At 65.2% G+C, this 44,876-nt stretch carries 41 protein-coding genes, 1 tRNA gene and 1 riboswitch; of the genes, 18 read left to right on the top strand and 24 right to left on the bottom strand.

Going from position 1 to position 44,876, the window contains the following annotated elements; genetic code table 11:
* Positions 1-145 precede the first annotated feature (145 nt).
* Complete coding sequence (gene moaA / locus L0D16_RS08055; RefSeq protein ID WP_243031155.1) at positions 146-1,123, top strand: GTP 3',8-cyclase MoaA; 978 nt, start codon at positions 146-148, stop codon at positions 1,121-1,123.
* Here moaA and L0D16_RS08050 read toward each other — a convergent pair.
* The gene (locus tag L0D16_RS08050) at positions 1,101-1,931 is read right to left on the bottom strand and encodes a DMT family transporter (RefSeq protein WP_243031142.1); all 831 of its coding nucleotides are present in this window, start codon (positions 1,929-1,931) and stop codon (positions 1,101-1,103) included. The two genes, moaA and L0D16_RS08050, sit on opposite strands and share 23 nt — an antisense overlap.
* A 17-nt stretch (positions 1,932-1,948) precedes the next feature.
* On the opposite strand from L0D16_RS08050, the gene L0D16_RS08045 reads away from it, so the two are divergent.
* The 5 genes from L0D16_RS08045 to dusA are packed head-to-tail and all read left to right on the top strand — an operon-like array spanning position 1,949 to position 5,772.
* Positions 1,949-2,941, top strand: a complete 993-nt coding sequence (locus L0D16_RS08045; RefSeq protein WP_243031132.1) for a polyprenyl synthetase family protein — start codon at positions 1,949-1,951, stop codon at positions 2,939-2,941.
* A 7-nt stretch (positions 2,942-2,948) separates the two neighbouring features.
* Positions 2,949-3,140 (top strand): hypothetical protein, encoded by a 192-nt coding sequence (locus L0D16_RS08040; RefSeq protein WP_243031131.1) that lies wholly within the window; start codon positions 2,949-2,951, stop codon positions 3,138-3,140.
* Positions 3,128-3,724: a hypothetical protein gene (locus tag L0D16_RS08035; RefSeq protein WP_243031130.1), complete on the top strand. Its 597-nt coding sequence runs from the start codon at positions 3,128-3,130 to the stop codon at positions 3,722-3,724. The genes L0D16_RS08040 and L0D16_RS08035 overlap by 13 nt, the downstream gene beginning before the upstream one ends.
* 1 nt (position 3,725) lies before the next feature.
* Complete coding sequence (gene ispH, locus L0D16_RS08030; RefSeq protein ID WP_243031126.1) at positions 3,726-4,745, top strand: 4-hydroxy-3-methylbut-2-enyl diphosphate reductase; 1,020 nt, start codon at positions 3,726-3,728, stop codon at positions 4,743-4,745.
* Positions 4,738-5,772 (top strand): tRNA dihydrouridine(20/20a) synthase DusA, encoded by a 1,035-nt coding sequence (gene dusA, locus L0D16_RS08025; RefSeq protein WP_243031124.1) that lies wholly within the window; start codon positions 4,738-4,740, stop codon positions 5,770-5,772. Before ispH ends, dusA begins: the two co-directional genes overlap by 8 nt.
* Here the strand turns inward: dusA and L0D16_RS08020 are convergent.
* The 6 genes from L0D16_RS08020 to glgC form a co-directional block, all read right to left on the bottom strand.
* A complete protein-coding gene (locus L0D16_RS08020; RefSeq protein ID WP_243031114.1) occupies positions 5,659-6,294 on the bottom strand; it encodes a tetratricopeptide repeat protein in 636 nt (211 codons plus the stop codon). The two genes, dusA and L0D16_RS08020, sit on opposite strands and share 114 nt — an antisense overlap.
* 5 nt (positions 6,295-6,299) lie before the next feature.
* The gene (locus L0D16_RS08015; protein WP_243031112.1) at positions 6,300-7,619 is read right to left on the bottom strand and encodes a glycogen synthase; all 1,320 of its coding nucleotides are present in this window, start codon (positions 7,617-7,619) and stop codon (positions 6,300-6,302) included.
* Positions 7,620-7,884: 265 nt separating this feature from the next.
* Entirely contained in the window at positions 7,885-8,271 is a 387-nt protein-coding gene (locus L0D16_RS08010; protein WP_243031110.1) for a gamma-glutamylcyclotransferase family protein, read from the bottom strand.
* Complete coding sequence (locus L0D16_RS08005) at positions 8,271-8,945, bottom strand: response regulator transcription factor (RefSeq protein ID WP_243031106.1); 675 nt, start codon at positions 8,943-8,945, stop codon at positions 8,271-8,273. Before L0D16_RS08005 ends, L0D16_RS08010 begins: the two co-directional genes overlap by 1 nt.
* Positions 8,946-8,972: 27 nt before the next feature.
* Entirely contained in the window at positions 8,973-9,659 is a 687-nt protein-coding gene (locus L0D16_RS08000; RefSeq protein WP_243031105.1) for a SagB/ThcOx family dehydrogenase, read from the bottom strand.
* A gap of 2 nt (positions 9,660-9,661) precedes the next feature.
* Complete coding sequence (gene glgC, locus L0D16_RS07995; protein ID WP_243031103.1) at positions 9,662-10,906, bottom strand: glucose-1-phosphate adenylyltransferase; 1,245 nt, start codon at positions 10,904-10,906, stop codon at positions 9,662-9,664.
* A gap of 69 nt (positions 10,907-10,975) precedes the next feature.
* On the opposite strand from glgC, the gene L0D16_RS07990 reads away from it, so the two are divergent.
* A complete protein-coding gene (locus L0D16_RS07990; RefSeq protein ID WP_243031102.1) occupies positions 10,976-13,057 on the top strand; it encodes an AAA family ATPase in 2,082 nt (693 codons plus the stop codon).
* A 70-nt stretch (positions 13,058-13,127) separates the two neighbouring features.
* Here L0D16_RS07990 and L0D16_RS07985 read toward each other — a convergent pair whose 3' ends face one another.
* Positions 13,128-15,437 carry a penicillin acylase family protein gene (locus tag L0D16_RS07985; RefSeq protein WP_243031101.1) on the bottom strand — a complete coding sequence of 770 codons (2,310 nt, stop codon included), beginning with the start codon at positions 15,435-15,437 and terminating at the stop codon, positions 13,128-13,130.
* A 52-nt stretch (positions 15,438-15,489) separates the two neighbouring features.
* Here L0D16_RS07985 and L0D16_RS07980 point away from each other — a divergent pair, with 52 nt between their 5' ends.
* Both L0D16_RS07980 and L0D16_RS07975 read left to right on the top strand, forming a co-directional pair.
* Positions 15,490-15,696: a CDGSH iron-sulfur domain-containing protein gene (locus L0D16_RS07980; protein WP_243031100.1), complete on the top strand. Its 207-nt coding sequence runs from the start codon at positions 15,490-15,492 to the stop codon at positions 15,694-15,696.
* Between the two features lie 43 nt (positions 15,697-15,739).
* A complete protein-coding gene (locus L0D16_RS07975; protein ID WP_243031098.1) occupies positions 15,740-16,699 on the top strand; it encodes an aldo/keto reductase family protein in 960 nt (319 codons plus the stop codon).
* Positions 16,700-16,705: 6 nt separating this feature from the next.
* Here the strand turns inward: L0D16_RS07975 and L0D16_RS07970 are convergent, their stop codons facing one another.
* Positions 16,706-17,326, bottom strand: a complete 621-nt coding sequence (locus L0D16_RS07970; RefSeq protein ID WP_243031097.1) for a helix-turn-helix domain-containing protein — start codon at positions 17,324-17,326, stop codon at positions 16,706-16,708.
* 74 nt (positions 17,327-17,400) lie between these two features.
* On the opposite strand from L0D16_RS07970, the gene L0D16_RS07965 reads away from it, so the two are divergent.
* The 6 genes from L0D16_RS07965 to mutM all read left to right on the top strand — a co-directional run bounded on the left by L0D16_RS07965 (position 17,401) and on the right by mutM (position 21,578).
* Positions 17,401-18,645, top strand: coding sequence for an MFS transporter (locus L0D16_RS07965; protein ID WP_243031093.1), 1,245 nt, complete (start codon positions 17,401-17,403; stop codon positions 18,643-18,645).
* A 10-nt stretch (positions 18,646-18,655) separates the two neighbouring features.
* Complete coding sequence (locus L0D16_RS07960; RefSeq protein ID WP_243031091.1) at positions 18,656-20,032, top strand: FAD-binding oxidoreductase; 1,377 nt, start codon at positions 18,656-18,658, stop codon at positions 20,030-20,032.
* Between the two features lie 9 nt (positions 20,033-20,041).
* Positions 20,042-20,118 (top strand) — tRNA-Met (locus L0D16_RS07955).
* Between the two features lie 51 nt (positions 20,119-20,169).
* Entirely contained in the window at positions 20,170-20,406 is a 237-nt protein-coding gene (locus tag L0D16_RS07950; RefSeq protein WP_243031089.1) for a 4a-hydroxytetrahydrobiopterin dehydratase, read from the top strand.
* A 12-nt stretch (positions 20,407-20,418) separates the two neighbouring features.
* Positions 20,419-20,778, top strand: a complete 360-nt coding sequence (locus L0D16_RS07945; RefSeq protein ID WP_028494065.1) for an acyl-CoA thioesterase — start codon at positions 20,419-20,421, stop codon at positions 20,776-20,778.
* A 2-nt stretch (positions 20,779-20,780) separates the two neighbouring features.
* Positions 20,781-21,578 carry a DNA-formamidopyrimidine glycosylase gene (gene mutM / locus L0D16_RS07940; RefSeq protein ID WP_243031088.1) on the top strand — a complete coding sequence of 266 codons (798 nt, stop codon included), beginning with the start codon at positions 20,781-20,783 and terminating at the stop codon, positions 21,576-21,578.
* A 62-nt stretch (positions 21,579-21,640) separates the two neighbouring features.
* Here the strand turns inward: mutM and L0D16_RS07935 are convergent, their stop codons facing one another.
* The 15 genes from L0D16_RS07935 to L0D16_RS07865 all read right to left on the bottom strand — a co-directional run bounded on the left by L0D16_RS07935 (position 21,641) and on the right by L0D16_RS07865 (position 41,842).
* Positions 21,641-23,122 carry an ABC transporter permease gene (locus tag L0D16_RS07935; RefSeq protein WP_243031087.1) on the bottom strand — a complete coding sequence of 494 codons (1,482 nt, stop codon included), beginning with the start codon at positions 23,120-23,122 and terminating at the stop codon, positions 21,641-21,643.
* A gap of 22 nt (positions 23,123-23,144) precedes the next feature.
* The gene (locus tag L0D16_RS07930) at positions 23,145-24,179 is read right to left on the bottom strand and encodes a thiamine ABC transporter substrate-binding protein (RefSeq protein WP_243031086.1); all 1,035 of its coding nucleotides are present in this window, start codon (positions 24,177-24,179) and stop codon (positions 23,145-23,147) included.
* A 21-nt stretch (positions 24,180-24,200) separates the two neighbouring features.
* Positions 24,201-24,296, bottom strand: a riboswitch (TPP riboswitch).
* 47 nt (positions 24,297-24,343) lie between these two features.
* Positions 24,344-25,192, bottom strand: a complete 849-nt coding sequence (locus L0D16_RS07925; protein WP_243031084.1) for an alpha/beta fold hydrolase — start codon at positions 25,190-25,192, stop codon at positions 24,344-24,346.
* Positions 25,162-25,401 (bottom strand): hypothetical protein, encoded by a 240-nt coding sequence (locus tag L0D16_RS07920; RefSeq protein ID WP_243031082.1) that lies wholly within the window; start codon positions 25,399-25,401, stop codon positions 25,162-25,164. Before L0D16_RS07920 ends, L0D16_RS07925 begins: the two co-directional genes overlap by 31 nt.
* Positions 25,398-25,976 (bottom strand): fuculose-1-phosphate aldolase, encoded by a 579-nt coding sequence (locus L0D16_RS07915; RefSeq protein WP_243031081.1) that lies wholly within the window; start codon positions 25,974-25,976, stop codon positions 25,398-25,400. Before L0D16_RS07915 ends, L0D16_RS07920 begins: the two co-directional genes overlap by 4 nt.
* Positions 25,977-26,132: 156 nt before the next feature.
* Positions 26,133-30,704 (bottom strand): DNA-directed RNA polymerase subunit beta', encoded by a 4,572-nt coding sequence (gene rpoC, locus L0D16_RS07910; protein WP_243031080.1) that lies wholly within the window; start codon positions 30,702-30,704, stop codon positions 26,133-26,135.
* A gap of 40 nt (positions 30,705-30,744) precedes the next feature.
* Positions 30,745-34,104: a DNA-directed RNA polymerase subunit beta gene (gene rpoB / locus L0D16_RS07905; protein WP_243031078.1), complete on the bottom strand. Its 3,360-nt coding sequence runs from the start codon at positions 34,102-34,104 to the stop codon at positions 30,745-30,747.
* A 181-nt stretch (positions 34,105-34,285) separates the two neighbouring features.
* Positions 34,286-34,924, bottom strand: a complete 639-nt coding sequence (locus L0D16_RS07900; RefSeq protein ID WP_243031077.1) for a S4 domain-containing protein — start codon at positions 34,922-34,924, stop codon at positions 34,286-34,288.
* Positions 34,925-35,121: 197 nt separating this feature from the next.
* Positions 35,122-35,553 (bottom strand): 3-hydroxyacyl-ACP dehydratase FabZ, encoded by a 432-nt coding sequence (gene fabZ / locus L0D16_RS07895; protein ID WP_243031076.1) that lies wholly within the window; start codon positions 35,551-35,553, stop codon positions 35,122-35,124.
* Between the two features lie 3 nt (positions 35,554-35,556).
* Positions 35,557-36,588, bottom strand: a complete 1,032-nt coding sequence (gene mreB, locus L0D16_RS07890) for a rod shape-determining protein (protein WP_243031075.1) — start codon at positions 36,586-36,588, stop codon at positions 35,557-35,559.
* A 17-nt stretch (positions 36,589-36,605) separates the two neighbouring features.
* On the bottom strand, positions 36,606-38,336 hold the full coding sequence (gene rny, locus L0D16_RS07885; protein WP_243031071.1) for a ribonuclease Y: 1,731 nt from the start codon (positions 38,334-38,336) through the stop codon (positions 36,606-36,608).
* Positions 38,337-39,359, bottom strand: a complete 1,023-nt coding sequence (recA, locus tag L0D16_RS07880) for a recombinase RecA (RefSeq protein ID WP_279231266.1) — start codon at positions 39,357-39,359, stop codon at positions 38,337-38,339.
* A complete protein-coding gene (gene thpR, locus L0D16_RS07875; protein WP_243031069.1) occupies positions 39,310-39,903 on the bottom strand; it encodes an RNA 2',3'-cyclic phosphodiesterase in 594 nt (197 codons plus the stop codon). The genes recA and thpR overlap by 50 nt, the downstream gene beginning before the upstream one ends.
* Positions 39,900-41,084, bottom strand: coding sequence for a CinA family nicotinamide mononucleotide deamidase-related protein (locus L0D16_RS07870; RefSeq protein WP_243031068.1), 1,185 nt, complete (start codon positions 41,082-41,084; stop codon positions 39,900-39,902). The genes thpR and L0D16_RS07870 overlap by 4 nt, the downstream gene beginning before the upstream one ends.
* A complete protein-coding gene (locus L0D16_RS07865) occupies positions 41,057-41,842 on the bottom strand; it encodes a YgfZ family protein (protein WP_243031067.1) in 786 nt (261 codons plus the stop codon). The genes L0D16_RS07870 and L0D16_RS07865 overlap by 28 nt, the downstream gene beginning before the upstream one ends.
* 38 nt (positions 41,843-41,880) lie before the next feature.
* Here L0D16_RS07865 and L0D16_RS07860 point away from each other — a divergent pair, with 38 nt between their 5' ends.
* From L0D16_RS07860 to L0D16_RS07850, 3 genes are all read left to right on the top strand, one after another.
* Positions 41,881-42,930, top strand: coding sequence for an MFS transporter (locus L0D16_RS07860; RefSeq protein ID WP_243031066.1), 1,050 nt, complete (start codon positions 41,881-41,883; stop codon positions 42,928-42,930).
* Positions 42,923-43,549, top strand: a complete 627-nt coding sequence (locus L0D16_RS07855) for an HAD family hydrolase (RefSeq protein WP_243031065.1) — start codon at positions 42,923-42,925, stop codon at positions 43,547-43,549. The genes L0D16_RS07860 and L0D16_RS07855 overlap by 8 nt, the downstream gene beginning before the upstream one ends.
* 135 nt (positions 43,550-43,684) lie before the next feature.
* Entirely contained in the window at positions 43,685-44,773 is a 1,089-nt protein-coding gene (locus tag L0D16_RS07850) for an Ig-like domain-containing protein (protein ID WP_243031064.1), read from the top strand.
* Positions 44,774-44,876 lie beyond the last annotated feature (103 nt).

The following is a 44,876-nucleotide window of genomic DNA, read 5'->3' as shown; positions in this document are numbered from 1 at the left end:
CACGACCTTGCCAAGGTCGGGGTCGCGGGTTCAAGTCCCGTCTCCCGCTCCAACACAAACCCCAGGCTTATGCCTGGGGGTTTGTTTTTTTATCCCTTGCCCTCTAGCCCGGGGCGTAGTATGGTGGCCCAAAGGGGGAAAGGGCATGAAGCTACTGGACAACTACGGGCGTGTTATCAAAGACCTTCGTATCTCCGTTACCCCCCGGTGCAACCTGCACTGCCTTTACTGCCATCCCTTAGGCCTCGAGATGGCCGAGCCCCCGGGAACCCTCAGCGTGGAGGAGGTGGACCATTTCCTCGAGGCCGCCTCCCTTCTCGGCCTCTCCGCCGTGCGCTTTACGGGCGGGGAACCTTTGGTGCGCAAGGAGCTTCCCCAGATGATTGAACGAGCCCGGAGCAAGGAGACCATTGAGGATGTGGCCATCACCACCAACGGCCTCCTCTTTGCCAAGCGGGGCAAGGAGTTGGTGGCAGCAGGCCTAAACCGGGTGAACATCTCCTTGGATGCCATTACCCCCGAGGTCTTTACCCGCATCACCCGGGGAGGAAAGGTGGAGCGGGTGTTGCAGGCCATAGAGACCGCCCTAGAACTTGGGCTTCACCCGGTGAAGCTGAACGCCGTGGTCATCCGGGGAATGAACGAGGAAGAGGTGGTGCCTTTGGCCCGGCTCTCCCTGGACCGCCCCCTGCACATGCGCTACATAGAGTACATGCACCTGGACAACTCCGACCCCGAGGAGTACCGCCGCCGCTTCGTGTCGGGGAAGGAGATCCGGGCACGGATAGAAGAAGTCTTTGGTCCCCTGGAACCCGTCCCCCACGACCCCACCTCCCCAGCCCGGGTCTACCGGATCCCGGGGGCCCAGGGCACCTTGGGCTTCATCAATCCCGTCACCGAGCCCTTTTGCTCCAACTGCTCCCGGCTTCGCCTCACCTCCGACAAAAAGCTAAGGCCCTGCCTCCTTACCGATTTGGAAATGGATATCTCCTGGGCCTTCGCCGCCGAGGAGCCGGTGGAGGCCTTGGTGGATGCCATTCTGATCGCCACCAACCGCAAGCCCGCCTTCGGCAACACCCTCCCCACCTTGAGGAAACGGGTCATGCTGGGGATCGGCGGATAGCCTGCAAGGTGGCAAGGATTACCAAAAGCGCCCCCATAACCCCTAACAGCCCTAACCGCTCACCCAGGAGGATAAAGGCAAAAAGGGTAGCCCAGACGGGTTCCAGGGTGTAGAGGATGGCCGCCTGGGGGGCGGGCACGTACTTCTGTCCCCAGGTTTGCAGCCAGGTGGTGAGGGCCGTGGCCACCATCCCCAGGTAGAAGACCGCCCCCCAGGGTACCCCTTCCCACCGCACCCCTTCCCAAAGGGCCCAGGGCAGGGCCAGGAAGGCCGTGCCCAAGACCTGCACCGCGGTGAGGGGGAGGGAGGGAAAGGTTTTGGCGTGCACCTCGAGGCGCACGATGTAAAGGGCGTAGGTAAGGGCGGTGAGAAGGGTCCAAAGGTCCCCCACGTTCAGAGGAGGCTGCCGGGGATCGTAGGAAAGGAAACCTACCCCCAAAAAGGCTAAAAGGGCGGCCACCCAGACCCCTCCCAGCCTGCGGCCCGCCAGTCCCAGGATCAAAGGCACCAGTACCACGTTGAGGGCCGTAATAAAGGCGCTTCGGCTCGCCGAGGTATACAGGAGGCCGACCGCCTGCGAGGCATAGCCCAAAAGAAGCCAGAAGGCCAGCTCCATCCCCGGTCCCCAAATCCCCTTGGGCAGCCGGAAGGCCCAGGGCAGGAAGAAGAGGCTCGCCAGAAGAAAACGGAGAAAGACCAAAAGGCTTGGGGCCATCTCCCCCACCGCCCCTTTCACCACCACAAAGGTGGTGCCCCAAAGGAGGGTGAGGAGGTTGAGGGCCAAAAGGCCCAGGGCGTAGCCGCGCATGGCCTAAAGTGTATAGCATGGTGCCCTCCCCCCAGGAAGTGAAGGATGCCCTTCAGGAAAGGCTCTTAGGCCACCTGGCCCATTCCGATCCCGGTTACCAGGCCCTTCTTCAGGAGTACCCATCCCGGGGAGGCAAGAGGCTCCGGGGCCTTTTGGTGGTCTATGCGGGGCTGGCCCACGGGGCTTCCCTCGAGGCCAGCCTTTGGGCAGGGGCTGCTTTGGAACTTTTCCAGAACTGGGTGCTTATCCACGACGACATAGAGGACGGCTCCGAGGAACGCCGGGGCAGACCCGCCCTGCACCGCCTCTACCCCATGCCCCTGGCCTTGAACGCGGGGGATGCCCTGCACGGGGAGATGTGGGGGCTTCTGGTGCAGGGCCTCGAGGCCGGCCTTCTGCCCCCTCCGGTTCTGGCCGAGTTCCACCAGGTGGTGCGCCGCACCGCCTACGGCCAGCACCTGGACCTCCTCTGGACCCTTTCCGGCCGCCTGGACCTCTCCCCCGGGGACTACTTCCGCATGGTGGCCCACAAGGCCGCCTACTACACCGCGGTGGCTCCCTTGCGGCTTGGAGCCCTGCTGGCCGGGCAAACCCCTCCCTCCCTCTACGAGGAAGCCGGGTTGAAGCTGGGCATCGCCTTCCAGATCATGGACGATGTCCTCAACCTGGAGGGGGACGAGGCCTACGGCAAGGAGCTAGCCGGGGACCTCTACGAGGGCAAGCGCACCTTGATCCTAATCCGCTACCTCCAGGAAGCGCCTCCCGAGGAACGCACCCGGGCCGAGGCCCTCTTGCGCCTCCCCCGGGAGGCCAAGCCCGAGGCCGAGGTCAGGTGGCTTTGGGAACGGCTTTTGGCCTCGGGGGCGGTGGCCTGGGCCAAGGAGGAGGCCAAGAGGCTAGCGCACAAGGGCCTGGGCGCCCTTATCCCCCACCTGGAGCAACTACCCGGACGGGATGCCGCCTCCCACCTGCAAACCCTCCTCACCGCCTTGGTGGAACGCAGGGCATAATAGGGCCATGCAGGGCGTGCGCTTTAAGGTCATCACCGCCAACGACCCCGACATCCTCCAGGAAAGGCTCAACCGCTTTGTTGAAGACCTTCCGGAGGACGTGGTCCTGGTGGAGGTCAAGTTTTCCGTAGCCGATGGACCCTCTCCCCTATTCGCCGCCTTGGTCCAGTACAAGGAAGTAGAGGCGTGGAGGGAGTAGGAGGGTTTCTCTTCTTTCTGGCCTTGAAGGGGGAGGCCAGGCGGGAAGAGGTGCGGGCCCGCTTTCCTAGGCTGGTTCCCCTGCTCAGGGCCCTGGGCGAAGGGGTGGAGGCCCACGGGGAGACCTTTCGTCTGGCAAAACCCCTCCGGCTTTCCTGGTTTGCCCCCCTGTTCCAAGCCCATTACTCTCCCCTTTTGCCGGAAGCGGAGCGGGGCTTGGCCTTGGAGCGGCTCCTCGAGGCCGCCCACCTCTCCGCCCAGGAGGGCGAACCCCTGGTGGAAGGGGATGGCCTTCTAAGGGCCGCCCGAGCCTTCCAGGAAGGGAGCCAGAGCCTCCTAGGGGGGGCCTACCGGGAAGCCCTCCACCACTATGGGAGGGGCCTGGGGCTTCTGGAAAAGGAAAACCTTCCCTTCCCCGCCACCGCCTTGGCCCTCCTGGCCCTGGCCCAGGAGGGATTCCGCCCAGGGGGCAAGGGGCGGGAAACCGCCAGGAAGGCCCTGGAAAGGGCCAGGACCGCCTTCGCCCGGGAAATGGCCCAAAAGGCCCTGGCCCAAACCACAAAGGAAGAGGAGAAGGAGGCCTAGAATGGGGGGCATGGGGCTTAAGCGGGTGTACCTGGCCCGGCCCAGGGGTTTCTGCGCCGGGGTGGTCATGGCCATCCAGACGGTGGAGCGCTGGGCCGAGACCCTGAAGGAAGCGGGGGAGCTGGTGGTCTACCACGAGATCGTCCACAACCGCACCGTGGTGGAACGCCTTAAGGCCAAGGGGGTGCACTTCGTGGAAAACCTCGCCGACATAGAACGGCTTCGCCAAGAAAGACCCTTGGCCGGAACCCTGGTCTTCTCCGCCCACGGCCACCCCCCCGCGGTGCGCAAAAAGGCGGCGGAGATGGGTTTCCATATCCTGGACGCCACCTGCCCCTTGGTCACCAAGGTGCACACCGAGGCCAGGCGCTACGCCCGGGAAGGCTACTGGATCCTCCTGGTGGGGGATTCCGCCGACCATCAGGAGGTGAAGGGCACCTATGGGGAAGCCCCGGAGAGGACCATCCTGGTGGCGGTGCACATCCACGTGGGCAAGGACCCCCGCTTGGCTGATCCCCGTACCGTGGAGGTACCTGACCCCGAGCGGGTGGTGGTCCTCACCCAGACCACCCTGAGTGTGGAGGACACCCTTAAGACCATAGAAATCTTAAAAAAGCGCTTCCCCAGACTGGTGGTCCCCGCCAGAAAAGACCTCTGCTACGCCACCCAGAACCGCCAGGAGGCGGTCCGGCGCATTGCCCCCCATGTGGATCTCTTCCTGGTGCTCACCAGCCCCCACTCCTCCAACGGCATGCGCCTTTTGGAACTGGCCCAAAGCCTCACCGGCAGGGCCTACCGCCTGGAAAGCGCCCGGGATCTCCGGGAGGAATGGCTTCAGGGTGCCGATAGCCTGGGGATCACCTCCGCCGCCAGCACCCCCGAGGACCTGGTGCAGGAGCTGGTGGCGCTCCTTAGGGAGCGGAACCCGGGCCTCGAGGTGATCGAGGAAGGCGAGGAGGAGGGCATCGTCTTCCGCGAACCCAGGCCCCTGTCCCCGGAGGAGGTCTTAAGGGGTGTCTGAGCACCGCCTCTCCGTGGCCCCTATGGTGGACCGGACGGACCGGCACTTCCGCTACCTGGTCCGCCAGATAAGCCGCAGGGTGCGGCTTTACACGGAAATGACCGTGGACCAGGCGGTGCTCCGGGGGAAGGCCGAGCGGCTTCTCGCCTTCCACCCAGCGGAGCACCCCATCGCCTTGCAGCTTGCGGGCTCGGACCCCCAGAGGCTGGCGAAGGCGGCGCAAATAGGCCAGGCCTGGGGGTACGACGAGGTGAACCTGAACCTGGGCTGCCCCTCGGAGAAGGCCCAAGAGGGGGGGTTTGGCGCCTGCCTCCTCCTGGACCCCCTGCGGGTGGCCGAGATCCTCAGGGCCATGGTGGAGGCGGTGGCCATCCCCGTCACGGTGAAGCTCCGCCTAGGGGTGGAGGGGGAGCGCTATCCCCTCCTGGCCCGTTGGGTGGAGCGCTATGCGGAAACGGGGGTAAGGGTGTTCATCGTCCATGCCCGTAGCGCCTTGCTGGGGCTCTCCCCCCGGAAGAACCGGGAGGTTCCCCCCTTGCGCCACGACTGGGTCCACCGGCTCAAGGAGGATTTCCCCCACCTCACCTTCGTCCTGAACGGGGGGGTGCGCACCCTGGAGGAAGCCCTTCCCCATCTGGGCAAGGTGGATGGGGTGATGATGGGGCGGGCGGTCTACGAGGACCCCTTTGTGCTTCAGGAAGCGGACCGAAAGGTATACGGCCTGGACCACAGGCCAAGCCGCCTGGGCGTGGCGCAAGGCATGCGGGCCTATCTGGCGGAGGAGGTGGAAAAGGGCACCCCCCCTTGGGCGGTGCTGAGGCACCTGCTGAACCTCTTCCGGGGGCAGCCAGGGGGAAGGCTTTGGCGGCGCCTCCTGTCGGAAGGGCGTTCCCTGGAAGCCCTGGACCAAGCCCTAAGGCTTCTTCAGGAGAAAATAGGCCAGGAGGGCGAGGAGGAAAACCCAAACCCAAAGGGGAATGCGGCGGTGAAGCGGGCGGGGCTGGGGCTTTCCCGTCACGGGATCTAGGGGGCCAGGCGGGCGCATCTTGAGCCGGGTGGCCCGCTTCATGTGGGCCACCATCCGGTCCAAGTCTCCCTTTTTCTTGTAAAGGGCCGCCAGGTTCTCATGAACCAAGGGATCCTCCGGGGCCAGCTTCAAGGCCCGCTGGTAAAGGTCCAAGGCCGCCTCCAGTTCCCCCCGTTCCTGATAGAGGTTGCCCAGGTTGACCAGGGCCCGGTGGTGCTGGGGGTCAAGGGAAAGGGCCTTGTGGAAGTGGGCTTCGGCCTCCTGCCGCCTCCCTTCCCCCACCGCCTTGACCCCCAGGAGCACCTCCCTCTCCGCGGCGAAAAGGGGGTCTTCCAGGCGCTCGGGGGTCTCCACCAGCAGGCTTAGGCCTGCCAAGAGCCTCTCCTTAAGCCCTTCCGGGAAACCTTCCGCATAGGCCCTGGCCCCGGGGTAGTCCTTGTGCCGCAGAAGCCGCACGAAGTGAAGCAGGGCCAGGGCTTCGGGGTCGCCGGCTAGGGCCTGGGCCTCGAGGTCCTTCACCATCCCCTTTAGCCTAAGGCCAAACGGTAAACCCGGTGGTAGGCCTCAGCGCTTTTGGCCCAGGAGAAGTCCTTTTCCATGCCCCTTAGACCCAGGGCCTCGGGCCCCAGGCGGAAGAGGCGCAGGACCCCGTAGAGCAGGCCCTCCGGGTGGTAGGTTTCAAAGAGCACCCCCGTGCGGCCATCCTCCACGGTGTCCTTTAGCCCCCCCACCGCCCGGGCCACGGGAGGGGTGCCGTAGCGCTGGGCGATCATCTGCACCAGGCCGCAGGGCTCAAACCGGCTCGGGACCAAAAGGGCATCGGCTCCCGCATAGGCCAGGCGGGCCAGGGCCTCGTCATAGGCCTCCACAAACCGCACAAAGCCCGCATGCTCCTCCTCCGCCCGCCTAAGGGCTTGGGAAAGACCCTCCTCCCCCACCCCTTGGACCAGGAGGCGAAAACCCAGCTCCTTCAGATGGGGAATGGCCCTTAGGATGAGGTCCAACCCCTTCTGCCCATCCAGCCGGCCCACGTAGGCGAGGAGAGGCCCACGGAGCCCCGTGCGCTCCCCAAGGGCCTCCCGTGCCCGGGCCTTGCCCCTTGGATCCTCCCGGGAGTAGGGAGCGGGAAGGTGGGGGTCGCGGGCGGGGTCAAAGACCTCCAGGTCCAAGCCATTCAGGATGCCAAAGAGCTTTTCCCTGTGCCGCCTCAGCACCCCGTCCAGCCCCATGCCGAACTCCGGGGTCTGGATCTCCTCCGCATAGGAGGGGCTCACCGTGGTCACCATCCGGGCGAAGACGATGCCGCCCTTCATCAGGTTCACCTGGCCGTAGAACTCCAGGGCCTCCATGTGGAACAGGCTCCAGGGAAGCCCCGTCCAGTGGAAGAACAGGGCGGGGTCCACAAGGCCTTGGTGGGCCAGGTTATGGATGGTGTAGACGACGGGCACGGGGGCGGTCAGGGCAAGGAGCGCGGCCGTCCAGTCATGGGCGTGGACCAGGTCAAACCCCCGGGCCACCTGGCTCGCCGCCAGGGCAAAGCGCAGGTAACGCTCGGCATCGTCGGGGTAGCCGTAGACCCTTTCCCGGTCAAAACCGGGCACGCCCAGGAGGAAAAACCGCACCCCTCCCTCCACCCGCTCCCCCAAAGGGGCCCTTTCCTCCCGGCCCGCAAAGGTATAGGCCACCTCCCCTACCCCCTTGGCCCTAAGGCCCCGGTGCCAGGGAAGGAGGATGCTAGCCTCCACCCCCAAGGGCTTCAAGGCCTTGGGCAAGGCTCCCACCACATCCGCAAGCCCGCCCACCTTTGCCAGGGGGTAGGCCTCAGGGGCCACCATGAGGACCTTCATAGGCGCACTATACATGCCCGCGAGGCTCGCTTGGACCAAACCAAAGCCCCTCTACCCCGAAGGCTTAGTACCCTTTTGCGCCCCGCTTTTCCCCTGGTGTCGCCAAGATGAGGCCTGGCTGGGGCCCCGTGCAGTGAAGAACCGGTAGGGCATCCCCAAGGGCGCGGTACCCGATGCTTGGGAAAAGAAGCCCTTGGAAAGCACCCCGCCCAAGGCCGGCAAAAGGGCTTCCCCTCTAACCTGCGCTAGACGGGCAAGGCCCCGCCTAGGTGGAACCTGGGGAGTCGTGCCATTCCCCTTGGGGCACCAACACCGCCCCCTCGAGGTCCCCCAAATAGAGGTACGTCCAGGCCAAGAGGGGGCCCTCCTCCGTCTCCACCCGCACCTGCACCCGCCGGTACTCCATCCCCTCCTCCTCCAGCTCGTCCAAGAGGGAAAGGGCCTCCTCCGGCAAAAAGAGGACCTCCCCGTAGACCCTTCCCTCCCCAGGAACCATGCCAGGGTAAGGATAGGGACGGCCGAGCCCCTCGGCCAGGTGGAAAAGGCGAAAGCCCTCCACGTGCCCGGGCAGGACCTTCACCACCCGCCCCTCCACCAAGGGGTAGTTCCTTTCCCCGGGCCGCAGGGTGCCGTAGACGAACACCCGCTCCATCACTCGCCCAGGAAACGGTACCCCATCCCCACCACGGTTTCTATGAACCGGGGAGCCTGGGGGTTGTCTTTGAGCTTTTTACGCAAGAGGCGGATATAGGCGTCCACCACCCGCTCGGAGCCCTCAAAATCTGGCCCCCAAACCCTTTCCAAAAGTTCCTCCCGGGTGTACACCCTTCCCGGGGTCTGGGCCAGAACAAAGAGGAGGTTGGTTTCGGTGGCGGAAAGCTTCAAGGGCTGACCCTCCAGGTAGGCCTTCTTGGCCTCCAGGTCCAGCTCTAAGGGGCCAAAATGCCGCCTACCCTCCTTGCCGCTTCGGCGGAGAAGGGCCTTGATACGGGCCAAAAGTTCCTTAAGGGAGAAGGGCTTGCCCAGGTAGTCGTCCGCCCCCTCCAGAAGCCCCTCCACCCGGCTGTCCTCGTCGGCCTTACCGGTTAGGAGCAAAACCGGGAGCCAAGGGTCCAGGTCCCGCAAGGCCTTGAGGACCTCGAGGCCCTCCATATCGGGAAGCCCCCGGTCCAGGACCACCAGGTCCGGCTTGGCCCTATTCCAAACCTGATGCAAGGCCTCCCGGCCCGTGCGGGCCCAGTCCACCCCAAGCCCCTCCTTCTCCAAAAACCGCTTAACCAGCTCCCCCACTTGGGGATCGTCCTCCACCAAGAGAATCCTCGCCATAAGGCCTTCCCAAATACCCCGTTAATCCTAACGCCCCAAAATCACCACCACTCCTGGATACTCCCCTTCCGGAAGCCGCAAGAGCCGGGCCACGCTCTCATCATAAAAGGTTTCCGCCGGGTAGGCGGCCAAACCCTGGCCCACCGCCGCCAAGAGGACCAGGCCCGCAGCATAGCCTGCCTCCAAAAGAGCATACCGGTACCCCCTTAGCCCAAACAAGGCCTCGCTCCGCTCCGGCACCAGGGTGAAGACTAAAAGGGCCGCCGCCTTCCCCAAATCCAGCCCCAAAAGGGCCTCCGACCAGGAGGCCTCCTCCACCTTGGCGGCAATCTGGAAAAGCTGATGCTCCTTTGGGAAGTAATGGTACACCCCAGGGAACACCCCCTCCACCCGGCGCACCACCAAATACACCTCCAAGGGGTAAGCCTCCCCCGCCGAGGGAAACCCCCGTCTCCCCAAGCGCTCCGCCAAGGGATAGAGGACCTGAGAAAGGTCCTTCAGGGTAAGGGCCGAGCCCACCTCGGGCAAAAGGGGCCTAAGCTGGGAAAGCACCCGGAACAAAGGCGGTCCCCCCTCCTCCCGGAAGGGGGGCAGGGCCTGGGTTTCCAGGGGATTGGCGTAGACCTTGGCCTTGGGCTTCCGCTTTAGGGGAAGCTCCTCCCCCTGGGCAAGACGGGTAAGGCGGTAGAAAAGCTTACCCGGATGCTTCTCCATGGCTAAAAGCGGTAGCCCTTGGGCACCACCACCACCCCTTCCGGGGTAACGGTGAAGCCCCGGCCACGGTCGGCATCCAGGTCGTAGCCGATCTCGGTATGGGGAGGGATCTTCACGTCCTTGTCAATGATGGCGTTGCGGATCTTGCAGTAGCGGCCCACCTCCACGTCGTCAAAGAGGACGGAGCGCTCCACCAGACTGTAGGAGTTCACCCGCACCCGGCGGAAGAGGACCGACTCCCGCACCGTGCCCCCGCTCACGATGACGCCCCCGGCCAGAAGGCTGTTCAGCGCCCGGCCCACCCGCTCCCCCGTTTCGTGCACGAACTTGGCAGGGGGGCTGAAGAGGTTGGCGGTCCTTAGGGGCCATTCGGGGTTGAAGAGGTCAAACTCGGGAATGACCTTGACCAGGTCCATGCTGGCCTCAAAGTAGGCGTCCAGGGTGCCTACATCCCGCCAGTACAGGTTGGGACCCTCCTGGCCGGGGATGGGGTTGCGGTGGAAATCATAGGCAAAGACCCTATACCCCTCCTTGAGGGCCCTGGGGATCACATCCTTGCCAAAGTCGTGACTGGAGGCAGCCTCCTTGGCATCGGCCTCTAAGAGCTCAAAGAGGGCCTCGGTACGGAAGATGTAGTTGCCCATGGAGGCCAGGGCCAGGTGGGGCTTGTTGGGTAGGGGCTTGGGGCTTTTGGGCTTCTCCTGGAACTCGGTGATGCGCCAGTCCGGGTCCACCTGCAAAACCCCGAAGCGGCTGGCCTCCTCCACCGGCACGGGGTAGGCGGCGATGGTAATGTCGGCGCGTTTTTCGTAGTGGTACTCCACCATGTGGCGGATGTTCATCTTGAAGATGTGGTCCCCTCCGAAGATGGCCACCGCCTGGGGAGCATGGTTGTGTACCAGGTGCAGGTTCTGGTAGATGGCGTCGGCGGTGCCCCGGTACCAGACGGGGCCCAGCTCCTCATAGCGGTACATCTGGGCGGGCACCAAAAGGATGAAGTGGTCCTCCAAAAAAGCCCCGAAGCGCCAGTAGCGCTGGATGTGTTCGGTGAGGGACTGGGCCTTGAACTGGGTGAGCACGTAGATGGAGTAGATCCCGGAGTTCACGAAGTTATTAAGAACAAAGTCAATAATGCGGTACTTGGCCCCGAAGGGCACCGCCGGCTTGGCCCGCTTGGCGGTAAGGGGATAAAGGCGGCTTCCCTGCCCCCCCGCCAGGATCATCCCCAAAACCTCCACCTTCACCATGGAATCCCTCCTTTGCCCGCCAGTTTACCCCAAAGCCCGGGGGCAAACGTCCGGGTATAGTGGAGCCCGATGCGGGTCTTCCCCTTGCGCTGGTTCACCCCGCCCATACATCCTAAGCCCGCGCCCCTCTTCTTTGGCCAGGAGCGGGCTCTAAAGGCCCTCGAGGCCGCCTTCCGCCAGGGGGGGCACGGCTATTTGGTGGGGCCAAGCGGTCTAGGCAAGAGGAAACGCCTCCTCGCCCTCCTGGAAGGGCGCACCTTTCCCAAGGAAGAACTGGTCTACCTGCCCTTGGGGGAGGAGGCCTTTCCCCTTCTCCTCCCGGAGGGCCAGGGCCGGGCCCTGGTGGAAGGGGTGGAGGCCCTCCTTTCCGAGTTCACTCCCGCCCTCTTCCGGGAAAAGGGCTTCCTCTACGCCAAAAGCCTGGTGGAGGCCCGCTACGAGAAGGAGGCCGAAGCCCTCCTGAAGGCCTTGGCCCAGGAGGCGGAGGGCTATGGGTTTGCCCTTTTGGAAGGCGAAGAGGGCCTGAGGCTTTCGGGCAAGGGTCCCTTGCCCCCGGAGCTTTCCGCCAAGCTGGAGGAAACCGTCTTGGCCTACGTGGACGTGCGCCAACGGGCGGAGGCAGAGGTGGCCGCCTTGAGGCGGGGTTTTGCCGAGCGCTTCCTCCTGCCCAAGGCCCTGGAGTTGAAAGGGCGCTTTCCCCAGGCGGGACGGTACCTGGACTGGATCACGGAAACCCTTCTGCGGGCGGCGGCCCTCGAGGAAACCCCGGCCCTAGAAAGGCTCCTACCCCGCCTTCTGGTGGAGGGGGGAAGCCGGGTGGTCTACGAGCCTAACCCCAGTCCGGAAAGGCTTTTCGGCCACCTGGAGTACGAGATGCAAGAGGGCCACCTCTCCACCCACCTGGGGCTTTTGCGCCCCGGGGCCCTGCACCGGGCCACGGGGGGGGTTTTGGTCCTGGAGGCCCACCGGGTGTGGGAGCTGGGGAGCTATACCCTTTTGAAGCGGGCTCTGGCCACCAAGGAGGTGGAGCCCTTAGCCCCCAGGCCCGAGGTCAAGGGCCCCCGCCTCAAGCCCGCCCCCCTCGAGGCCCAGGTGTTTTTGGTGGGCCCCCCTGAGGTGATGGCCTTTTTGGAGGAAGACGAGGAGTTTTTGGAGCTATTCCCCTTCCGCGTGGAGTTTAGCCCGGAGATCCCCTACACCCAGGAGAACGTGGCCTACCTGGGGGGATTTTTAGAGGCCCAGGGGGTGGCCCTGACCCCCGAGGGTCTCTCCGCCCTGGCGGACGAGGCCCGGCGCTGGGCGGGGCACAAGGAGAGGCTGGATGCCCGGCTTTACCGCCTTTTGGACCTGGCCCAGGAAGCCCAGGCCTTCCGCCGTCCCCTGGACCGCCAAGCGGTGGAGGAAGCCATCCAGACCCGGGAAGAGCGGTTTGGCCTCGAGGAGGAGCTCTACCTCAAGGACCTGGAGGAGGGGGTGGTGGCCCTGGAGGTCCAGGGGATGCGGACCGGCGAGATCAACGGCCTGGTGGTGGTGGAAGGCCCCCTGCCCCAGGGGCGGCCGGTGCGCATCACCGCCCAGGCGGGCCCCGGGCGGGAAGGCATCCTCTCCATAGACCGGGAGGTGGGCCTGGGGGGGCAGGTCTTCCACAAGGCGGTCCTCACCCTAGCTGGCTACCTAAGGGGCACCTATGCCAGCCTGGGGGCTCTTTCCGCCACGGTGAGCCTGGTCTTTGAGCAAAGCTATGGGGGCATTGAAGGAGATTCCGCGGGGCTGGCGGAGCTTTTGGCCGTGCTTTCCGCCATCTCCGGGCTTCCCTTACGCCAGGACCTGGCGGTCACCGGCAGCCTGGACCAAACGGGCCGGGTGCTGGCCGTGGGCCGGGTGGCGGAGAAGGTGGAGGGCTTCTTCCGGGTATGCCAGACCCTAGGGCTTACGGGAAGCCAAGGGGTGGTGCTTCCCAAGGCTAACCTTCCCCACCTGACCCTGCGCAAGGAGGTGGTGGAAGCAGTGGAGAAAGGGCGCTTCCACCTCTATGCGGTGGAAGGGGTGGACGAGGCCATTGAACTCCTCTTCGGGCGCAAGGCCTACTGGGTCCACGATAGGGTGCGGGAGGTGCTGGAGCATTTCCAAAAGCTAGAGAAGGAGGAGTGATCCCGTTTCTCGCCACATCGTGCTCCGTAGGGGCCCAAGAGCGTGGCCCGAAAAGAGGATTGGCCGGGGTCTACCGCCCCGGCTCCAAAAGCAGAACCTTTTCCCTCTCCGCCCGGAAGGCCATGGAAAGGTAGCGGCCCTGGGCCCACCCGGGAAGGAGATCAGCGTAATGGGCGGACAGGAAATGCCCCGTCTGGCCCATGGGGTGGATGAAGAAGGAGGCTTCTGTCTGGGCAAGGTCCACGATTTGGCGGTAGCTGGGCCCGTGGCTCATGAGAAGGGTGGTGGGATCAAAGGGGCCCACGTTCACCGTGTACCGGTCGCCGCCGAAGGAAACCATCCTGTCGGTAAAGCGCTTCAAAGGGGTATGGGTGAGAACCGCATGGGGGAAGACCGCCCGGTGCACCGCCCCCCAGGAGCGCACCTTAAGGGCCTCCTTCCGGTCCAAAGCCCTCTCCAAGGCCAAGGCGGCAAAATCCAGGCAGGATTCCCGGTACTCGGTTTCCGGCTGGTCGCAGTTCTTGTCCCCCTCCTTAAGCGCCTTCAGGAGATACCGGGGCTCATCCCAAAAGGCTTCCCCCACCTCCTGGGCGGGCAGACGGGTGAGCTCCGTGTACCACAGGGCGAAGACCAAGGCGTCCTCCGAGTTCTGGCCCATCACCCCATCCCAGGCCAAAAGCCTCTCCCTCCAAGCCCGGCCCCTTTCGGAAAGGGGGTTTAGAAGCTCCAACACGGGACGAAAATCCCGGAAAAGCAGGCTTTTTTGGTCCTGCTGAACCGCCTGCATATCGGCGGGAGAAAGCTTTTCCTTGGCCAGGAGGAGCTCCCTTATGCGCTCTGCCCGATAGGGCTCGGCCCAATCGTAGGTGAGGGCATAGGGAAAGCCCTCGGGGGTCACCTTGTTGTTGGCGGTGACGATAAGGCCCTCTTGGGGGTTCAGCACCTGGGGCCACTCCTCGGGCCGGCGGTAACCCTGCCAGTCCCACGCCCCATTGCCCGGCACCGGCACCATCCCGGTGTGCCCCTCCTTGCGGATGGGGAACTTCCCGGGGGCGATGTAGCCGATATTCCCGTCCACATCGGCATAGACGAAGTTTTGGCTGGGGGCGGAGTAGTGGCCTAGGGCGGCCACGAACTCCTGAAAGTTACGCGCCCGGTTGATCCCCAGATAGGCCATGAGGATATGGTCCTCCGCATCCAGGCTCACCCAGCGTAGGGCCATAGGGGTCTTAGGGGGGTCCTCCAGGGCGTCGGTGATCACGGGACCGTACAGGGTTTCCCGCACCTGGAGGGTCTCCTCCCTACCCCCCTTCACCCGGATGCGTTCCTCCCGCACCCGGTAGGGAAGGACCTGGCCCTGGTAGCGGTACCCCTGGCCCTCCACGTCCTCCAGGAGGTAGAGGTCCTGCACGTCCGCCCCCACGTTGGTAACGCCCCAAGCGATGCGGTCGTTGCGCCCGATCACGATACCGGGGACCCCGGGGAGGCTGGCCCCGATGACCTGGTAACCGGGGGCTTCCAAGGCCATGAGGAACCAGAGGCTTGGCGCCCCCAGGCGCAGGTGGGGGTCGTTGGCCAAGAAGGGTTTTCCCGTTACCGTGCGGCTTCCCGCCACCACCCAGTTGTTGCTGGCCTCCATAAAGCGGGGCGGGGCCATCTGGAGAAGGGCTGCCGGGGCCTCTTCCCGGTTCAGGGGAAGCCTTAGGTCCTCGCCTTGGAGGACGGTGGGGGCCTCCTCGGGGTACGGGGGGAGAAGCTCAAGAAGCCTTTCCGGGCGGATCCCTCGGGCCAGGAGGCGATGGCGCAAAAGCTCCTCCTCCCAGTTGCCACTGAGGTCAAAGCTCATCATCTTGGCCCAGACCAGAACGTCGGGACCGGTCCAGGGCTCGGGGCGGAAAGCAAGGAGGCGGAACTCCGGGGGCAAGGGCGCCCCGCTTTGCAAGAAGGCGTTCACCCCAGCCACATAGGCGTCCACCGCCACTTTTTCCTCAGGGTAAAGCCTCTCGTAGGCCTCTTGGGCCGCCCGGTAAAAGCCCCAGGTCCGTAAGAAACGGTCCTGGGCCAAGGTGGCCTCCCCCAGCACCTCGGAAAGCCTTCCCTGGCCCACCCGCCTTTGGAACTCCATCTGCCAAAGCCTCTCCTGGGCGTGGACAAAGCCTTGGGCAAAGAAGAGATCCTTAAGGCTCTGGGCCCGGATGCGCACCACCCCCCTTCCATCCCGCCCCACCTCCACCGGGGCATCCAGGCCCTTTAGGGCCATACGCCCTTCCCCCTGGGGCAAGGAAGCCCGCAAGGTCACGTAGGCCCCCAAGGCCAAAAGGCCAAGGGCCACAACCGCCAGGCCCAGAAGCCAGGCTAAAACCCGCAAGAGGCGTTTCATAGTTGGACCGAGCATACCACTTGGCCCAACGCCCAGGGTCTAAAATGGCCCCATGCGGCTCGAGTTCCTGGAAAACGGCCCCATCCGGCTAGAGGGAAAACGCTTCCGGATCCGGATAGGGGAAAGGGAGGAGGTCTTGGAAAGGCCCCGGGTTTTCCTGTGCCGCTGCGGGGGCTCGGCCAACAAGCCCTTCTGCGACGGCACCCACAAGGGGATCGGCTTCCAGGCCCCGGGTGGGGTGCTGGAGGTGGAGGACTGACCCACTGGTCACCGCCGGACCCCAGGGGTAAACTCGGGGGGCCATGGGCGAGATGCGCTACCGCAAGCTGGGCAAGTGGGGCCTCAAGGTTTCGGAGATCTCCCTAGGGGCCTGGGTCACCTTTGGGGATGTGGTGAAGGACAAGGAAACCATCCGGGAGATCGTGAGGATCGCTTACGAGGGCGGGATCAACTTCTTTGACAATGCCGATGTCTACGCCCGGGGCCTGGCGGAGGAGGTGATGGGGGAGGTGCTCTCAGAGTTTCCCCGGCACACCCTGGTCCTCTCCACCAAGGCCTATTGGCCCATGTCGGAGGATCCCAACGACCGGGGCCTAAGCCGCAAGCACCTTCTGGAAAGCATTACCCAAAGCTTAAAGCGCCTAAGGACCGACTACGTGGACCTCTTCTTCGCCCACCGCTATGACCCCGAGGTGCCCATGGAGGAAATCGTCTACGCCATGCACACCATCGTGGAGAAGGGCTATGCCCTTTATTGGGGTACCTCGGAGTGGCCCGCCGCCAGGATTGCTGAGGCAGTGACCTTCGCCCGGGAAAATGGCCTCCACCCGCCCGTGGTGGAGCAACCCCAGTACTCCATGCTCTACCGCGAGCGGGTGGAAGGGGAGATCCTCCCCGAAGCCCAGCGCTTCGGCATGGGCCTGGTGGTCTGGAGCCCCTTGGCCATGGGCATGCTTACCGGACGGTACGATGAAGGTATCCCGCCGGAAAGCCGCTTCGCCCGCTACCCCCAGTTCGCCGAGCGCTTCCTCACGGAGGAAAACCGCCGGAAGGTGCAGAAGCTTAAGGCGGTGGCGGATGAGCTGGGCCTCACCCGCACCCAGCTGGCCCTGGCCTGGGTGCTTAGGCTTCGCGAAATCAGCAGCGCCATCACCGGGGCCACCCGGCCCGAGCAGATCCAAGAAAGCCTGGGAGCCGCCGGGGTGGACCTGCCCAAAGAAGCCCTGGAGCGGATTGAGGCCATCCTGAAAGGCGAGGCGTAAAGAGGCCTATTTGGGCGCTGGGGCCAGCCCCAGGTGGAGCAAATACCGGGGTTGGCCCTCTTCCTTTCGCGCTGGGGAGAGGGCAGCATAGCGGTGGTAAAGGGCCAAAAGCTCCCGCTGGAAGGCCTTGGCCTCCTCCCAGCGCAGGTGGAGCCCAGCGCTCCAGAGGTTTACAAGGGGAGGAAACTCTTCCGCCAGGATATCGGGCTCACCCTCGCTTCCAAACTCCAAGATCCCTTCCGGGTTTAAGAAGACACGCAAAACCGTGCCATACCCTGGGTCATAAAGTTCCAGGGCCTTTTCCCATTCCTCCTGCCAACTTTGGGCCCCCTCGAGGGCCACCCATACCCTCTCCGGAACCAGCTCCCGAGGAATACGGAAATCGGTATCCACCGCCCGATACAACCGGATGTACCGGCCCCGCTGGAGAAGAAGCCCTGCCGGTTGGAGGAGCCCGGCCTTTAACAGGAGCCCCACGCGATAGTACGCTTGCTGCGGGGAAAGCCCCTGGGCCAAGGCTAGGTCCTTAACGCTGGCCGGCCCCTTCATGAAAGGTTTCAAGCACACCGCCATATCCGGATCGGCCAAAAGGCGCGCTGCCAAAGAATTCTTGACCAGGAAAGGCATAGCTAGATTTTAGCTATCCCCCTCTTCAAAAAGAGCCCTTGTTTTTGAAGTAGAAGGGCCGGAGATTGAAGGTCATGCAAGGGTTTGCCGCCTTCCGTCTCCTTTGGCTGGGCCAGGCCCTGGCCCTGGTGGGGCGGGAGATGACCTGGTTCGCCCTTACCCTCCACGCCTATGAGAAGACCGGGCTCGCCACCACCCTTTCCCTTTTGGGCTTCTTCCATTTTCTTCCCCTGATTCTCTTTTCCCCCCTGGCTGGGGCCTTGGTGGACCGTTACCCCAGGAAGTGGGTCATGCTGACAGCTGACCTGGGAAGTGCCTTGGCCACGGGGTTCTTGCTCCTGATGTTCCTTCTGGGCCAGTTGCAAATCTGGCACCTGTACCTGGTTTCCGCCTTCAGCGGGGCCCTGGGAAGCCTTCACTGGCCGGCCCTTTCCGCAGCCCTAAGCACCCTGCTGGAGAAAAAGGACTACGCCCGCGCCAGCGGGATGATGAGCTTGGCGGAGTCCTTAGCTGGCGTGGGAGCCCCGGTGCTGGCGGCAGCCCTCCTTAACCCCCTAGGCCTTGGGGGCATCTTCGCCTTAGACCTCCTAGGAGCCAGCGCTGCTATCCTCACCCTTCTCCTGGTGCCCATACCCCATCCCCAGGTTTCCGCAAAACCCACAGCCTCCCTCCTGGAGGAGGCCCTGTTCGGCTTTCGCTTCATCCTGTCCAGACCCCCTCTTTTTGCCCTCCAGCTCATGTTCTTTGGCATCAACTTCCTCACCACCTTGGCCGTGACCGTCCTACCCGCCATGGTGCTGGCCAAGACCGACCTCTCGGAGGCAGTTCTGGCCTTGGTGCGGTCGGCCTCCGGGCTTGGTGGGGTGGCGGGTGGGCTTCTCCTTTCCCTTTGGGGTGGACCAAGAAAGCGGGTGCACGGGGTCCTTTTGGGAATGGCCTTCTCCAGTCTGGCCTTGGCCCTTATGGGGGTGGCAGAAGGCCCCCGGGCATGGGCAGCGTTGGCCTTCATGGAGAGCCTTTTCCTCCCCCTACTAAATGGCTCCAACCAGGCCATCTGGCAAAGCAAGGTGCCCCTCGAGGTCCAGGGCAAGGTCTTCGCCGCCAGGCGCATGATCGCCTGGTTTGCCAATCCTTTGGCCATGCTTCTTTCCGGCCCCCTGGCCGACTGGGTTTTCGCCCCGCGGTACGGCCAGGGGGAGGGCATCGCCCTTATGCTTCTTCTTTTCGGTAGCCTGGGAGTTGTATGGGGCCTTTCCGGATACCTTATCCCGCACGTGCGGGAAGCGGAGACCCTTCTCCCCGACGCCAAGCCGGACTAAACTGGCCTCCATGGACACCCTGGAAGCCTTAAGGCGCCTCTTCCCCGGGAAGGTGGACACCTCCCTCTCCGAGCGCCGCCGGCACGGACGGGACGAGGGGTACCCCGAGGAGGGGGAGGTCCTGGCGGTGGTCTATCCGGAGAGCGTGGCCGACGTACAAGAGGCCCTGCGCTTCGCCCGGGAAAGGGGCCTGGCGGTGATCCCCTTCGGCGCCGGGACCAGCCTCGAGGGCCACCTCTACCCCTTGAGGGAAACCCTCAGCCTGGACTTTAGCCGCATGAACCGCATCCTGGAGGTACGCCCCCAGGACTTCCTTTGCGTGGTGGAGCCTGGCCTCACCCGCAAGGCCCTCAACGAGGCCCTAAAGGGCACGGGGCTTTTCTTTCCCGTGGACCCCGGGGCCGACGCCACCTTGGGCGGCATGGCCGCCACCAACGCCAGCGGCACCACCACGGTGCGCTACGGGGGGATGCGGGCCAACGTCCTGGCCCTCCAGGTGGTCCTGGCAGGCGGGGAGGTTTTGGAGCTGGGCCGGGGGGTGCGTAAGACCAGCGCGGGCTATGACCTAAAGGACCTCTTCATCGGCTCAGAGGGCACCTTGGGGATTATCACCCGCCTTACCCTTAGGCTCCACCCCCTGCCGGAGCACGTCCACGCCCTAAGGGTCTTCTTCCCCGGGGTGGAGGAGGCCGCCTTGGCCAGCTACCGGGTGATGGCCAGCGGGCTTCCCGTGGCCCGGCTGGAGCTATTGGACGAGCTGGCCCTAAGGGCGCTAAACCGCTACCTGCAAGCGGACTTTCCCGAGAAGCCGGCTCTCTTTTTGGAGTTCCACTCCTCCACCAAGGAGGCCCTGGAGGCGGAAAGCGCCCTGGCCTTGGAGATCATGCGGGAGGAGGGGGCCCTCGAGGTGGAGGCCGCCAAGACGGAAGAGGAGCGCCGGCGCCAGTGGGAGGCCCGCCACCAGGCCTACTGGGCCCTGGTGCACCTCTATCCTGACCACCGCTTCGTCATCACCGATGTGGCCGTGCCCCTCTCCCACCTACCGGAAATGGTGCGCTACGCCCAGGGGCTTCTAGGGGAAATGGGCCTTACGGGCAACATCCTGGGCCACGTGGGGGACGGGAACTTCCACACCCTGGTGCCCGTTCTCCCCCCGGACTACCCCAAGGCGGAAGCCTACGCCGAGGCCTTGGTGCGAAAGGCCTTGGCGCTTGGCGGCACCTGCACCGCCGAGCACGGGGTGGGGCTAAGGAAGAAAAAGTACCTCCCCCTGGAACACGGCCCCGCCTTGGATTGGATGCGAAAACTAAAGGCCCTCTTGGACCCCGAGGGGCTTCTGAACCCGGGCAAGGTGCTTGACATAAGCTCTTCCCCTGGCTATAGTTAAGGATGGCGACGCGGGGTGGAGCAGCCTGGTAGCTCGTCGGGCTCATAACCCGAAGGTCGCGGGTTCAAATCCCGCCCCCGCAACCAAAAGAGAGCCCGAACCCTAAGGGGTTCGGGCTTTTCCCTTACCCTGGGGGCATGGACTGGGAGATCCAACAAGACCCCGAGCGCCTGGTCAAGACCTTCCGCTTTGCCAACTTCCAGGAGGCCCTGGCCTTTGTAAAGCGGGTGGGGGAGCTGGCGGAGGCCAAGGGCCACCACCCCCGGCTTACCCTGGAGTGGGGGCGGGTGACGGTGGAGTGGTGGACCCATAGCGCCGGGGGCCTCACGGAAAAGGACCGGGAAATGGCCCGCCTCACCGACCTCCTGGGGTAGCCTAGGAAGGGTATGGAGGCGCGCACCCTAGAGCTGGTCTTCCCCGAGCACACCAATCCCCTAGGCGCTGCGTTCGGCGGCTTCGTGCTGGGCCTCATGGACAAGGTGGGCTCCTACGCCGCCGCCAGGAGAGCCAGAAAACCCGTGGTGACCGTGGCGGTGAGCAGCGTGGAGTTCAAGGTGCCCATCCGCACCGGGGACCTCCTGGAGGTGGTGGCCAAGGTGGTGCGGGTGGGGCGCACCTCCTTAACGGTGGAGGTGGAGGTGTACAAGGAGCACTTCGGCCAGGAGGATGGCCGGGTGCTGGCCACCAAGGGGGAGCTCACCTACGTGGCGGTGAACGAAAAGGGCCAGCCCGTGCCTGTGGACTAGACATGCCCGAGCTACCCGAGGTGGAAACCACCAGGAGAAAGCTTCTTCCCTTCTTCCTGGGGAAGCGGCTTTTCCGGATAGAGCACCAAGACCCCCTTCGCTACCGGAACACGGAGCGGGCCCTTGGCCAGCGGGTGGAGGACCTCCGCCGCCGGGGCAAGTTCCTCCTCTTTGCCCTCACGGAGGGGTGGGAGATGGTGGTGCACCTGGGTATGACCGGGGGCTTCCGCCTAGAGGAAACTCCCCACACCCGGGTGGCCTTCCGCCTCGAGGACCAGGAGATCTTCTTCCACGACCCCCGGCGCTTTGGCCGCATCTGGGTGGTGGAGCGGGGAGACTACCGGGAAATCCCCCTCCTCCCCCGCCTGGGCCCCGAGCCCCTTTCGGAGGAGTTCCAGTTCCCGGGCTTCTGGGAAGGGTTAAGGAAAAGCCGCAAACCCCTAAAGGCCCTCCTCCTGGACCAGCGCCTGGCCGCTGGGGTAGGCAACATCTACGCCGATGAGGCCCTCTTCCGGGCCCGCCTCTCCCCCCTTCGCCGGGGAGAGGCGCTGGGGGAGGAGGAAGCCCTAAGGCTTTTCCTGGCCCTTAAGGAGGTGCTGGCCCAGGCGGTGGCCTTAGGGGGAAGCACCCTTTCCGACCGCACCTACCAGGGGCCCGATGGCCTTCCGGGGAGGTTCCAGAAGGAGCACGCCGTCTACGGGCGAAGGGGCCTTCCCTGCCCCGCCTGCGGCACTCCCATCGCCAAGAGGACCGTGGCGGGAAGGGGCACCCACTACTGCCCGCAGTGCCAGGGGGCATAGCCCCTCTCGGTTCCGGTCCCCGGAAGGACCCCTCTGGGAACCCCAGCCAAGGTGGGGTGGCATCAACCCACCCGCCCCCTGCCCCGGTCCAGAAGGTAGAAGACAAGCCCCGAAAGCAAGGCCAGAAGGCCGGCTATGGCCAAGGCCTCGCGGAAAGGAGCCTCCCCAGGCCGGCCCAGGCGCTCGTAGATGGCCAGGGTCAGGGTGGTCCACTCCGGCCGCCAGAGCACCAGGCTGGCCCCAAACTCCCCCAGGATGGCCGCCAAGGCCAGGGCAAGCCCGGACTGCAAGGCGGGAAGGACCAAGGGGATCTCCACCCGGAAAAAGGCCCTCAAGGGCGTGGCCCCCAGGACCCGGGCCGCCTCGAGGAGGCTTGGGGAAAGACTGCGCAAGGCCGGTAGGAGGGCCCGGGCCAGGAGGGGGTAGGCCAGAAGGGCATAGGCGGCCAGCAGGAGGAGCAGGGAGCCCCGAAGATGGGGGTAGGCGAGAAGGTAGCCCAGGCCCACCGCCACCGGGCTCACCATAAGGGGAAAGAGGCCCAAAAGGTCCATGAGGGGGCTCCTCCGGGCCGCCGCCGCGTAGGCCACCCCCAGGGGTAAGGCCAAAAGGAGGGCCAGAAAGGTGAAACGGAGGCTGTTCCCCAAGGCTAGGGAAAGGGGGGTGAAGTCCTCCGAGGCCCAGGCGGAGGCCAAGGCCCCGAGGTCCAGGCGCAGAAGAAGCCCCCACAAGGGGGCAAAGAGGAGCAGAAAGAAGGCCCCTAGGCCCACGGCGTAGGCCCAAGGGGGAGCGGGAAGGAGGCCTCCGGGTGGCAGGGGGTAGGGCTTGAGGCGCAGGTAGAGGGCCACAGCCAAGGCCAGGGTGAGGATCTCCAGGAGCATCAGGGCGCTGGCCTCGGGAAAGGCCAGGCGGTAGGCCAAGAGGGTATAGACCTCCACCTCGAGGGTGGCGTACCGGGGCCCGCCCAGGAGAAGGGGCACCCCAAAGGCGGAAAAGGCGTAGATGAACACCAAAAGTCCCGCCGAGCCCCAAGCGGGAAGGATCAGGGGAAACCCCACCCGCAAAAACGCCCTCCAGGGCGTGGCCCCCAGAACCCGGGCCGCCTGCAAGGGACCCTCCAGGTTCAGGGCCACCGGCAGGAGAATCCTGAGGGCCAGGCCCAGGTTGTAGAACACGGCCGCCAGGAAGAGGAGGGTTTTGCTGCCATAGAGGTCCATCCCCAAAAGCCCCCTAGGGCCCAGGAGGGCCAAAAACCCCAGGGCCACCACCGGGGTGGGGAGGACAAAGGGCAAGGTGGTAAGGGCCAGGAAAACCCCCCTCAATGGGAAGCGGCGGCGGAAGAAAAAGGCCAGGGGTAGGGCCAGCATCAGGGTCAGGAGGGCGGAAAGAACCCCGTACTCCAGGCTCCAAAGGTACCGCTCCCAGTAGTAGGGGTTGGTCAGGGCTCGGCTAAACCCCTCCCCCACCCCCAGGGCCAGGATGCGCCCTAAGGGGTAGAAAAGGGCCAGGCCCAGGAAGAGGAAGACCAATAGACCCCCGTGGGCCATGGCCCCCTACCCCTTGGGCGGGTTAGCGCCGGGAACGGCGCACCGCCTCGGGGCTTTGCCCCTGGAGGACCACCTTGGTCCACTCCTCAATCCAGCGCTCCCGGTTTTCCGCCATGGCCTTAGGGTCCAGGCGCACGCTCCCCACGGGCTCTGGGGCAAAGCGGAAGACCTCGGGGAGCTTGGCATCGCGGCGGGCCGGGTACATCCACATCTCCGTGGGAAGGTTCTCCTGCACCGGCTTGGAAAGGAACCAGTCCACCACCTTCCTGGCCCCTTCCAGGTTCTTGGTCCCCTTCAGGATCCCCACGAACTCCACCTGGAAGAAGGCCAGCTCCGGGAAAAGGTTCCCCGTGGGGGGCTCTTGGTACTTGCCCTCGGAGTAGTAGACCTCGGCGGCGGGGCTGGTGGTGTAGGAAACCACCAGGGGCCTATCCCCCTTGTAGAGGGTGAAGTGGGTGTAGTAGGCCTCGCTCCAGCCCTTGGCCACCCGCACCCCCCCATCCCGAAGCCGGGCCCAGAAGTCCAGGTAACCCTCCTCGCCAAAACGGGCCACCGTGGCCATGAGGAAGGCCAGGCCCGGGGAGCTGGTGGCGGGGTTTTGCACCACCAAAAGCCTGGCGTACTCGGGCCGGGCGAGGTCGGCGGGGACCTTGGGCAAGGGCCGGTCCTTGAAGTAGGCCCGGTGGTAGTTCAGGCTCACCCAGCCGTAGTCCACGGGCAGGGCACGAAACGTGGGGTCCAGAAGCAAGGTGGCCTTCAGGTTGCGGATCTCCGGGCTGCGATAGGGAAGCAGGATGTCCGCCTCGAGGGCCCGGGATAAAAAGGTGTTGTCAAAGCCGTAGATCACGTCGGCGATGGGGGCCCCCTTGGTGAGGATGGCCCGGTTTAGGGTCTCCCCGGCATCCCCACCCTTGAGGAAGCGGAGCTTCAGGCCCGTCTCCCGCTCAAACTGGGCGATGATCCCCTTGTCCAGGGAAAAGCTGCTGTGGGTGAGGACGGTGATCTCCTGGGCGAAGCCGAAGGCCAAAAGGACCAGCAAAGACCAAAACCTTAACATATAACCCCTCCTTGTCACCGGGAGGGGCCTTGGTCACCTTCCCTACGCCGGCATTACCCGGTTCAGGTTCCAAGGGTATTTCTCAGCCCCATAGGAGGAGCACCCCCGGTGACGCCTAGAGTTTACCACCCTCCCCGGCCAAAGAAGGGCCACCCCGGCCCCTTTCACACCCTCCAGGGAACCAGCAGGCCCTCGAGGCTCTCCCGAAAAACCTCGCCAAAGGCCTCCGGCTGGTCGATCCAGGGGTAGTGCCCGGCCTCCGGGACCACGCGGATGGGAGCCCGAAGGCGCTCCGCCACCTCCTCGGCGTAGGGGTAGCTGGTGCCGTCCTTCTCCCCCACCACCACCGCCACCGGCCTGCGGCTTGGGGCAAGGTAGGGGGTGTAGTCCAGCCGCCAAAGGCCGTTATGCCAAAAGGCCAAGGCCGGGGTGTCCGGCCCCAGTATCCCCGAGCCTTCCGCCACCCACTCGTACTCCAGGCGGCCATGGGGCGTGGGGAACATGAGGCGGTCAAAGAGCGCCTTGGGCTCCGCCTTCTGCAAAGCGGCCCTCAGGTTTTCCTCCGGATCCCCCAAAGGCTCCAGGCCCGCCGCCTGCGCCAGCCGGGCGGAAAGCCAGGGAAAGCTCACCCAGGGGGCCAGCAGGAGAGCCCCATCCACCTCTGGGTAGCGGCGGAGGAGCTCCAGGGCCACCAGGGCCCCGAAGCCGTGGGCCAGAAGGTGAAACCGCTCAATCCCTAGGGCCTCGGCCAGGGCTAAGGTGTCCTCCACCAGGGCATCCACGGTGAAAAGCCTCGGGTCTTGGGGAAGCTCCAGGCTCCGGCCCGAACCCCGCTGGTCAAAGTAGATGACCCGGAAATCCTCCAGGTAGTCCTGAAGCCCTTCCCTAAGGGCATAGGCGTTGCCCCCAGGCCCGCCGTGGAGGACGATGAGGGCGGGAGCGTGCTCCTCCCCCACGTCCTCCACGTAGAGCTCCGCTTCCCCTACGGGGATGTAGCCGATTTCTTCCCGCATCCCCTATAGACTACCCCATCCTGCAGGGTAAAGGCCCAAACCTTAACCCCGGGAAGGGCCTGGGCCTTTCCCAAGGCCTCCTCCCCGGCGCCGAACACCTCCAGAAGCCACACCCCTTCCCCCGCAAGAAGCCAAAAGGGATGGGGAAGCTCCCGGGCCAGGGCCAGAAGGGCCTCCTTGTCCTTCCCCTCCACGAAGAGCACCCTCATCCCTTCCCCCAAAGGCGGTGGTAGAAGAGGATCTCGGCGCTCTCCTCCAGGGTGGTGAGGAGGCTATAGGCCTCTAAAAGGGCCTCCTCCGGTTTCTCCTTGAGCCCGATGGCGAAGGCCCCATGCCCCCTTAGGAGGCAGGCCCGCCTGTCCTTAAGGGCCTCGGCCACGGCTAAGGCGGCCTCGAGGGTAGCGCTCACGGTTTTGGGGGCCAGCACCGGGACCTCCTTCAGGTAGTACTGGCCCTCGAGGTCCAGGGGCACCAGGGAGTCCAGGTGCAGGGAAAGGGCCACCGCCACCCGGGGGTGGGCATGGACGATGGCCCGGGCCGGCGTCCGCAGGTAAACCTCCCGGTGGATGACGCTTTCCACGCTGGCCCCTGGCGGGAAAGGACCCTCCAGGGGCACCTCCACCAGGTCCTCCGGGGTAAGCCTCCCCTTCTGCACCCCGCTTTTCGTGATGAGAAAGCCCTCCTTGGTGCGCACGGAAAAGTTGCCCGCGGTGGCGGAAATGAGCCTATGGTGGAAAAGGTCCTCCCCCACCTGGCGAAAGACCCCATAAAGCCGGGCCAACATGGTCCCATTATGGCGCACTCCCGGCGCAAGCAGGGTCAGCGGGTAATGCCCGGCCTCCGCCAACACCCTGGAAAAAGGCCTGGGGGGAAGCCATGGAACCCGGCCGGCAAAAGAAGCCCCCAACCCGGCCCAGCCGGGTTGGGGCATGGGATAGCCTTAGGCCTGCTTTCCGGGCTGCTCCCGGCGGGCAGGGCGGCGCACCGCGGGTTCCTTGGCCTCCACTGCCTCTTTGCGGGCCTCCTCGATGGCCTTGAGGGTCTTTTTGTCCACCACCTGGGTAAAGCGGACGAAGTCGCTTCCCGTGCCGGCGGGGATCAGGCGGCCCAGGATGACGTTTTCCTTAAGGCCGATGAGCTCGTCCTTCTTGCCGGCGATGGCCGCCTCGGTGAGCACGTGGGTGGTGTTCTGGAAGCTGGCGGCGGAAAGCCAGCTCCTGGTGGAAAGGGCACTCTTGGTAACCCCCATGAGGAGGGGCTTCCAGGCCACGGGGGTTTTGCCCTCGGCGATGAGCCGTTCGTTCAGGGCCTCCACGTCCCACTTCTCCAGGACTTGGCCCTCCAGAAGCCGGCTATCCCCGGGGTCGGTGACCTCCACGTACTTGAGCATCTGCCGCACCACGATCTCAATGTGCTTGTCGTGGAGCTTCACCCCCTGGGCCCGGTAGACCTTCTGGATCTCGTCCACCAGGTAGCGCTCCACCGCCTCGGGGCCCTTGGCCTCCAGAAGCTGGTGGGGGTCCACGGCCCCGCGGGTCAGGGGCTGGCCGGCTTCCACGTAGTCCCCGTCCTTCACCAGCAAGCGGGCATCCTTGGGGAGCTTGTACTCCTTGGAAAAGCCTTCGGACTCCACGAAGACCGAAAGCTTCTCCTCGGTTTCCTCAATGCGCACCACCCCGTCGATCTCGGAGATCACCGCCTTGGCCTTGGGCCTGCGGGCCTCAAAGAGCTCGATGACCCGGGGCAGACCCTGGGTGATATCCGTGCCCACCGCCACGCCACCCGTGTGGAAGGTGCGCATGGTGAGCTGGGTGCCGGGCTCGCCGATGGACTCCGCCGCCACCACCCCCACCGCCTCGCCGATGGACACGGGCCGGGCCATGGAAAGGTCGTAGCCGTAGCACTTCTGGCACACCCCGTAGCGGGTCTGGCAGGTGAGGGGGCTCCGCACCGGCACCTCCTTGATCTCCCCGGCCTCCGCCGCCTTGATGAGGAGGGCCACGTCCTCGAGGGTCAGGTACCGCCCTTCCTCCAGCCGCTGGCCCAGAACCTCTACCTCCCGGGCCAAAACCCGGCCATAAAGCCCAGACTCGATGTCGGAGCGCTTCCTCAGGCGCAAGGTCCGGGTTACCTCGTCGGGCTGGAAAAGGGGTACCGAAATGAAGTTGGTGGTGCCGCAGTCCGCCTCCCGCACCACGATCTCGTGGGCCACGTCCACCAGCTTCCGGGTGAGGTACCCGGAGTCCGCGGTCCTGAGGGCGGTGTCGGCCCCACCCTTGCGGGCCCCGTGGCTGGAGATGAAGTACTCCAACACGGTGAGGCCCTCCCGGAAGGAGGAGCGCACCGGCACCTCAAAGGTCTCCCCCGAGGGCTTTTGCATGAGGCCGCGCATGCCGCAAAGCTGGCGGATCTGCTGGGGGTTACCCCGGGCCCCGGACTGGGCCATCACATAGAGGGGATTGAAGGGGTAGTTCTCCTCAAAGTTCTTGAAGACCGCCTGGGTGACCTTTTCCGTGGTCTCGGTCCAGAGCTGGATCACCTGGTCGTAGCGCTCCCGGTCGGTGAGGAAGCCCATCTCGTAGGCCTGCTCGATCTGCCGGAGCTTCCTATCCGCCTCCTCCAAGAACTTCTGCTTCTCGGGAGGGATCACGGCATCGTCAATGCCGATGGTGATCCCGCTGGTGGTGGAAAGGGTGAAGCCGTAGTACTTGAGGGCATCCAGGAGCCGGGCGGTCTTCTCAATGCCCAAGCGCAGGAAGGACTGGTAGACCAGGTCCTTAAGGGAGTTCTTCTCCTGGGGCACGTCCATCTGCAAAAGCTCCTGGGCCACCTTCTCGTCCCCCACCGCCTCGCCCACAATGCGGGCAAAGAGCACCCGGCCCGGGCTGGTCTCCAGCCGCTTGCCCAGGTAGCGCACCGTGACCACGTCCTGGAGGTCCAAAAGGCCGTGGGCCACCGCCAAAAGGGCCTCGTCGGGGCTGGCGAAAACGAACTTGATGCGGCCCACGCTGGTCTCCCTACCCCCCACCTTGATGGGGGCGTTCAAGGCCACCTCCCCCCGCTCGTAGGCGGCCAGGGCCTCCTCCACCGTGGCGAACTCCCGGCCCGCCCCCTTCTTCTCCCGGCGCACCTGGGTGATGTAGTAAAGCCCCAGGATGATGTCCCGGCTGGGCTTGGCCAAGGGTTCCCCGGAGGCCGGGGAGAGGAGGTTGTGGGCCGAGAGCATCTGGATGCGGGCCTCCGCCTGGGCGAAGGAGGAGAGGGGCACGTGCACCGCCATCTGGTCCCCGTCAAAGTCGGCGTTAAAGGCCTCGCAGACCAGGGGGTGGAGCTGGATGGACTGCCCCTCCACCAAGACCGGCTGGAAGGCCTGGATGCCCAGGCGGTGCAGGGTGGGGGCCCGGTTCAGGAGGACCACCTTGCCGTGGATCACCTCCTCCAGGGCATCCCACACCTCGTCCTTGATGTCCCGCTGCCTTTCCAGCATCCGGCGGGCCGCCTTGACGTTGGGGGCGATGCCCTTTTCCTCCATCTTCTTGAGGAGGAAGGGCTTGAAGAGCTCCAGGGCCATGCGCTTGGGCAGGCCGCACTGGTGGAGCTTGAGCTGGGGCCCCACCACGATCACGCTTCGCCCCGAGTAGTCCACCCGCTTGCCCAAGAGGTTCTGGCGGAAGCGGCCCTGCTTGCCGGAGAGGATGTCGGTGAGGCTACGCAAGGGGCGTTCGGAGCCCGGGTTGGTGACGGGAGAACCGCGGCGGCCGTTGTCAATGACCGCATCCACCGCCTCCTGGAGCATGCGCTTCTCGTTGCGGATGATGATCTCCGGAGCCCCCTGGGCCAGGAGCTTCTTCAGGCGGTTGTTGCGGTTGATGAGGCGGCGGTAGAGGTCGTTGAGGTCGCTGGTGGCGAAGCGCCCCCCGTCCACCTGCACCATGGGCCGGAGGTCGGGAGGTAGCACGGGGACCGCCTCCAGGACCATCCACTCCGGGCGGTTGCCGGAGTCCAGGAAGGCCCGCACCACCTCGAGGCGCTTCCGGGCCTTGGCCCGCCGGGCCCGGGAGGGGTGCTTCATCTCCTCCAGGAGCTCGGCCTCCAGCTTCTCCAGGTCCAGCTCCTTCAGAAGGGCCTGGATGGCCTCGGCCCCCATGCGGGCGTCAATGTCGTAGGACTCCACCACCCGCACCACGTTCCGCACCAGGTCCACCTCCACCCGGCCGTAGATCTCGCTCTTGACCTTGCCCCCATCCGCCAGGACGTCCCCCGGGGCCACCCGGTCCCCGGTGGTCACCTCCACGTCGTCCTCAAAGGGGTAGAGGCGGGCCTTCATCACCACGATGCTGGCGGGCTCGTGCAGGTGGACCACCCCCTCGGCCTCGGCGATCACCTCCTCCTCGGGGTCAATGGCCGCCACCACCTTCTCCCCCACCTGGACGTGGGCCCCCTCGGGCACCACCACGTTCATGTGGGGGGCCACCGCATAGTCCTTGGGCTCCGTCCACTCCAGGAAGAACGTGAGGTAGACGGTATCCCCTTCCTCCTCCGCCTCCACCTCCTTGGCGGCCATGTGCCGGGGCATGCGCAAAAGCCCCCGCCCTTCCGCCAAGGGCTGGCCCTTTTCCACCACCTCCCCCTGGACCACCAAGGGGGTAAGCCCCACGGGGAGGAAGTAGCGGACCACGGGCTCATCCTCCTTAAGCAGGGTGAGGAGGTGGCCCTCCTCCAGCTCCTTAAGCTCCACCACCCCCTCCTCCTCCGCCCGGAAGCGGTAGGGCTCGGGCAGCTCGGCCAGGACCTCCCCTGGCCTATAGGCCTCCTTCTCCACCCAAGCGCTTAGGGGAAGGCGGAGGCCCGCCCGCTCCTTGCGCAGGTACTCTATGCGCACCCGCCGGGGGAAGCGGTACAGGGCCACCCCGTCCATGCGGCTCACCACCCCGGGGAACAGCTCCTGCCCCTTCACCACCTCCTCCCCGTCCTTGACCAGGGCGTCCACCCCTTGGGGCAAGGGGTAGGTTTCCTGCTTACCGTAGCGGAGTTCCCGGTACTCCTCGTCCGTGAGAAGCTGCCGCTTCTGCACCGGCACCCCATCCAGCACCGCCCCCTTGGGGTCCAAGACGATGTACTTGCTGAAGTAGAGGACCTGCTCCAGCTCGGTGGCGGAGAGGTCCAGAAGGGTCCCGATCTTGGAGGGCACGTCCTTCACGAACCAGATGTGGGCCGCCGGGGTGGCCAGCTCAATGTGCCCCATGCGGTAGCGGCGCACGATGCTCTTGGTGACCTCCACCCCACAGCGCTCGCACACCTTGCCCTCAAAGCGCTGGCGCTTGTACTTGCCGCAGCCGCACTCGTAGTCCTTGGTGGGGCCGAAGATGCGCTCGTCAAAGAGCCCATCCTTTTCAGGCTTCAGGGAGCGGTAGTTGATGGTTTCGGGCTTCTCCACCTCCCCGTAGCTCCAGGAGCGGATCTTTTCCGGAGAGGCCAGGGCGATGCGGACCTTGCGAACTTCCTTTTTCATTCTTCCTCCGCTAAGAGCCATCCCGCTTCTTCCGTGCGGTTTACCGCTTGGACGCCAAGCCCTCAAAGATGTCCACGGGGTTATCCCGCTCATCCAGGGTCTGCACGTCCAGGGCCAAGGCCTGAAGTTCCTTTACCAGAACCCGGAAGGATTCGGGCACGCTGGGCTCGGGCACGTCCTCCCCCTTGATGATGGCCTCGTAGGCGGCGTTACGACCCTCGATGTCGTCGGACTTTAGGGTGAGCATCTCCTGCAGGGTGTGGGCGGCCCCGTAGGCCTCCAGGGCCCACACCTCCATCTCCCCGAAGCGCTGGCCACCGAACTGGGCCTTGCCGCCTAAGGGCTGTTGGGTGATGAGGGAGTAGGGGCCGGTGGAGCGGGCGTGCATCTTGTCCTCCACCATGTGGTAGAGCTTCATGATGAACATCTGCCCCACCACGATGGGGCCCTCTATGGGCTCGCCGGAGCGGCCATCGTAGAGGACCACCTTGCCCTGGGTAAAGAGCTCCCTTAGTTGCTCCTCCGGGCTTGTGCCCGGGCTCACCAGACCCAGCTTCTCCGCCCGGGCCAGCACCTCCAGCTCCCTCTTGTCCACCCCGAAGCCCTCCTCCTTGCGCTTACCGAAATAGAGGTCAAAGGCCTCGGCCAGAAGAGCCTTGATCTCCGGCTCCGTGGCCCCGTCAAAGACCGGGGAGATGTAGCGCTGGCCCAGGAAGTAACCCGCCAGGCCCAGGTGGGTTTCCAGGATCTGCCCCAGGTTCATCCGGCTGGGCACGCCCAAGGGATTCAGGATGATGTCCACCGGGGTGCCATCGGGCAGGTGGGGCATGTCCTCCACGGGGAGGATCTTGGCCACCACTCCCTTGTTCCCGTGGCGGTTGGCCAGCTTATCCCCCACCTGGAGCTTGCGCTTTTGCGCCACGTAGACCCGCACCACCTCCCGCACCCCGGGCTTGAGCTCCACCCCGGGGTCCCCCCGCCTCAGGCGCAGGGTGCCCACCACGATGCCCCCCTCACCCGGGGGAACCCTCAAGGAGGTATCCTTTACATCCCGGGCCTTGTCGCCAAAGATGGAGCGAAGAAGCCGCTCTTCGGGAGAAGGCTCCTGCTCCCCCTTGAAGCTGGTGCGGCCCACCAGGATGTCCCCGGGCTTGACCTCAGCCCCGATGCGCACCACCCCTTCCTCGTCCAGGTCCCTAAGGGCGGCCTCGGAAAGGTGGGGGATATCCCGGGTGATGCGCTCCGGGCCCAGCTTGGTATCCCGGGCCTCGATCTCGTAGCGCTCAATGTGGATGGAGGTGTAGAAGTCCCGCTTTAGGAGCTCCTCGCTGATGACGATGGCGTCCTCAAAGTTGTAGCCGTCAAAGGGCATGATGGCCACCAGGACGTTCTGCCCCAGGGCCAAAAAGCCCTCCTCGGAGGCGGGGCCATCCGCCAGGAGATCCCCCTTCTTGACCCTCTGGCCCGCGGTCACCCGGGGGCGCTGGTCCAAGGCGGTGCCCTGGTTGGAACGGGCAAAGCGGCGCAAGGCGTACTCCACCAGGCGGCCGTCCTCGTAGCGCACGGCGATGCGGCGGCCATCCACCGCCACCACCTCCCCGTCCTCCTCGGCGTAGACCGCGGCCAGGGAGTCCCGCACCACCCGCTCCTCGAGGCCCGTCATCACCACCGGGGCCTGGGCCCGGATCAGGGGCACCGCCTGGGTCTGCATGTTGGAACCCATCAGGGCCCGGTTGGCGTCGTCGTGCTCCAGGAAGGGAATGAGGTTGGTGTTCACGGAGAAGACCTGCTTGGGGCTCACGTCCATGAACTCCACCTCTTCCGGAGCCACGATCACCGGCTCCCCCCGGCGCCTGGCCACCACCCGGTCGGTGGCGATGCGGTTACCCTCCAAGGGGGTGTTGGCCTGGGCGATGGTGTACCGGTCCTCCTCGGTGGCGGTCATGTAGAGCACCTCGTCGGTGACCACCCCGTCCTTCACCCGGCGGTAGGGGGTGCGGATGAAGCCCAAGTGATCCACCCGGGCGTAGGCGGCCAAGGAGGTGATGAGGCCGATGTTGGCCCCTTCCGGGGTTTCCACCGGGCAGATGCGGCCATAGTGGGTGCGGTGCACGTCGCGCACGTCAAAGCCTGCCCGTTCCCGGGTAAGGCCCCCAGGCCCCAAGGCAGAGATGCGCCGCTTGTGGCGCAGGGAGGAGAGGGGGTTGGTCTCGTCCTTGAACTGGGAAAGCTGGCTGCGGCTGAAGAACTCGCGGATGGCCGCCTCGAGGGGCCGGTTGTTCACCAGCTTGGCCGGGGTAAGGGTATCGGCGGAGCCCATCACCATCCGCTCCCGCACCCCGCGGGCCAGGCGGCTTAGGCCCACCCGGAACTGGTCGGCCATGAGCTCCCCCACGGTGCGGATGCGGCGGTTGCCCAGGTGGTCAATGTCGTCCACCTCATGCCCAGGAACCCCGGCCATCAGGGCAAAGAGGTAGCGCAAGGTGGGCAGGAAGATCTCGTCCTTGAACTCCCCGTCCTCAAAGCGCACCAGGGTGCGGCCGGAAAGGCCCACGCCCAGCTTCTCCTCCGCCTTGTACCGCCCCGCCTCCCCCAGGTCGTAGCGCCGGGGATCGGCCAAGAGGCCATGGAGGTAGGCCAGGGCCTTGTCCTTCTTGGGGGGATCGCCGGGGCGGAGCAGGGTAAAGAGGCGCACCAAGGCCTCCTCCGGGCGCATGGCCAGCACCGCCTCGTCCAGAAGGCCCCCCACCAGTTCCCCGTAGGCCCCAAGCTCCCGGTTCAGGGCTTCCGCATCGTAGCCCAGAACCCTGAGGAGGAGGATCAGGGGGAACTTGCGCTTGTTGACCTTCATGGAAATGGTGCCGTTTTGCTCCACCTCCAGGTCAATCCACGGACCCCGCTTGGGCAAGGGGATGATGCTGGCCACGTAACGCCCGGGCCGGGCGGGGTCCGGGGTGAAGTAGACCCCGGGGGAGCGGTGGATCTGGGAAACGATCACCCGGTCGGCCCCGTTGATGATGAAGGAGCCGTCCTGGGTCATGAGGGGGAGGTGGCCCAGGAAGACCTCGTCCTCCTTGATGAGCCCCGTGTCCTTGTGGATGAGCTGGAGGCGGGCATAGAGGGGAGCCTGGTAGGTCAGGTCCTTCTCCCGGCACTCGTCCTGGGAAAAGGGGGGCTCGCCGATGCGGTACTCCAGGAAATCCAGGACCATACCCCCCTTGCCCTTGTCCCCCTCCTCCACGGGGAAGGTTTCCTTGAAGGCCGCCTGGATGCCCACATCCTCCCGTTTATCCGGGGGAACATCGGCCTGGAGGGCCTTTCTATAGGACTCCACCTGGATTTCCGTCAAAGGGGGAAGGGGTATAACCTCTCGGATGCGACCGAATCGCTTGATCTCCATGCGTCACCTCTGGGAAAGCGGGCCGCCCGAGGTAAGCTAACAGGGTTCTTCCGCAAGGGGGCCTCCCCTTGCGGCGGCTGGCTCTTACCGTGCTCCCTTGGCCCGACCAAAGAGCACAAACCTTAGCTTATAGGGCAGTCCCTTAAGCCGTCAAGCCTACCCGACCCTGGCCTTTTTGCTCCTACCGTTCCACCTCCACCTTGATTTTATAGTTCCCCCGCCGGGTTTCGCCAAGCACCTCCAAAAGCCTCAGGCTTCCTAGGCCCTCGGCCAACAGGGTGTCCCCGGGAGCCATCTCGTCCTTGGGGGAGGCCACCTTGCCCTTTAGCCGCACCTTCCCCGCCCTCACCCCTTGGGCGAAATAGCTACGGGAAACCCCAAAGCCCTTGGCCCCCACGGCGTCCACCCTTAAAGAAGGCACCACCAGGGTGCGCACCCGCTCGTTCGCCGCCCGCAAGGCCCCTTCCGGGGGTGGCAGGAGGGTGTAACCCGCCTCCTCCAAAGCCTGCTTCCCCTTGGCGGACACCGCCACCAGGTGGCCTTCGCCAAAGGCCTCCTGGTCCCCCATGGCCTCCCCCAGATCCGGGGGTTCCTCCTCCAGGAAGACCACCGCCACCGGATCGTGCACGGAAGGGACCTCCGGGGGATACAGCACCGCCACCTTCCTCTTGGCCAGGGGGAACCCCCCGAAAAAGGCCACGTTAAGCCCTTCCATTCGGGCCTTTTCCTCCAGAAGGGCCTGTTCCTCCGGGTCCAGGAAGCCGGTTTCCACCACCCGTCCGCCCCGGGCCCGCTTCAGGTAGGCCATGAGGTCCGCCACCAGGAAAGATGATACCCCAACGAAAGCCCTCCACCTGGGCCAAGGCCGGGCTGATCCCCCTGGGCCTCTCCTAGGGAATGCCGGCCGGGGTGGGCTTTCGCCACCGGGCGGTACCTGGCCACCAAGCCCTTTCCCTGCCCCTCCTGCGGCAGATCCTCGAGGTCTGGCTTCCCCGCTTTCTAGCCCCTAGCACCCCCCTACTCCGCGCCCTCCCGGACCACGAAGCTTAGGCGGGCGCTGGCCCTTTCCTCCCCTTCCACCAAGGCCCTAACCGCCACCTTGCCCAGGCCCCGGCGGAAGAGGAGAAGCTCCCCCTCCAGGATCAAGGTATCCCCCGGCACCACGGGCTTTTTAAAGCGGGCTTCCTCTATCCCCGCCAAGAAAACCAGTCCCCCAGGCTGGAAACCCGGCTGTCTGGCGATGACGCCCACCGCCGCCTGGGCCATGGCCTCGAGGATCAGCACCCCGGGCATGATGGGGTAGCCGGGGAAATGCCCCTGGAAGTGGGGCTCGTTGAAGGTGACATTCTTCATGGCCCGGAAGGTTTTCTCATCGGCATGAAGAACCCGGTCAATGAGGAGAAAAGGGTACCGGTGGGGCAGAAGGCGGAGAATCTCGGTGATCTCCACCGCTCACCTCTTAAGCACGTCGTCCGAGGAGAGGATGGTGTCCTCCAGCACGTGGAGCATCTCCAAGGCCTTGCCCGTGCCCAGGGCCACCGCCTCAATGGGGTTTTCCGCCACCACCACCGGCACCCCCGTGGCCTCCTGCAGGGCCACGTCCAGGTTTTTAAGGAGCGCCCCGCCCCCGGTAAGGAGAATGCCCCTTTCGTAAATGTCCGAGGCCAGCTCGGGAGGCGTGGTTTCCAACACCGTCTTCACCCCCTGGAAGATCTTTTCCAGAGGCTCCCTCAGGGCTTCCACCACATCCTCTGCGGGGATCTCCGCCGTGCGGGGAAGGCCGGTGATCAGGTCCCGGCCCCGCACCTCGGCCACCTCCTTCTCCTCGCCGGGAAGAATCTTGGCCCGCCCCAGCTGGATCTTGAGCTCCTCGGCGGTGCGCTCCCCTATGAGGAGGTTGTACTTTTGCCGCACGTAGCGGATGATGGCCTGGTCCATCTCGTTGCCGGCGATCCTTAGGCTTTCGGAGCGCACGATGCCCCCTAAGGAGATGACGGCGATGTCCGTGGAACCCCCGCCGATGTCCACCACCATATTGCCCGTGGGCTCGGCCACGTTGATCCCCGCCCCAATGGCCGCTGCCAACGGCTCTTCTATGAGGTAGACCTTGTGGGCCATGGAGGAAACCGCCTGCACCACCGCCCGCCTCTCCACGTCGGTGACCCCCGAGGGCACCCCCACCATGACCCGAGGCCGGAAAAAGCGGCTCATGGGGGAAAGAACCTTCTGGAGGAACAAAAGGAGCATCCGCTCCGTGAGGGCATAGTCGGCGATGACCCCGTCTTTAAGGGGCCGCACCGCCACGATGTTCCCGGGGGTGCGCCCCAGCATGCGGTAGGCCTCGGCCCCCACCGCCTTCACCTCCCGCTTCCCCTGCACCACCGCAATCACCGAGGGCTCGCGCAAGACGATCCCCTTCCCCCGCACGTAAATGAGAACGCTGGCCGTTCCCAGGTCAATCCCGATGTCCTCACCCCTCAACATAATCGCCCCATTTTAGCCTACTTAGCGTACTCCACCGCCCGTGTCTCCCGCACCACCGTCACCTGCACCTGGCCCGGGTAGTTCATCTCCCGCTCAATGCGGCCTGCGATCTCCCGCGCCAGGAGGGTGGCCTTGGCGTCGGTGATCTTATCGGGTTTGACGATGACCCTAACCTCCCTCCCCGCCTGCACGGCAAAGGCCGTCTCCACCCCGGGGAAGGAAAGGGCGATGCGCTCCAGGGCCTCGAGGCGCTGCAGATACTCCTCCAGGCTCTCCCGCCGGGCCCCGGGCCGGGCAGCGGAGAGGGCGTCGGCGGCCGCCACCAAAACCGCATACACGGTTTCCGCGTTCTCCGGGTCGTGGTGGTGGGCGATGCCGTCTATGACCTCTAAAGGCTCCCCGAAGCGGCGGGCCAGGGCAATCCCGATCTCCACGTGGCTTCCCTCCACCTCCCGGTCCACGCTCTTGCCGATGTCGTGAAGGAGCCCCGCCCGCCGGGCCAAGGCGGCATCCAGACCCAGCTCCGCGGCCATGATGCCCGCGAGGTGGGCCACCTGTACGGAGTGCTTGAGGACGTTTTGCCCGTAGCTGGAGCGGAAGTGAAGCCGGCCAAGAAGCTGGACGAGCCCGGGCTTTAACCCCACCACCCCCGCCTCCAGGGCCGCCTCCTCACCCCGCTCGTAGATGAAGGTCTTCATCTCCTGCTTGGCCTTTTCCACCACCTCCTCAATGCGGCTAGGGTGGATGCGTCCATCCTTGAGGAGCTCCTCCAGGGCCATGCGGGCGATCTCCCGGCGGATGGGGTTGAAGGAGGAAAGCAAGACGGCCTCCGGGGTGTCGTCAATAATGAGGTCCACCCCCGTCAGGGCCTCAAAGGTGCGGATGTTCCGCCCCTCGCGCCCGATGATCCGCCCCTTCATGGCATCGGAGGGGATGGGCACCACGGAGACCGCCAGCTGGGCTGCGGTTTCCGAGGCCTGACGCTGCATGGCCTGGGCCAGGATCTTCTGGGCCTCCTTGCGGGCCTCGAGGCGCACCCTTTCCAAAGCCGCCCGCACCCTTTGGGCCTTCTCCTCCTCCAGCTCCCGATCCAGCCTCTCCAGGATGAGGCGCCGGGCCTCCTCCGGGGAAAGGCCCGCCACCTGGTAAAGCCTCCTTTCTATCTCCCCTTCCCGCTCCTGAAGCTGGGCTTCCCGGGCCCTTAAGGCCTCCTCCCTTTGGGAGAGGGATTCCTCCAGGGCATCCAGCTTCAGGGCCCGGGCGTCCAAGGCCTCACCCCGCTTGGAAAGCCTTTCCGCCTCCCGCCTAAGCTCCTCCCGCTCCCCCTTGAGGCGCTCCCTTTCCGCCTTTAGCTCCTCCTGCAGGGCTTTAAGCCTTTCCCGCTCGGCCTTAAGCTCCTCCCGCTCGGCCTTTAGGCGCTCCTCCGCCTCCTGCAAACGTTTCCTGGCCTCGGCCTCCAAAGCCTCCGAGCGGCGTTTGAGCTCCGATTCCAGCTCCTGGCGCAAGGACTTGGCCCGCTCCTCCGCCTCCTGGCGCAGGGCCTTGGCCTCGGCCCGGGCCGCCTCCAGGATCTCCTTGGCCTCTTTGCGGGCCGCCTCGAGGGCCTCCCTAGCCTCCCCCCTGGCGGCATCCAGCAGCCGTTTGGCCTCCTCCGCGCTCCGGTCCTCCCCCTTGCGCCTAAGGAGCAAGGCCCCCGCCAGGACCAAGACCAGGAGAAAAAGCCCCAGGTCCAAAAGGGTCGGGGTCATCTACTCCTCCCCTTCCTCGCTTCCCGCGAGCACCACCTCGTGGGCCCTCTCCAGCACCTTGGCCCGGATCTCCTCCACAAGCTCGGGCCGCTCCCGAAGGTACTCCGCGGCCTTCTCCTTACCCTGGCCCAGGCGGGCCTCCCCGTAGGAGAACCAGCTTCCCGCCTTCTCAATGACCCCTGCGGCCACGGCCACGTTCACCAGGTCCATCACCGGGTCCAGGCCCTTGCCGAAGTAGATCTCCAGCTCCGCCTCGCGGAAGGGCGGGGCCAGCTTATTCTTCACCACCTTCACCTTGACCCGTATGCCCACCGCCTCGTTGCCCACCTTGATGGGCTGGCCGCTTTTGCGCACGTCCAGGCGCACGCTGGAGTAGAACTTCAGGGCCCTGCCCCCGGGGGTGGTCTCGGGGTTGCCGTACATCACCCCCACCTTCTCCCGCACCTGGTTGATGAAGATGGCGGCGGTGTTGCTCTTGGAAAGCACCGCGGTGAGCTTGCGCAGGGCCTGGCTCATGAGCCTGGCCTGCAGGCCCACGTGCTGGTCCCCCATCTCCCCCTCGATCTCCGCCTTGGGCACCAAGGCGGCCACCGAATCCACCACGATCACGTCCACCGCCCCCGAGCGGGCCAGGAGTTCCACGATCTCCAGGGCCTGCTCCCCGGTGTCGGGCTGGGAGACCAGGAGGTCTTCCACCTTTACCCCTAGCTTCTGGGCGTAAAGGGGGTCCAAGGCGTGCTCCGCATCCACAAAGGCAGCCACACCCCCTTGCTTTTGCGCCTGGGCGATGATGGTGAGGGCCAAGGTGGTCTTCCCCCCGGACTCGGGGCCGTAGATCTCAATGACCCTACCCCGGGGAATGCCCCCGATCCCCAAGGCCAGGTCCAGGCCCAAGGAGCCGGTGGGGATCACGTCCACCTGCAACTTGGGCATCTCCCCCAGGCGCATGACCGCGCCCTTGCCAAACTCCTTCTCAATGGTCTTGAGAGCGTTCTCCAGCGCTTTCCTCTTGTTCTCGTCCATGCTCACCTCGCAAAGGGAATCTTTCCAAAATGGTATATACGGGCCCCTTGGGCTTAAGCTCCGAGCGCACCAGGGCGAACTCCGTCACCGGCCACTCCAGGCCGAAGACCACCGGGGGCACCCGGGGAGCCGGGGCCTTGCGCCGGGCCAAGGTGATGTGGGGCTTGAAGGGCTTGTCCCCCCCGGCCAGGAGGGCCTCCTCCCCCAGGGCTTCCCGAACCCCCTGCCGAAGCCCTTCCGCCAACAGGGCGAAGCCTTCCCCTTCCGCCTTGGCAAACCAGACCCTTGGGGTGCCCTCGTTGGGAAAGTAGCCCGTGCCCCGGATGCGGGCGGTAAAAGGGGGATGAAGCCGCCCAAGGCGGTGGCCCAAGGCCAGGAGATCCGCCAGGTCTCCTTCCGGCCTTTCCCCCAGGAAAAGGAGGGTTAGGTGGAGGTGGTGGGGCGCCACCTCCCTCCACCCCTTGTAGCGGGCCACCCGTCCCTGAGCCTCCACCAAGGCCCGCTTCACCTCTTCGGGAAGAAAGATCGCGTAGAAGAGCCTCATGTTAGGAGTAAGGCCAAGGCGGCATACACGCTTCGGAGCCGCACCACCTCCCGGTCCCCGGGGAAGCGGTAGCGGCGCACCTCCGTCCCCTTAGGCCCCGCCAGGGCCACGAAAACCGTGCCCACGGGTTGATCCTCCAAGGGGTCCGGCCCCGCCACCCCCGTGGTGGAAAGGGCATAGGTGGAACCGAAAAGCACCCGGGCGGCCTCCGCCATGGCCTTGGCCGTATCGGCGGAAACCGTCTTGGCGAGGAGTTCCTCCGGCACACCGAAGCGGGCCTTGGCCCCTACGGAATAGGATACCACGCCCCCCAGGTAGAAGCGGCTGGCCCCCGGTACCCGGGTAATCTCCGCCCCCAAAAGCCCCCCGGTGAGGCTTTCCATGGTGGAGAGGGTGGCCCCTTCCAGCTCCAGGCGGCGCTTCACCGCCTCGGCCAAGGTCAGGTCCCCCTCCCCCCAGACCTCCTTAAGAAGCCTTTTCTTTATCCTGTCCGCCAGGTCGGCCACCAGCTCCTCCCGGCCCCTTACCACCACCTCCACCCCCTGGAGCTTGGGGTAGGTGCCCACCTCCACCTCCTCGTTCCGTCTAAAGAGCTCCCCAAGCCGCTCCACGATCTCCGACTCCCCGATGCCCCAGGTCTTTAAAACCCGCTTGGCGTAAGGGCGGCGGGGAAGGTTCAGCTGGGGCAAGACCTCCGCCCACATGGGCCGCCACTCGGGGGGAGGCCCGGGCAGGAGGATCAGGTCCTTTCCCCCCTTATGCACCCACCAACCCGGGGCGGTGCCCCGGGGGTTCTTAAGCCAGGTGGCCGAGGGGATCCTCAAGGCCTGCTTGCGGTTGGCCTCGGGCATGGGCCGCCCCCGGGCCCGGAAGAGGGCCTCTATTTCCGCCAGCATGGCCTCGTCCAGCTCCAAGGGCTCCCCCAAGGCCTCGGCCACCGCCTCCCGGGTCACGTCGTCGGGGGTGGGGCCTAGGCCCCCCGAAAGCACCAAGAGCCGGGCCCGCTCCCAGGCCTGGGCCACCTCCCGGGCCAGGGGCAGGGGTTCGTCCACCACCCTGAGGGTCCTTTCCACCTTAAGGGCGTAGGCCTCGAGGCTTCTGGCGATCTCCGCGGTGTTGGTGTCCAGGGTCTCCCCGTAGATGAGCTCCGTGCCTACCCCGATGATCTCCGCCCGCTCCATATCGCCTCCTCAAAGGGCCAGGCCTCCACCTGAAAACGCCCCCCATCCCCTTCCAACACCGCGCCCAAGGGCACCTCCCGGCGCACCACCCCAAAGCCCAAGGCCCCGTAGGGGGTGGCCCTGACCCGCTTGGCCTGCCCCACCTCCCGCCCCTCCCAAAAGAGGGGCCAGGGGCCTTCCCCCTCCGGGTAAGGAGGGAGGCCCACCAGACCCGCGGGACGGTGGTGCACCTCCTTGCCCTCGAGGCGGGCCATGATTTCCTGGCCCACGTAACACCCCTTGCCGTAGTCCACCAGGGGAAGAAGCCCCACGCTTTGGGGCAGCTCCCCCTGGATGTCGGAAAGAAGGTAAAACCCCTTCAGAAGGGAGAAAAGGGGATAAAGGTCCTGCGGGTAAGCCTCCCCCCTCTCCTCGGCCACCTCCTCCCGGCCATCGGCATAAAGCCGGCGGTAGAGGGGGAGGTCCAGAAGCTCCACCTGATCAAAGACGATGTAGCGCCTGAGCCGGGCCCTTAAGCCCTCCAAGGTACCCCAGGGGGCTAGGAGGTAGCCTTCCGGGTGCGGGAATACCGTGGCCGCCTCCTCAATCTGGCCCCGATGGTTGAGGAAAAGGGCCCCCATGGGCCCGGATAGCCGCCTCAGGTCCCGGGTGCACTGGCCCTGGAGGAAGGAAAGGGCATCCGGTCCCCGGAGCAGCAAAACCCCGGGAAAGGCGAAGTACCCCTCGCCCGCCAAGGCTTTTTCCAAGGCCTCCTCCATGCTTCCCATTATTGACCAAAGGGTCAGATAGGGGGAGAATGGCGAACGTGCGCCTCTTCTGGGGCTCCTTTGTGGCGCTTTTCCTGGTGGGCGTGATCGTGGCCCTCCCGGGGGCGGCCCTCCCCGAGTGGCGGGGGCGTTACGCCGTGGGCGGGGAGGTCTCCTGGTTTTTCACCGCCCTCCTCCTGGGCTTGCTCCTGGGAGTCCGCCTGGCCCAAGGAGGAAGGCGCCACCCCCTTTTTCCCGCCGCCCTTGGCCTTGTGGGCCTGGCCCTGTGGGGGGTGGCCCTGGCCCCCACCTTCCCCTTGGTAGTGGCCCTGGCCTTCCTCCTGGGGCTGGGGGAAGGGGTGATGAACGTCCACGGCAACAGCCTGGTAGGTGAGCTTGACCCCAGAAGGCGGGTGGAACTCCTCAACCGGGTGAACGTGGCCTTCGGCCTAGGGGCGGTCTTCACCCCCTTCGCCCTCACCCTTTTGCCCTACACGGGCGTGCTCACCCTAGCCGGCCTCCTGGCCTGGGTGGGTGCCCTCCTCCTTTGGCAAGCCCCGGCGGTAGCCCACACTCCCCGGGAACGCGGGCCTGGGCTTTGGCCCTTCCTGTTGGTGGTGGCGGTCTATACGGGCCTGGAAGGGGCCTTGGCCGCCTGGAACCGGGTTTATTTGGAGCACCTGGGCCATTCCACGGCCCTGGGGGGCTTCCTCCTTTCCCTGTACTGGCTTTTCCTAGCCCTGGGCCGCCTCTTTTTGGCCGGGCGGGTGGCGCAAAACCCCTTGGGCGCCCTAAAAGGGCTTCTCCTTGGGGTCCTAGCCCTCCTCACCCTCAACCTCCTCCCCCCCACGGCCCTCCTCTTTCCCCTGACCGGTTTCCTCCTGGGCCCCCTTTTCTCCACCCTCTTCGCCTTGGTGCAGGCCCGATACGGCCACCGGGCCCTGGGCGGATTGCTCTATGCGGGGGCCACGGGAAGCACCGTGATCCCTGCCCTCTTTGCCCTGTTGCCCACGGCGGGGATTCCCTATGGGCTTTTTCTCCTGGCCCTAGGGCTTTTTTTCCTAATCTCCGGATTGGAGCGGAGGGTAGCCCATGCTTAAGGCCCTGCTCTTTGACCTGGACGGCACCCTGGCCGACACCGACCCCCTGCACCTTTGGGCCTGGCGGGAGGCCCTGGCGCCCTGGGGTATAGGGGTGGACGAAGCCTTTTACCGGAAGCGGATCTCGGGCCGGCTCAATCCTGACATCCTCCAGGACCTCTTGGGGCTAGATGGGGAGGCGGCCGCCCAGATCATAGAGGCCAAGGAGGCCCGGTTTCGGGAACTAGCCCAGGACCTAAAGCCCATGCCGGGCCTCCTCGAGCTTTTGGAGGAGGCCCAGGCCAAGGGCCTCACCTGGGGCGTGGTGACCAACGCCCCCAAGGCCAACGCCCACCACGTGCTTGGGGCTTTGGGTCTAAAGCCTCCTCTTTTGGTCTTGGCGGAGGAGGTGGGCCGGGGGAAGCCCCATCCCCTCCCCTACCAGGTGGCCCTGAAAAGGCTTGGTCTCCTTCCCAAGGAAGCCTTGGCCTTTGAGGACTCCCCCTCGGGGGTAAGGAGCGCCGTGGGGGCGGGGATTACCACCTACGCCATTCTTTCAGGGCACCCTAGGGAAGCGCTTCTTGAAGCGGGCGCGGACCGGGTTATTGCATCCTTTATGGATTTTTTGCTTCTTCCCTAAACTTTCGTTATCGGCACAATTATTTATCTATCGTCCTTTTTGCCATTAGGTCTGTCGTTCAGGTGCAGATAAACCTTGCCAAAAGCGGAGGTTTTGTAGTATGCGACTGGGCGCTTGCCCAAGGAGGTTCGTACCATGAAGAAAACACTGGCTCTTATGATGGCTGGGGCCCTGGCGCTCCTCCTGGGTGCCTGCGACACCCAGACCACCGGCGGGGATACGGGTAAGTCCTCGGTTACGGTTTCCGTAGCCTTTCCCCAGCGCCAGGTTTCGGGAAGCGGTCTAACGCCCCAAGGGGTGCCGTGGAGTGCAGAAGAAGCCGATGTAAAAGTCTACAACGAACAAGGAATCTTGGTGGAGTCGGCCACGCTTACCCGACAAAACCCCACGGGGAGCTTCATTCTGGAGAATGGAACGTATAACTTTGAGGTTTCCGTTTGGAACTACCAGCGTCAAAACGAGGTGGCGTGGGGCAGGGAAACCCACACCATTACCCGAAGCACCAACCTCCTCCTAAAGCCTAAGACCATCTTGGGGGATGCCTGGCTATCCTTTAGCGGTAACGGCATCCTCTCGCCCGGGGAAGAGCTGAACCTGCGGCTTTGGGTGGTGGAACCAGGGATACCTGTGGGATCTTCTAATGGGTCCTTCCCCCTGGACGACTACGAGGTTAGCTACCAGATCGGGACCTGCACCCAGTCTAACTGCTCGGACTTCACCCCCAGCACCGCGGCCACCATAGAGGCCCAAAGCAAAATCGGGGTGCGGATCAAGGCAGGTCAGGTTCAGCAAAACACAAGCGTTCGGGTTAAGGCAGTGGTGTCCGGGCTTGGAAGCAACCACCAGCCCACCACCCTGACCCGTTTCAGCCCGCCCATCCAGTTACTGGTATCCGGGAGCGGCGTGGGGGTCACGCTGGACTTTAACCCACCCTGGGTTTGGCTTAGTACTCCCTCTCCCTCCTACGGCGCCTCTGTCCCCGTAGGCCAGGCCGTCACCTTCTCTGGCAGTGCTAGTGACGGGGAGACCCAGGTAACCTATCTCAAGGTCTACGTGAACTCTAGCGAAATCCCGGTCAACCTCACCCCGGCCCTTCCCGCGAGCTCCACCACCTTCACCTTCACCTTCACCCCCACCACCCCTGGCCAGTACGACATTGACATCGTGGCCTTTGACGGCGCCGGCAACTCCCGCCGCTTCTACACCCACGTCAACGCCCAGTAGGATCGGCTAGCGGTGCGGCCTGGGGCTATCCCAGGCCGCCCCTTTACCGTAAAGGGGGGTGTGGGGGGCCATAATGCCCCGGACCTTCAGTCCGGGGATACAT

Origin of the sequence: Thermus altitudinis, assembly GCF_022760835.1 — a bacterium.
Taxonomy (GTDB): domain Bacteria; phylum Deinococcota; class Deinococci; order Deinococcales; family Thermaceae; genus Thermus; species Thermus altitudinis.
Note: the sequence above shows the minus strand (reverse complement) of the source record. Positions and strands in the feature narration are given on the sequence as shown.

Bases quoted from the DNA above. Each gene is read 5' to 3' on its own strand.
- moaA (WP_243031155.1), top strand. From the start codon at position 146: ATGAAGCTACTGGACAACTACGGGCGTGTTATCAAAGACCTTCGTATC.
- L0D16_RS08050 (WP_243031142.1), bottom strand. From the start codon at position 1,931: ATGCGCGGCTACGCCCTGGGCCTTTTGGCCCTCAACCTCCTCACCCTC.
- L0D16_RS08045 (WP_243031132.1), top strand. From the start codon at position 1,949: ATGGTGCCCTCCCCCCAGGAAGTGAAGGATGCCCTTCAGGAAAGGCTC.
- L0D16_RS08040 (WP_243031131.1), top strand. From the start codon at position 2,949: ATGCAGGGCGTGCGCTTTAAGGTCATCACCGCCAACGACCCCGACATC.
- ispH (WP_243031126.1), top strand. From the start codon at position 3,726: ATGGGGGGCATGGGGCTTAAGCGGGTGTACCTGGCCCGGCCCAGGGGT.
- L0D16_RS08020 (WP_243031114.1), bottom strand. From the start codon at position 6,294: ATGGTGAAGGACCTCGAGGCCCAGGCCCTAGCCGGCGACCCCGAAGCC.
- L0D16_RS08015 (WP_243031112.1), bottom strand. From the start codon at position 7,619: ATGAAGGTCCTCATGGTGGCCCCTGAGGCCTACCCCCTGGCAAAGGTG.
- L0D16_RS08010 (WP_243031110.1), bottom strand. From the start codon at position 8,271: ATGGAGCGGGTGTTCGTCTACGGCACCCTGCGGCCCGGGGAAAGGAAC.
- L0D16_RS08005 (WP_243031106.1), bottom strand. From the start codon at position 8,945: ATGGCGAGGATTCTCTTGGTGGAGGACGATCCCCAAGTGGGGGAGCTG.
- L0D16_RS08000 (WP_243031105.1), bottom strand. From the start codon at position 9,659: ATGGAGAAGCATCCGGGTAAGCTTTTCTACCGCCTTACCCGTCTTGCC.
- glgC (WP_243031103.1), bottom strand. From the start codon at position 10,906: ATGGTGAAGGTGGAGGTTTTGGGGATGATCCTGGCGGGGGGGCAGGGA.
- L0D16_RS07990 (WP_243031102.1), top strand. From the start codon at position 10,976: ATGCGGGTCTTCCCCTTGCGCTGGTTCACCCCGCCCATACATCCTAAG.
- L0D16_RS07985 (WP_243031101.1), bottom strand. From the start codon at position 15,437: ATGAAACGCCTCTTGCGGGTTTTAGCCTGGCTTCTGGGCCTGGCGGTT.
- L0D16_RS07980 (WP_243031100.1), top strand. From the start codon at position 15,490: ATGCGGCTCGAGTTCCTGGAAAACGGCCCCATCCGGCTAGAGGGAAAA.
- L0D16_RS07975 (WP_243031098.1), top strand. From the start codon at position 15,740: ATGGGCGAGATGCGCTACCGCAAGCTGGGCAAGTGGGGCCTCAAGGTT.
- L0D16_RS07970 (WP_243031097.1), bottom strand. From the start codon at position 17,326: ATGCCTTTCCTGGTCAAGAATTCTTTGGCAGCGCGCCTTTTGGCCGAT.
- L0D16_RS07965 (WP_243031093.1), top strand. From the start codon at position 17,401: ATGCAAGGGTTTGCCGCCTTCCGTCTCCTTTGGCTGGGCCAGGCCCTG.
- L0D16_RS07960 (WP_243031091.1), top strand. From the start codon at position 18,656: ATGGACACCCTGGAAGCCTTAAGGCGCCTCTTCCCCGGGAAGGTGGAC.
- L0D16_RS07950 (WP_243031089.1), top strand. From the start codon at position 20,170: ATGGACTGGGAGATCCAACAAGACCCCGAGCGCCTGGTCAAGACCTTC.
- L0D16_RS07945 (WP_028494065.1), top strand. From the start codon at position 20,419: ATGGAGGCGCGCACCCTAGAGCTGGTCTTCCCCGAGCACACCAATCCC.
- mutM (WP_243031088.1), top strand. From the start codon at position 20,781: ATGCCCGAGCTACCCGAGGTGGAAACCACCAGGAGAAAGCTTCTTCCC.
- L0D16_RS07935 (WP_243031087.1), bottom strand. From the start codon at position 23,122: ATGGCCCACGGGGGTCTATTGGTCTTCCTCTTCCTGGGCCTGGCCCTT.
- L0D16_RS07930 (WP_243031086.1), bottom strand. From the start codon at position 24,179: ATGTTAAGGTTTTGGTCTTTGCTGGTCCTTTTGGCCTTCGGCTTCGCC.
- L0D16_RS07925 (WP_243031084.1), bottom strand. From the start codon at position 25,192: ATGCGGGAAGAAATCGGCTACATCCCCGTAGGGGAAGCGGAGCTCTAC.
- L0D16_RS07920 (WP_243031082.1), bottom strand. From the start codon at position 25,401: ATGAGGGTGCTCTTCGTGGAGGGGAAGGACAAGGAGGCCCTTCTGGCC.
- L0D16_RS07915 (WP_243031081.1), bottom strand. From the start codon at position 25,976: ATGTTGGCCCGGCTTTATGGGGTCTTTCGCCAGGTGGGGGAGGACCTT.
- rpoC (WP_243031080.1), bottom strand. From the start codon at position 30,704: ATGAAAAAGGAAGTTCGCAAGGTCCGCATCGCCCTGGCCTCTCCGGAA.
- rpoB (WP_243031078.1), bottom strand. From the start codon at position 34,104: ATGGAGATCAAGCGATTCGGTCGCATCCGAGAGGTTATACCCCTTCCC.
- mreB (WP_243031075.1), bottom strand. From the start codon at position 36,588: ATGTTGAGGGGTGAGGACATCGGGATTGACCTGGGAACGGCCAGCGTT.
- rny (WP_243031071.1), bottom strand. From the start codon at position 38,336: ATGACCCCGACCCTTTTGGACCTGGGGCTTTTTCTCCTGGTCTTGGTC.
- recA (WP_279231266.1), bottom strand. From the start codon at position 39,359: ATGGACGAGAACAAGAGGAAAGCGCTGGAGAACGCTCTCAAGACCATT.
- thpR (WP_243031069.1), bottom strand. From the start codon at position 39,903: ATGAGGCTCTTCTACGCGATCTTTCTTCCCGAAGAGGTGAAGCGGGCC.
- L0D16_RS07870 (WP_243031068.1), bottom strand. From the start codon at position 41,084: ATGGAGCGGGCGGAGATCATCGGGGTAGGCACGGAGCTCATCTACGGG.
- L0D16_RS07865 (WP_243031067.1), bottom strand. From the start codon at position 41,842: ATGGAGGAGGCCTTGGAAAAAGCCTTGGCGGGCGAGGGGTACTTCGCC.
- L0D16_RS07860 (WP_243031066.1), top strand. From the start codon at position 41,881: ATGGCGAACGTGCGCCTCTTCTGGGGCTCCTTTGTGGCGCTTTTCCTG.
- L0D16_RS07855 (WP_243031065.1), top strand. From the start codon at position 42,923: ATGCTTAAGGCCCTGCTCTTTGACCTGGACGGCACCCTGGCCGACACC.
- L0D16_RS07850 (WP_243031064.1), top strand. From the start codon at position 43,685: ATGAAGAAAACACTGGCTCTTATGATGGCTGGGGCCCTGGCGCTCCTC.